This is a genomic window from Fibrobacter sp. (assembly GCA_024398965.1).
GTDB lineage: Bacteria > Fibrobacterota > Fibrobacteria > Fibrobacterales > Fibrobacteraceae > Fibrobacter.
Window position 1 is genome coordinate 1 of record JAKSIF010000013.1, and the last position, 52,994, is coordinate 52,994.

Consider the following 52,994-nt stretch of genomic DNA (forward strand, 5'->3'; position numbering starts at 1 on the left):
GTAAAAGAGTCACCGCAGAGGTTGGGTACGTTAAATCGCGGATTGCGATACCAGTTGGCGTAAGGTGAATTCTGCCCCCTTTCACGCAGGTCCTTGTAAGCGAAATGATGCCTGGAGGAATGATTCCAGACGGCGTCGAAAAACACGCTGAATCCGGCGTTGTGAAAGTCGCTAACCATGATTTTTAAATCATCGTCGTTTCCTAGGCGCGAGTCCAAATGGTACATGTCAGTCACGTCGTAGCCGTGGGTCTCGCTTTTAAAAATAGGCCCCAGCAGAATGGAGTCCACCCGCAAACTTTGCAAGTGAGGGATGAGGCTAGAGAGTTCGCGAATGTTTCGGTAGGGCGCGTGGTTTATGTTTGCTTTGGAATTGCCGCCGTCGGCGGTATTACGTAGTGCACCCAGCGGGAAAATGTGGTAAATGTGATTCGGCCTCATATAAACCTCCTTGAAAATTGTATATACCGTTCGGTATATTGCAAATATAGTATACCGATTGGTATATTTGCAAGGGGGTGGAGAAAAATTAAAGATGAATTACATGGGGGGCTGGTTTTTCGATTTGTTTATTTGTATATTTATGGACGAAAGAGTAATCCCCATGCGTGGGGCAAGTAAAACTCTCTGCTTGACGTCGTCGCCTTAGTTTATAACCTGGCGACAGGAACCCTATGGGGAGGCCGGCCCCTGATGATCAACGTAGGGCACCAAAGGCACAAAGTCAGGGAGAAATATGGCAACCTCTAGCATTACGCACAATTTCGTGTTTGACGCCGAAAGCACTCAGCGGTTCGCTGACCAGCTCGAAGCCGCCGAACGCGACGCCCAGAAACCCATTCCCCAAATCGCAAGATTTGTGACGGACCCCAAGGAAATCCTTGAACTGACTGCCAAGTTATTGGCAGATGCAAAATAGTTATTCAGTTACAAGTCTAAATTCCTATTTCAACAATAAAAATGGTGTTGATGAAGATCAATTGAAGGAAATTCTAAATTCCTTCAGTTCTCCTGTCAATCCAGATGTTGAACACTTTCTACAAAAGAATTCGATTCTTTTTACGAAAAAGAAACAGTCTATCTCGTATATTGTGAGCACAGGCGGACATCTTGTCGGCTATTTCGCTCTTGCGGTAAAGCCTGTCACTTTCTGTAACGAAGTTCTTAGCAAAACCGCCCAAAAGGTAGTTGAGCGTATCAGCAAGTACGATGCAAATACAAAAGAGTATAGCGCCAGCGGGTATCTCATTGCTCAGCTGGGAAAGAACTTTCGCATTGCGAAGGAACTGCAGATTCCCGGTTCGCACTTGTTGAACATTGCCATAAGCACGATTCAGCAGGCCCAAAACCTTGTGGGCGGAACCATCGTATTTCTGGAATGTGAAAGTCATCCGAAATTAATGAGCTTTTACGAGCAAAATTTATTTCGGCAATTTTCCTCAAGGATCACAGACAACTCAAACAACGAAGGTCTGGTACTAAACCAGATGTTCAGACTTATTTAAAAAAAGAACGATTATGAAAAATTCCAAGCTATTTTTTGGTCTCGGCAATCCCGAATTGAAATACAGAAATACAAGACATCAAATGGGCTGTAAAGTTCTTGATGCTTTCCGCATCAACTTTGAGACGCACCTCGTAGAACATGTAGAAGGACTGTACGATTTGTATGCATATGAACACTCTGTTGACGGAGAAAAGTGTGTTGACTATCTGTGCTATCCGTTAACAGGGATGAATTCTGCGGGCGATGTCTTGCCGGAACTTTCTAAGAAGTTGGGAATTGAAAATCCAGAACAGCTGATTGTCTTTTATGACGATATTCACTTGGAACCAGGATGCATTCGGGTCAAAAAAATGTCCGAGAATCATGGTGGACACAATGGTGTGAAATCGGTCCTGGAAAATTTTGGTCCCGGTTGGATTGCGTGTAAAATCGGTATAGGAAGCCCTGCCGATAAAAGCAAACTTTTGGAATGGGTCATTGGCCAAATGGACTTCAAGTGCTATGTAATATTAATTCACACATGCATCTTGTTTGTTCCTTTGATTGAGAACTTCAGAAGCTATGCTGATATGGCTGCAATCCAGTCTGCATTCAATGGCATGAGAATCGTTTGCGAAGATGAATCTACTTGTCCGCAATCTCAGAGCTGATGCTCATTATCGGGTTCAGCGGATCCGTGTCAATCAAGTCAAGGTGCTTCACCATGTGGAGGGTGCCTTGCTTGTACTTCTGGAAATGTTCCGAAGCGATGTGCTTTTTGTAGGCATCCTGGCTGGCGTAGATTTCAAGAATGTATAGAGCATTCTTGTCACGCTTAAGGCCCATGGGATACATGCAGATAACGCCCGGTTCCGTACGCATGCTGGTGGCGCCGACTTCAAGAGCCATGGCCATGTACTGGTCGTGATATTCCGGGTGAATCTCGATGTAGGACAGGCGAACGATGCGGTCGCTTTCAAAGGGCTGCTTTTTCACTTGACTAGTCTTTGCCATAGCCATTCCTGAAGCTAGAAGAAGCACGAAGAAAATTAGAAGTTTTTTCATATTCTCAAAATTCCTTTTTCAACCAGTCGGCGATTTTTGTTTCGCGGCTAGAGAAATCAGCAGCCTTTATAGAAAGGCTTGCGGTGAAGTTATTGCCAGGAAGCAAACGTTTGGCGTCGGCTTCAACACCGCTGATTCCGCTGGAATGGCTGCTGACAATAAGGCCCACTTTTTTATTTGCGAGTTCCTTGCTGTTTTTGAAAAGATAGGTCTGCATGGGAGCGGCCATGTGGCTCCACCAGAGAGGCGCAACGACGATCACCTCGCTGTAATTTGCGAAGCTTACTTCGGTGCTGACGGTGATAGCGGGGTAGCTGCTTTCGTCATCGGGATTCTTGTTGATGGCGTCAATAAGGGCGTCGCCGATGGCGTAATTGTTGGCGGCAAAATCTGCCTTTTCCACAGGAGAGATTTCCACCACATCGGCAGAAATCATTCCTGTCAAGGTTTCTACGATAGCCTTGCTGTTCCCGGTGAAGGAGTAGTAAGCGACTAGCATCTTTTCGGAAGCTACGATGCTCTCACTTGAACCTGCAACATCATTCTTTGCATTAGAACTGGAGTCGTCGCCGCAGGCGTTCAGAAAGAACGCCGCCGTCGCACTCAACAAGAACAGCAATTTTTTCATACCGCCTCAATTACGGAAGCTTGTTGTACACTTCGTCAACTACAGGTTCCAACCATTCGTTGCTGGCGTTTTCGCCAACGTGGGTGTGGTAAGTCAAGTGCTGGAACCAGGAATCCTTGGCGGCACCATGCCAGTGTTTCTTGCCTTCAGGAATGACCACGACAGAACCCGGTGTCAGTTCCTGAGGTTCCTTGCCTTCTTCCACATACCAGCCGCGGCCAGAAACGGCAATCAAGACCTGTACCTGATTGTGATGGATGTGCCAGTTGTTGCGGCAGCCCGGTTCAAACGTCACGTTGGTGGGGCCGCCATTTTCTGCGTCCATAGGGGCCAAGTAACTGTTGCCGATAAAGTACTTTGCGTAATTTACGTTAGGCATGCCGCGGGGCCACGGGGAATCTCCGCCGTACATGCCAGGAATTAACTTGGCATCCTGCAAAGTCATGGTAATGCTTTCCACCTGCTGATCCGTAAGGCCCGCCTTCTTTGCGCCCGCCTTGTGTGCAGCCAGCTGGGGGTGAACGCCATCCATGCCGCTGAGGGCCGCAACAGTCACCAGTTCGCGTTCCGGCATAGTCAAGTTGTCGCGGGCGAAAATGTCGCCAAACAAATGTGCCTTCAGGTAGTAATCCGTTGCAGGAACGAAAGTGTTGTTCACCTTGCCGAACAACTTCGTCTGAACTTCGGTACCTGCCTTCAGGGAGTTGTAATTCTTGGGCAGGGGAGAAGCGTCCTTGCCTTCGGCGGTCTTCTTGCCGGCGGCCTTGCGTTCATCCAGAACTTTCTGCAAAGTTCCGAGGGCGTTCAGGGAGCGCGGGAAACCGGTGTAGGCATAAAGCTGGGAAAGCGCTTCTTTCACCTGGCTTACGGTGAGTCCGTCATCCAGACCCTTGTCGATTGCCTTGCTAAGTTTTGCCAAGTCGCCCTTGGCTTCCAGGCAGGCGATAATGGCCATGTCCTGCTGCTGAACGGTAAGAACGTTTTTCATAATCTGTGCGTTTGTGGTGGTGGCCAGGGCGAGGGTGGCTACGGTTGTGATTATAGCATTTTTTAGTATATTCATGCCCATAATATAAGACCTAGAGTTTGCTCTAGGTCAAGAGGTTTATCTAAAAAAAGTGAAAAAATCTCACTGCTGGGCGAACTTTCGTAGTTTCCTTATTTTCGGCAAATAAGCTCTGCCGAAATCTAGTGCTCGAAAAGAATGCTCAACATCAGGTTTTTGTACAATCTGGTTGGACCCATGGTAAACGATCATATTGCCACCCCCTGCTTTTTCAAGAAGGTTTCGATGTCATTGACTACATATTCTGTGCTTTGGGTGTGCAAAACATCAAAGAACGGCACAATAAGATCCTTTATGCAGGAAGAATCATTCAACTTCCTGTACACATCTGACGGGAGCTTGTTCCACTTGTTGGCGCAAGCGTGAATCATGTAGATGGTAAATTCAAAGGATTCTTTATTCATTTTATGACCTATGGGATCGTGCTCTACTTAATATACATTTTTTCAAAGGGAATATTTTTGTAATCTTATGGGGATATAGTTCTCTTTTCTCTGTCCTTCACAATCTTTTTCATGTTTAGTGCGGCCCAGTTGATTAAATCCTGGAGGATGGGCAGCAAGGTATCGCCGCGTTTGGAAATTGAGTATTCAACGCGGGGCGGAACTTCTGGGTAGACTTTTCGATCAATGATGCCGTCGGCTTCCAGGGTCTTGAGGGTTGAGGTTAGCATTTTTTGTGAAATGTCTGGAATGCTACGCTGTAATTGATTGAATCTGCAAACGGGCTGTTGAGATAATGTGTAAAGTACCAGCATGGACCATTTATCCCCTATGCGGCTCAATATGTTCCGTATTGGGCAATTTGGAAAGTTGTCGTCTTTTAATATAATTTTAGACATAAATACTCTCTTTTTTATACTTACTCTATAAAAGTAATAAAATTTTTATTTGATAGCAATATCTTGAAAATTCTTGAATTTTGCAAAGGTTACTAAAAGGTAACTATGGCACTATTTTGTGCCTTCTTGTTTTTAGGAATGTTTGTTTTTAACTTATGGTCGCTTAAAAAGAGGAAGTCTCTAAAAGTAACCAATAAAAAAAAAGAGGTAACATCATGAAGAATTACGCAGTAAAAAACTTTAATGGCTGGAAGAATGTGGAAGGTAAGGTTTTCCTTGGCCAGGAACTTGCTATGACTGGTGCCGAGGCGTCCCTTCAGCGTCTTGCCGCTGGTGAAGATGCTCCGTTTTTCCATTCCCACAAAACTCACGAAGAAATCTATGTGATTATTTCTGGTAAGGGTGAGTATGAAGTGGACGGCGAAAAGTTTGCCGTTGGCGAAGGTAGCGTTGTCCGCGTAGCTCCAGCGGGTGTCCGTGCCCTGCGCAACACCTCTGATGCAGAAATGGTCATGATGTGCATTCAGTATGAAGCCATGCCGATTACCAGCTTTATGGATGACGCCAATATCATCAAATAGGGCGTTTTCTATAAATTTTTAGGGCAGAATTGCAAAAAACTGTTCTGTCCCTTGCTTTTTTGAGTCAATGTTCGTATATTTACGAACAGAGGCGAATATGGCTGAAAAAAAGTATTGTGAAGAAACCGAAAAGCTGGCAAGAATTGCCAAGGCTCTTGCTCACCCCGCAAGGATTGCCATTGTACAATTCCTGGCGAAGCAGGATACCTGCTACTTTGGGGACATTCACGAAGAGCTGCCTATTGCCAAGGCGACTGTCAGCCAGCATCTAAAGGAACTGAAAGATGCGGGCTTGATTCAGGGCGAGATTGAAGCGCCGAAGGTCAAGTACTGCATCGATCGTGAAAACTGGAAACTGGCGAAGACGCTTTTCAAGGATTTCTTCAATATGGAACTTTGTAAAAAGAAATCCTGTTGCAAGTAGTCGAAATCCCTGCAAAGCAGGGATAAATTTTTAACCTTATTGTTCGTAGTTCTACGAATAACGAACATAAAAAGCGAAACAATCCGCAAAGGAAATAAAATGAAAAACATCAAGATTCTTGTCAGTGAATGTAAATGCAACCAGTCCTTCGCCGATTCCGTAGAGCGAATCGTCAAGGAAATGGGAATCGAGGCGACCGTTACTCGTATTGACGATATCGTTCAGATGATTCCCTACAATATAATGTCTCTCCCTGCCTTGGTGGTAGATGAAAAGGTGGTGGTCAAGGGCAAAATCAACGATGACGAAATCCGCAAGGTGCTGGGTTTATTGAATTCTTGCAGCTGTGGAAATTGCGGGTAGTTTATGAAGAAAGTTTTCTTGTTTTTGCTGGCTTGTGCCACAATGGTTATTGCCCAAGGGCCTGCCGTAGATGTGCTTTACTTTCACGGAGCGCAGCGTTGCATTACTTGTCGTAGCATTGAAAAGCTAACAAAGGAAGTATTGCAGGAGAGTTTTGCGAAAGAATTGAAGTCTGGCAAGGTTACGTTTACGGTTGTTGATATTTCTGAACCGACTAGTGAAAAGATTGCCAAGGAATATAAGGTGACGTGGTCTTCTCTTTTCGTGAATAAGTGGGAGGGCGCTAACGAAAAACGCAATAACCTGACTCAGATGGGCTTTTCTTACGCAAAGAATCAGCCTGCCGAATTCAAGAAGCGTTTTAAGCAGGTAATGGATGACCTTCTTAAATAATCTTCTGGAAAGTAGCCAGCTGCCTTTTTTTACCGCAGTTATTTTAGGGTTGCTTACGGCGATTTCTCCTTGCCCGTTGCTAACCAATATTACGGCTGTAGGGTTCATTAGTAAAAAGGTGGATAAACCGCGCGCTGTATTTTTGCGAGGGCTTTTCTATGCGTTTGGTCGTGTTGTCAGCTACAGCGTTCTTGGGTTTATCCTAATTGCGGTTCTTCGTAAGGGCGGAGATGTTTTTGATATCCAAAATTTTGTAGGGCGGGCTGGCGAAACTGTACTTGGGCCGGTTCTTATTGTGATGGGCTTGTTCATGCTTTTGGGACATCTTTTGCCTTTGCCAAAATTTGGTTTCAAGGGTGTTGATGAATCAAAGTTCAATGGCCGATTGAACAGTGGGCTGGGCTCCTTTTTGCTGGGAATGCTTTTTGCGCTTGCCTTTTGCCCGACCAGTGGCATGCTTTACTTTGGAATGCTGATTCCCATGTCGATGGGGGCAACCGGTGGTTATTTTTTGCCGATTGCTTTTGGACTAGCCTCTTCGCTACCCATTTTGATCATCGCCTACATTTTGGCGTTTAGCATTAACCGGCTTGGTGTTGCTGTTGGAAAAATGAAACTTTTCCAAGTTTGGTTTAACCGAATCGTTGCGCTGCTTTTTATAGTGGCTGGAATCTTAAAAACTTTTATGGAGTTTTAACTATGAAAATTCTCGTTTTGTGTACAGGAAATCGTTGCCGCAGCCAAATGGCTCATGGCATTTTGCAGAATCTGGATTCTTCGTTGGTGGTGTGTTCCGCTGGCGTAACGCCCGCGCAGGAAGTACATCCCTTGGGCGTCAAGGTGATGGCGGAAATTGGCATTGATATTTCAAAGCATTTTCCGAAGCATGTGAATCAGTATTTGAATGAGCCTTGGGATTTTGTCATCACGGTTTGCGGTGGTGCGAAGGAATCTTGCCCGGTGTTCTTTGGGCAGGTTGGAGAGCGCTTGCACATTGGCTTTGACGATCCCGACGCCTTCAAGGGAACAGAAGAAGAAATCCTTCCCGAATTTCGTCGCGTTCGTGATGAAATCAAAATGAAGATGGAAGAATTTTACCTGACAAAAATCAAAAATTCCAAGGCGTAAAATCGCGAGGTTAAAATGATTCAGCAGTTTGCAGATTGGCTTATCTATGGCTTGTGTGGCCTGGATGCTGCGTCCCGTTTAGGGGCCGCGCTTAACTTCTTTGTTTACGATTCCATAAAGATTGTGCTATTGCTTTTTGCCATCAGTTTCTTGATGGGAATTGTGAACGCCTATTTTCCGGTGGAGCGACTTCGCAATTTCTTGACGACTCATAAGCTGTTTGGTTTGCAGTATTTGCTGGCGGCGCTTTTCGGGGCGATAACTCCTTTCTGTTCCTGCTCCAGCATTCCGCTGTTTATCGGCTTTGTGAAAGGCGGAATTCCTCTGGGAGTGACCTTTGCATTCTTGATTACTTCGCCCTTGGTCAATGAAGTTGCTGTGGCCATGCTTGCGGCGACATTTGGCTGGAAGGTGACGGTGATTTATGTGGCCAGCGGGATTTTGCTGGGAACTGTTTTGGGCGCGATTCTTGGTAAATTTAAATTGGAGAGATTGTTGAGTCCATGGGTGCGGCAGATTCAGGAAATGTCTATGCGAGCGGCTGCGAACTCTGATGTTACGCAAGCCGACTCCTTGCAAGCCAATGATGAAACTTCGCGATACTCCTTCTTCCAGCGCCTCCCAGGCATCGCACGTGGATCCTTGAACATTGTCCGCGGCGTAATCCTCTATGTAATTATCGGTATCGCCATTGGTGCGGCCATGCACGGCTATGTGCCTACAGGATTCTTTGAAAATTATCTTTCTTCGGAGCACTGGTACGCCGTTCCCCTGGCTGTGATTTTGGCGGTGCCCATGTATTCCAATGCGGCTGGCGTTGTGCCCATTATCGAAGTGCTGGTGGCAAAGGGCGTTGCCATTGGAACTGCGCTTTCCTTTATGATGGCGGTGGTGGGGCTTTCGCTCCCTGAGGCCATGATGCTAAAGAAAGTCATGTCCCTAAAGCTTCTGCTGATCTTCTTTGGAACAGTTGCCCTGAGCATCATTGTGCTTGGACTGTTGTTTAATGGGTTTGGGATATATGCAACAGATTGTTGTATATGGAAGAATTTTCTGAAAAATTTTCTATAAAAATTGCAATTTTAGTTCAAAAATCAAATTTTTGTTGCATAGAATTATTTGAAAAGTTGTTGCATAAGCCTATATTTTTAGGTGATGAAACCTATCGTTGAATACACCGATTTTCGAAAGTTCATGCTGGACTTCTATGAAGAGCAGAAATTGCGCCATGGGTTTACTTGGCGTGAGTTCTCCAAGAAGGCTGGATTTTCGTCGTCGTCCTACATGAAGGTGGTGTGCGACGGAAAGAGCAAACTGAGTCGAATCGGTGTGGAGCGCGCAGGCGAGGCCATGGGGCTTGTGGGTTTCGAGATGGATTACTTTAGGGCCATGGTGAAGTTTGGCCAGGAAGAAGACCAAGCGAAGAAAAAGCTTGCCTACGAAGAAATGGTTTCCATTGCAAGGCTTCATAAGGTGCGAGTCATTGACAGCGAACTTTTCGACTTTTATGAAAGCTGGAAAAATCCGGTGCTTCGCGAACTTGCTCCCATGATGCCGGGGGCGACGCCTGGAGAAATGGCGAAGAAATGTCTGCCGAAAGTTTCTGCGGAAGAAGTGCGAGAAACTCTTGCGTTTCTCACGAAGAATGGTTTCCTAAAAAAGATGTCGGACGATACTTTTGAACAGGCGGAAAAATCCATTACGGGCTCGCCGGAAGCGACGCGCCTGGCCATTCGCGGAATGCATTACAAGATGGCCTGCCTTGCGGCAAACTCGCTGGACTTGCCGAAGGAAGAGCGAAACTTTACTGGCGTCACCATGGGCGTTTCTAAAAATTCTTACGAGCGGATCGTGAAGGAACTGGATGAATGCCGCCGCAAGATTATTGCCATCGCTGCAGAAGATGAAAATATCGATCAGGTTTATCGCCTGAATCTGCAGTTGTTCCCGCTGACAAAGAACGCGAAGGAGAAGGATGATGAAAAATAAATTCATTTTGTCCGTGGCTAGTTTCATCGGATTGTCTGCGGGTCTGTTCTGCGCTTGTTCCGACAGCAGTTCTGTCGCAGGGACCGCAGAAGAACCGAACCAGATTGCCGTTGAAGATGTTTCTTCGTCTAGCATCCAGATTCCCGGTCAAGCCGGAGATGTCGTTGAGCCGCAATCATCTTCTTCTGTCATCCTGAGTTCTTCTTCCGTCATCCTCGACCCCGATCGAGGATCTAGCAGTTCCATTACACCTCCGAGCTCCGGAAGCGATGACGCTCCGGCAGTTGTTCCGCCAAGCAATGGCGTAGAGCCGAAGACTCTTGATAATTTCGTCAAGCAGTACGTCAACGATGTCAACACGAAGTTTGATGACAATGTTCTTGCTTATAACTTGGTATATGAAAAACAGTGTGGCGGAGCGTCGGATGATTGCGAAGATGCTACTCCTGTCTATTACGAATTGACTACGCCAGGTTTACACAAAGATATGGACATGTCCCATGTTGAAATGTTGTTCCCGAAGACAATAGATTATCTCGCAAAGACACCAAGCGTTGATGAATATTGTCCGTTCTACTTGTTGAACATTTCTCCTATTGGTATGGATGGCGGCTACACTCCAGAAACGGGATTTGTGCTAGCGAATATTGAAGGCGGTAAGTTGACTGTAATTGCACTTCGTTCACACACCTGCGAAAATACTGATAAATACAGAGTATTTGGAATTCTATTCCGTTACTGTGGGAATCTTTCGCTTGATTCTATAATTGAATTCATTGAACCCGATGGCAATTTTACGACGGAATGCAGGCCCGCAAATTCCATTGATGTTTCGTCGGAATGGGTGAACAAAAATTTATTGAGATAACACATGTCATTGCGAGCCTCGTAGAGGCGTGGCAATCTAAACAAAAAGGAAACTATGAATATCAAAAAATTTGTGCTAGGGCTTTCTACGACCCTGGCGGTTATAGGACTCGTTGCCTGCGGTGACGATAGTGCGAGTGCTTCAAATTCCGGCGAGGAATTGGAATCCTCCTCCAGTATCACGCAAAATGAGAATGATGTGTCCAGCAGCTCCATTGACGGAGCAAACTGCACTGACGAATTTTCAAATTGTGTGATGCCGGTTTCTTCTTCACTTGCAGAAGATGTAAGCTCCTCTAGCTCTGAACTGGATTGCATCGTGCTAGAACCAAACTCTTCCTCTAGCAGTTTTTTGATTCCCTCTTGCGGGCAAAACGTCACTTGGCAAGAAACATGCGTTGACACTGAATTTGAAGGAGAAGTATGCGACGCCATTGGCTGCGGGGCTCTGGATTGTTTTGAAAATCAAAAAGGATGGCATGCCTTAAGTTGTGATGGCGGCAGTGTCATGATTTGTGACGGAACTCGTTGGCAATATACCAATTGCGTTTTGCCGATAATCGGTTCGTCAAGTTCTTCTGTCGAAAATGCATCAAGTTCCTCTGCTTATGACCCTGCGGGAGCCAACGGCAAACCTTGCGAAATAGAAAGCGAAGAAAGATATGTGGGACCTTATGCATATGTATGCAGGGATGGTCAACTGACTTTCTCGGAAGATCTTTCTGACCCCTGTGACGCTGATAATGATTGCGGCTCCAGCGAGTATCCAGAAGGCTGGCAGAATGAACCTTGCTCCACTGAAGATGAAGTAAGATTGGATGAAACTTTTGAATACCGCTGCGTTGGTGGAAAATGGTCTATCCAAGGATACAATCCTAATCTTGTAGATCCTAATGCCGAACGTTGCAGAAGTAGCGAAATCGAAGGTTCTGCTTGCGATGTAAGTGGCGACCTTTCCCATATGTCAGTAAATGGTTGCGAGTTCTTCTGCTACGGCGGAAAGTGGGAATACACTCCGCCTCCAATGTAGCAGAATTAAGAAATCGCCACTTCGTACAATGCGTTCAATGCCTTTTCCAATTTCTTGGAAGACAAGGCGGAATAGTTGATGATGAATTGATGTTCGCTGGGGGTAGCCTCGGTGTAGTAATCCGAAAGGGCGCCGATGCGGACGCCCTTTTCTTCAGCCCGCTTGCAGAATTCTTCGTCGCTTAGGCGGGTCTGAATTCGCATAATGAAATGCAGGCCGGCGTTTTCTTCGGAGATTTCTACAAGGTGAGCTAGCTTGCTTTTGCTGATGGCATGGAGTAATGTATCGCGGCGACCGCGGTACAGATTGCGCATGCGGTTGATGTGCTTTTCGAAGGAGCCGTCGTCGATGAACTTTGCGAGAGCCAACTGTTCCAGCGTGGAAATGGTGCAGGCGTAGAAGGAAAATTCCTCGTGGAATTTTTTGGCCAGAGGCTTGGGCAACACCATGTAGCTGAAGCGGGCTGATGACGTGAGAGTCTTGGAGAAGGTGTTGATGTAAATGACCTTATCCATGACGTCGATGTTTTTCATGGCGGGAATGGGGGAACCCACCATACGAAATTCGCTGTCGTAGTCGTCTTCTACAATGTAGCGGTTGCTGGATTTTGCTGCCCAGCTCAATAGCTCGTATCGGCGGCTCACTGGCGTCACGATGCCTGAGGGAAAATGGTGGGATGGCGAAATGTGAATGACATCGGTGCAGGTTTCTTCCAGCTGGTCGATGATGACTCCGCTTGCATCCATAGGAATGAAGTTGCAGACCACATTCATCTTGCGGTAGATTTTTGAAATCTTGCTGTAGCCTGGATCTTCTACGCCGTATTTCTTGTCGAAACCTAAAAGTTGTACCAGCAGGCCGTACAAGTAATCTGTGCCTGCGCCCATGATGATTTGGCTGGGGTCCACATCCATGTTGCGGAAGCCACGCAGAAATTTTGCGATGGACTTACGAAGAGCCATGAGGCCGCCATACGGCGAAGGCTCCAGAAGTTCCTTCTGGTTTTCACAGATGATTTTTCGCATGTTTTTTGCCCAAGTGGAAAAGGGGAAACTTTCTGGATCCACTTGGTTGTTGACGAAATCGGCCAGATATTTTTTTGGGGACGCTGGCTTTCCAATGCTGTTTTTATAAAAATTACTGGACAGGTCCTCTGAAAAATTTTTTTGTGCTTCCCGGGACTGTTTTAGGTTGGCCTGAGTCGCGGATTGCAGGTGTCCAAAAGTTTTGCCGGTATCGATGGCAGAAACGAAGAATCCCTTGCGAGGCTCCGTGTAGATAAATCCTTCAGCCAGAAGCTGGGCGTAGGCGTTTTCCACCGTAATGACGCTGACGCCAAGATGTACCGCAAAAGGCCGCTTTGAAGGCAACTTTTCGTCGGCGGGGAGAACACCCGAAAGAATGTCCTTCTTGATACACTTATAGAGGTAGTGGTACAGGGAATCGGAATCCGTTTTCTTGATGTCGTAGCTGAGCATAATCTGACCTTAATCTGGACTTGTTAAAATAATAGAAAATTGAATATTTAAAAAGGTCAGCTTAAAACCTAATTTACCTCCTGAAACGATAGGGAATATAACCTATGAAACAATTCAGTGTGTCATCCTGAGCGAAGCGTAGCGTAGTCGAAGGATCTAGATTCCTCGACAAGCTCGGAATGACACTTGTGACTTTGTAGAGAAGAATCCCATTCAGATTGATGTTACTAACAAAAAATGAGGTAAAAAATGTCCGAGAACTACATTGCAGAACGTTATGAATTGAACAAGAATCTGGCCCAGATGCTGAAGGGTGGCGTCATTATGGATGTGACCACTCCGGAACAGGCAAAGATTGCGGAAGCCGCAGGTGCTTGCGCCGTCATGGCTCTGGAACGCATCCCCGCAGACATTCGCGCTGCCGGTGGCGTAAGCCGCATGAGTGACCCCAAGATGATCAAGGGAATTCAGGATGCGGTTTCCATTCCTGTGATGGCAAAGTGTCGCATTGGTCATTTTGCAGAAGCCCAGATTCTTGAAGCTATTGAAATTGACTACATCGACGAAAGCGAAGTCCTTTCTCCGGCGGATGACATTTTCCATATCAATAAGCGTGATTTCAAGGTGCCTTTTGTTTGCGGTGCCAAGGACTTAGGCGAAGCTCTCCGCCGCATTGAGGAAGGTGCTTCCATGATCCGTACCAAGGGCGAGCCGGGTACTGGCGACATTGTGCAGGCTGTGCGCCACATGCGCCTGATGCAGCAGGAAATTGCTCGCCTCACCTCCATGCGCGAAGATGAACTTTACAACCGCGCCAAGGAACTGCAGGTCTCCTACGCCCTGGTAAAGTATGTTCACGACAATGGCAAACTTCCTGTGGTGAACTTTGCCGCCGGTGGCGTGGCCACTCCTGCTGACGCTGCTCTCATGATGCAGCTGGGCGCCGAAGGCGTGTTCGTTGGCTCTGGCATTTTTAAGTCCGGCAATCCGGTGAAGCGCGCCCAGGCCATCGTGAAGGCTGTCACCAACTACAAGGATGCAAAGCTCATCGCTGAACTTTCCGAAGACTTGGGCGAAGCCATGGTGGGCATCAACGAGCAGGAAATCGCATTGCTCATGGCCGAAAGAGGTAAGTAATGAAAATAGGCGTTCTCGCCGTTCAGGGCGCGTTCATTGAACATGAACAGATCCTTGCAAAGCTCGGTGTAGAAACTGTAGAAATCCGGCAAAAGTCGGATTTGACACACTGCGCTGAATCAGACCGTCCCTTCGACGGCTTGATTCTCCCTGGTGGCGAAAGTACCGTCCAGGGTAAGCTATTGCGGGATTTGGGTTTGTTTGAACCGTTGCAAAAGATGATTCAAAACGGCCTTCCTGTTTTTGGAACCTGTGCCGGTCTCATTCTTTTGGCAGAACAACTTTCTAACGACAGCAATGTTTATTTCGGAACCTTGCCTGTTACCGTTCAGCGAAACGCATACGGTCGCCAGCTGGGAAGTTTTTTCGCAGAACTGCCCTTCCGCGGCATCGCCGATTCAAATGTTGTCCCCATGACATTCATTCGCGCACCTCTCATCGAAAGTGTTCGTGACGGCGTGGAAATTCTTGCGGAAGCCAAGGGCGGAATCGTTGCGGTTCGTTACAAAAACCAGCTGGGCATTACCTTCCATCCGGAACTGAACGAAGATACCCGCATTCATCAGTACTTTCTGAAAATGTGTCGCGGATTGTAGTGATAATTCATAAGTGAAAAAATGAAGCCTTTTTAAGCAATTAAAAGGGCTTTTTTCATATATTTATTTGTCAGTAAATATAAACTTGATTTGTCTATGCCAAAGATTCTTTTTGTATGTCACGGAAACATTTGCCGCAGTCCTATGGCGGAATATGTGATGAAGGATATGGTGCAGTCTCGTGAAGCGGACTTGAATCGCTGCGGCTTGACTCCTGCAGATTTTGAAATTGCGTCGGCTGCAACCTCTACAGAGGAAATTGGTAATCCGGTATATCCGCCGGCACGCCGCATGTTGAATTCCCATGGCATAGACTGCAGCGGCCATGCTGCCCGCCAGATGAACCAGCGGGACTATGACTATTACGATTATATTGTGCTGATGGATCGAAACAACCTTCGCAACTTGCGCTGGAATATTTCGGCTGCGCAGTACAAGGATGAGGCAAAGAAGATTTCCATGATGATGGACTGGACTTGCCGTCCGGGCGATGTAGCGGATCCTTGGTATACCGGGAATTTTGATGCAACCTGGCGTGATGTAAATGAAGGCTGCGAAGGCTTGCTTAACGAAATTATTGCGAAAGCCTTAGTTTGATTTTTTGCTGAAAATCCATTGGGAAATGGGAATCAAGTAAAGGTAGGCCGCAAAGACAATGCTTGCGGTGGGGGCACCCATGGCTCCAAGAGGAATGATGCTTGCCATGCTCCAGGGAACAAGCCCCGCAATGACCACACTTGAATTTTCAATGTAGATGGCGCGCCTGTTCTTATCGCTCACAACGTTCTTGCAAAGTTCGTTGGTGAGGATGATGCACATACTTTGATTGCAGCTGATCATGCAGGTGGCGAATGCGGTAAGGATCATGCAGCCGAAGGATGATCGCTTTCCTAAGCGTTGGATGGGCCCGCGAATTTTATCCAGGATTCCCATGCCCTTGAATAGTCCAACGAAGGTCAGGGAAACTAGGATGATACCGCAAAGTTTAATCATGCCGAATACGCCTCCGCCAGACATCATGGCTGATATTTCATTCGGCGCAGTGTAACCTATGAATGCAGTTTTTATAACATCGGCAATATCTACGTTTTGCATGGTAAAGGTGATGACAGCCGCAATTGTGATGCTTACCAGCATGTTGATTTTTACATCGACACGGAAGAGGGCCAAGACGAGTATAGAAATTGCCGGCAGTACAAGAATCCAATGGAAGTGGTAGAACTTTTGGAATATTTCGACGGAATCGTTTCTTGCCGGGTCCACGTCCAGACAAAGGCCTGCCGCGGCAAAGAGAACAAGCGCTACTGCAAAGGGGAAGACGCAGGTGCGAATCATCCCGCGAAGGTTGTCGTAAAGATTTGTCTCCGTCACCTCGGCCACCAGGAGTGCGCTGGTCGAAACGGGCGAACAACGGTCCCCGAAGAAAGCTCCCGACAGCACAACGCCCCCGCACACCGCAGGAGAAATTCCGAGGGCGTTTCCCACGCTCATGCAAATAGCACCGATGGATGCTGCAGTCCCAACGGATGTTCCCGTCAGGGCGGATACCGCAGAATTCAGCAGGAACGCCGCGGGCAGGAAAATGCTGGGCTCTAGCGCCGCCGACGTCAAGTTCACGATGTAGGGGATGGTTCCGCCTGCCCGCCAGAGCGCCGTCATGGCGCCAATCATGAGCATGACGACAACGATGTTTCTTGCCGCCTTCAGGTTGGAGACGCTCATCTTCATTAGGGCGCCAAGTTTATATCCACGGACAAGACCGAAGATGATTAAGGCGAACAGTATGGCCAGCAGTGTGTACAACATTTCTAACAAATAAAATTTTAGTAAATTGAGACTCATGATGTTTTTTATGATTATTCCCTTTGTGGCTATTCTTGTTCTGTACCTGAATATTCGCAAGGTGGCCGAGGGCACCAAGGGCGTGCTGATTGCCGGTCTTCCCATCATCTTGACGTTTGGCAGTTTCTTCTTGGCAAGGCAAAATTCCGCCTTCTTTTCCTGGGTTCAGTGCTTCATGGTTATCTGGCTTTGTCAGGCCCTCTGGATGTATATCCTGTGGAGCCTTTTCCTGGGGCTGCGTGCTATTTACCGAAAGACGCTTGGGAAAAAGCCGGGACGTCTCCAGTACAAGACCAACTTTGCCCGCAATGGCGCACGCATCATTCTTGCAGCAACAGTGCTGTTGACTGCAGGTCTTCTGGCCTATGGCATCCCAAATCATTACGATTACAAGACCCGCACTCTGGATGTGGAATTCAAGATGGCGCCATATTCAGCACCTGCGGAAAATTCCTTTGTAGAAGATTCCACGGCGAAAGTCCCTGCTACTGTAACCTGGACGGAATCCCATCGTGATTTCAAGGCGGTGTTCTTCAGCGATCTTCACATCGATCCGCTTTTCAAGCAAGAAAAGCTGGAACGTCTCATTGCCCAGTGCGATTCCGTCAAGCCAGACTTTATCTTGTTTGGCGGTGACATGGCCGACGTCCATGATTCCGTCTTGACCGCTCAAGGATACGACAAGCTGATGCAGCGCTTAGCCGCCACCGCAAAGGTTGCCGCCGTCGGCATCAACGGAAATCACGAGGCCTATATGGAACGCTCCGGTTCCGATCCCGAGGGTTTCCTCCGTAGGGCCGGCTGGATTTTCCTGGATGATTCCACTGCCTGCATTCCGGCCGAGGCTCCCGTCGCGTGCTTCACCGGCCGTCGCGATTTCCAGAAGGCCCGCGTCTTTGAGGAAGATCGCAAGAGACTAAAGGAATTGACTGCTGAAAATCCCATGGCCGCCCACCTCACCACGAGCGCTCATTCTGTCCCCTGGATTGTCCTGGACCATCAGCCCAAGGGTGTCGAAGAGGACTTTGGGGAATTCCGCCCCGACTTTGCCCTTTCCGGCCATACCCATGATGGGCAGTTCTTCCCGGGCAATATCCTTATCAACTGGATCTGGCCCCTGGCCTATGGAGAAGGTTTCCTAAATGACATTCACTGGCTAGTCAGTGCGGGTATTGATTCCTGGGGTCCGCCGGTCCGTGCCGGTTCCGACTCCGAAATCTGGGTTATCAATTTCAAGGTGAACCGCATCAAATAAGTAAAATTTTGTACATTTGTGCAGTAAATTTCGCTTAAAAGAGTAGCTTGATGGCGCTGACGTCCCCTTTTGATAGGTAGGCGAGCCGGTGGCCATTAACTATATTTGGGTCACATATGGCATTATGCATTGAAACAGATCATTTGGAAACCGTCCAGCGAATCCTGGCCCTTCACTTTGAAGGTTTGGAAGTCTGGGCCCACGGCGCCCGTGTCACGGGTGTGGACCTGACCCCCGAAACAGAGTTGGAACTGGTGGTGATTTCCGAAAAGCCCCTTTCCTTTGAAGTGATGACGGCTGTCGAAAAGGCCTTTGTGGATAGTGGATTGCCCTTCCGCGTAGACATTATTGACTGGGCTAAGCTGCCTGAATCCCTCCAAAAGCAAATCAAGAAAGAGCACGACGTGGTTCAATCCGTCGTAGAATCCTAGTATGAAACGTCTTCTTCCCCTAGTGTTAGTCGCTTCCCTTGCGACTTCCCTCTTTGCCCAAGACGAAATTGACCAGGCAAAGTCCCTTATTCAGAATGGCAAGTGCTCTGAGGCTATTGCTCCTCTCCAGAAGGCCTATAAGGCTAATTTCCGCAAGTCCTCTGGCGAAAAGGCCGCCGTTATGCTTACCGAGTGCTACCTCCGTGACCATAACCGCGACGAGGCCGAAAAGGTTTCCTCCCGTTTCCTTGAATACTACGTGTCCTCTGATTACCGTGAACGCGTAGAGCTGGCTCACGCCATCATTTCCGTGGAAAAGGGTTCCGTCTACGAAGGTGTCGAGGCGATGCTTCGCATCTTGGCATACACCAAGAACTCTGCTGCCCGTAGCCGTACCAAGGATGTGGTTGTTCAGACCTTGGCTGCCTCTCTCCTGAATGCCGACCAGCTCCAGGCCCTCTTGGAAAAGTATCCGGTAGATAAGGACGTGATTGGCTGGATGCAGCTGCAGATTGGCCGTGAATGCCAGAATTCCAAGCGCTACCGCGCTGCTCGCTACTGGTACAAGAAGGTTCTTGCTTCTGAAGTTGCCGAGAACCTTTCCAATACCGCCCAGAAGGGTCTTGAATCCCTGGAAGGCCAGAATGCCGGTACCCCCACGGTGCTGGTTCTTGCCCCCTTGTCTGGCGACTTTGCTGAATTTGGTGCCGCCGCTATCCAGGGTGTGATCCTGGCTCACGAACAGGCCGGTCTTGAAGGCAAGGTGAATATCCGTGTGGCCGACACTCGTGCGGATGCCTCCCAGGCTTTGCTCCGCACTCAGCAGGCTGTCAACCAGGATAGCGTCATTGCAGTGATCGGTCCTATCATGAGTGCTCCGGCTGCAACCGTCGGTGCATGGCTTGGCAGTAACTTCCAGCATATCCCTATGCTGACTCCTACCGCTACCGACGACGGCATTGCCAAGATGGGTCCGAATATTTTCCAGGTGAACATTACCATGGACAACCTGGCCCAGAGCATTGCTGACTTTGCGGTCAAGTGCCTCAACATCAATGAATTTGCAATCCTCAGCCCTCTGGGTGACTACGGTGCTTCCATGAGCCAGAGCTTCACCCGCGCGGTGGAACGTCGTGGCGGTAACGTTGTCGCCTTCCGTAACTACGAAGAAGGCCGTCCGGACTACAAGACCGAATTCGACTTGCTTCGCGACGTGCGATACAAGCAGCTGAACCGCCGTAAGAATATTGCCCGCGGTGCTGCCGACCTTGATGCCGTGAATGCCAAGGAACGTATGCTTTCCATGCGCGACTCCACCTTCAACATTCCGGGTGTGTTCATTCCGGCAACCAACCCGACAGATGCAGGTTCCATGGTCAGCCAGGCAGCCTTCAACAAGATTTCCGGCACCTTCCTGGGCGCATCCGGCTGGTATGGCCGCGACCTCTTTGTCCAGGGCAAGCGTCTGGTAGACAGCTCCTACTTCAGTGTTCCTGCTCTTGACATGGGGGGCGATAACGAAGCCCTCAAGAAGTTCTCCGACGCCTTCAAGGAACGTTGGGGAGATGAACCTGGCGAAGACAAGGTTAGCGGTCTCAGCTACGATGCTGCAAATATCGTGTTTACCACCTTGGCAAAGAAGCCGAATTCCCTGACCAACGCCATTAACAACGCCGGGTCCTTCAAGGGCGTCTACGGCGAAATCAAGTTCAAGCGTGGCGCCAACACCAATACGAAGATCGTGACGGTCAACAAGGGCAAGTTCGAGACTCTCGACGGTTGCCCGGCCAAGTAATCCTGGTTGCGGTCCTGATTCAGATAAACTGGCAACGTAAAAAAGAAGCCCCGCGACTTACATCGCGGGGTTCTTTGTTTCTAGGAGGAGAGAAAGGCGTTTACCGTTGCGGCTACGAACTCGGGGGAATCGCCGTTGCGGTAGTAGATGTGCAGGTCCTCGTCATCGATGATGTCATCCAGGTTTGCGCCGCTGGTGGCACCAAGCTCCTCTTTCACCCTGCTCTTGAACAGCTGGAAACCGGAGCGGAGGAGATAGTATGACAGAACTGAAGTCTTGTGTAGCAGTTTCATAGGTACCTCCGGAGGCCTGACCATTTCAACGAGACTTATCCACCACTATCTGTGAATGTGTATATGAATTGTTGAAATGTTGTTAAGTTCATACCAAATGAATAGATTATTTTGACCCCCGGGGCAACATTCAAAAAACTTACAAGAGTGGGGTTGTGATTCTAGGCACATCGCCTGCTTGAAACCCGAAAAAATTCGACCCGCTACGATGGAAGATAACTTGTTGTCTTTCAATAAGTTGGAAGTGTCTTTGCCCTATGCCGTATTACTCTTGGCCAGTTTTTTTCCTATTCCATTTTGGAATAGATTTGTTGCCTCGCAAACGTCAAAAACGGCTGCTTGTCTGGGGTTCTGCTACTGCATCGGACTGTTGACAAGTTGTTTATCCAGTAATTTTGAACACAATTTATCAACAATGGAATGAAATTGTCGGAGTGGGTGTTTTGGATCGTTTCACTTTTCTAACTTTACACCAATGATATTCTTTTCAAAAGAGTCTAGTGCTTGCTGTGCAATGCCGGGTCGCCTTTTGGCACTTGCCCGGTCTGTTTTTGCGCTTGCCCTTGTGATACTAGCATGTGGCGCCTACGCCGAAGATTCCTTGACACTTTCACTTCCGGCAGAACAGATGACAATCTGGTCCAAGACTACGGAATTAACCATGTCCTTGCGTTACGGCGAGGCTATGGAGCAGGCTAAGAAGCTTCGGAGTGTCAATGAAGGTGCCGGCTGTGTTCTGGAGAATATTGTCCGTATCAGTCTTTACGATGATAAGGGCGATACCCTGGCGCTGGTAAAGGCTGGTGCGAATCTGGAAAAATGCAAGACTGCCGGCTTATGGGATGCACTCCGCAAGTTTGAGATGGGCTATGTCCAGGGCGAATCGGGCCATAGCGTCAAGGGTGCCATGACAACCCGTTCCGCAGCCAAGATGTTCGAGGATTCCAAAGAACTGGAAGCCCGAGCCTTCTTTGCCATTTATGCCTACTATATCGACAAGAGTTTCAGCTGGGTTCCCTTCAAGTCCGATAATCGTGCCGAGTACCTGGCAGTTCTGGATAGTGCTTCAAAGTTGTCCGAACGTTTCTGGCCGCTGTTCTTAACGCCCCTTGTGTGGATGCACTACGATAAGGAAGACTTTGCCACGGGCTTGAAGCTGTCTGAACGTGGATTGTCCATGGCTCCAAGGCATCCGGTGATGCTTCAGATCAAGGCCGACATGCTGTACCGCTTGAATCGCTATGATGAGGCTGCTAAGATTTACGAAGCCAGTGCTGCGGATTACCTGAAGCGAACTGGCAAGTCCATCCGTTACTGGTGCTCGGTATTGAACCTGATCCGTATCTACCATGATGCGGGAAAGGAGAACAGGGCCATGGAGTGGAAGAAAAAGCTGGACGATCCCGCGTATAAGGCGTTGGAAAAATGGATGCCCGGCTCTTTGATGGACGGCTTGAAAAAGAAGAAGCTGCTCTGATTTACGTTGTTAAGAATATTTAACTAAGAAATTCTGGACGTTATGACTTGTTCCTACGTGTTTATAAGTAGGAGCGTTCCCAAAAATAGGAGGAGTCATGCCCCAGAATGTATTACGTATCGGTTTCTTCTTAGATGGCTATACCCTTAAAAAAGTAAACGAGTATTACCGGCTACACCATCGATTTCATTCCAACATAGACTTCAGGGGCCTAAAGAACTGGGTCCGGACACAGGCCCTAGGTTACTTCGGAAATGAGTTTACGTCTGTAGTGATGGAATCCCACTACTATCATCCTTACCGTGAACCTGGCCTTTGTGCCAGGGATCCGGCTGGCGTGCTAAAGCTGGAGGCGCAGTTGAACAATGCCGGTTTCCAGGTCCACTATAACGACCGGATTGGAGATGACGGCGGTCTCGGGCCGAACCTCTGCCTGATGGAGGATGCCCTGCTTTTCGCCTCCTACAGAAAAATGGATGCGGCGGTACTTTTGAGTACCCAGGGGCAGTTTGCCCCCTTGCCGGATCGTCTGCGACTGATGGGAGTGCCTACGGTTCTGCTGGGATGGAATTTCTTCTACCCCAAGGCAAAGCACAGGGTTCACTGGAAGACCGATTCCTGCCTTAGGGATAAGTGTGCTCACTATGTCGCCATGGAGCGGGTTATGGACCGTAATCCTGAATCGTCGGAACCGCCACGGAATTTCTTTTTCCAGTGCGAGAGGCCCTTTGGCCATTACGTTGCCGGATGGAACAAAAAAGGCGCCATTGAGGCGCCTAATGTAAATACTCCTAGACTCGCGGTTTAGAGCTTGTTTTCTTGCTTGCTCTGCCAGTCGCTCTTGAAGATCCAGGTGAGGCGAAGACCCAGGAAGTAGGTGTCGCCGGTATTGTCGGTGTTGTCTCCAGTGTACTTCAGGGACTGGAGGCTTACGCCTTCAACATCCAGTTCGTTGTAACGGACAAAGCGGTAGCCGCCATAGAGGCCGATTGCCAGCTGGCCCAGTTCTACGCGGAGTTCCAGTTCGGAGTTGACCGTGGTTGCCATGGTGCTGTAGAAACGGTTGCGCAATGTGACGTATTCGTCGGAACCATCTTCAGTTACGGAGAAGTTAGAGGCGAGATGGAAATTGATGAGGTTGAAGCCAAAGCCAACAGAGGGGATAAGATTGATGATGCAGTCTTCACCGAAGAGCTTCCAGCCGAACATCCAGTCAGCGCCGTAGGCGTACCACTTGACATCGTACAGGGGGAACTTGGCCTGGTCGCCACTTTCTGCGGTAGCTGTGTAGCTGTTGCTGGGGCGTTCGGAAACCTGGGACGGCATGAAGTTGAAGTCAAACCAGGTAAGGAACTGCTTATACTGGGCACCTACGTTTACGTGGAGACCCAGATAGTAGTCGTCAAAGGTGCTGTAACGGAGCTTGCCGGAGTAGTCCTGTGCAACGGAGTCGCCAGGTGCAACATAGTGGTGGGCGCCGTTAGCGAAGGCTACGGTATTAACGTAGTTCTGGAATTCTTCGCGCATGCCGCGGTAGTCACCACCGATGGAGATGAACCCACGGATGTGGTCCTTTTCGTAGAAACCATTGTCCTCCTCGGCGAGAGAAACGGTGGAAAGTGCCAGTACGCTAAGTACTGCAGCCTTCAAAAAAGAGGTTATCTTTGTCTTCATGGTGAAAAAAATACATTAAGTTTTGGACTTTTGCAGTGGAAAAATTCATAAATCGTTAAAAATCAACGATTTACGATTGTTTGGAGGCTCTCTGGTGTTGACTTTTTGTGGAAAGATTGGGACATTGGCATTGGCGGTCTCCTTTTTCCTAGTTGCCTGCGGCGAAAAAAATGGCGCTGAAGGTGCCGGTGCGGTTTCTGAAAAGTCCACCGCGGCGCAGAGATGGAATCTGCCTGGACAGTCGGGTAAGTGTCTTTTTGCGACCTTGAAGCCAAGAAGATTCGCTCAGATGCTGCAGGCTGGAGATTTCTGTGGGCTTGACTTTGTGAAGATTCAGTCCATCGTGGGGCGGGACACCTTGAAAAAGACCTTCGTTCTTGTGGATTACAGCAAGGCGTCGGACTTGGAAACGTTAAGCAAGATGAGTTCTTCCGGAAAATGGGATGACGCTATCGTTCTTAAGGCGCCCTTGCGTCGTGTGGTTGTATTGTCCTCGGCGCAGATCGGGTACATGCTTCGTTTGGGCCTGCAGGACAGGATCGTTGGGGTGGGTGATGGCAAGTACATTGCGGATACCGCCTTATACGGCCGTGTGGAACGAACCCGCCAGGGAACTCTTGCTGATGGCGAGATTCCGGTTGTAGAAGTTGGCAATGGTACGGGTCTTGATCTAGAAAAGCTGATTGCCCTAAAGCCGGATTTGGTCATGACGTTTGCAACGGGCGGTTCCCAGGATGATTACGAACGTATGGAGAGGTTGGGAATTCCTGTGATGCTCACATCCGAATGGCAGGAAGACGGCCCCATGGCCAAGTTTGAATGGATTAATTTGTATGGAATCCTGTTTGGCAAGTCCGAGGAATCTTACGCCATGTTCAAGGAAACCTTGCAGTCCTTTGCGAAGAATCAGAAGGCGGGAGCGGCCTCTGCCTCCCGGACGGTGGACTGCGAGGGCCCAAAGGTTCTTGCCGGCATGAGCTATGGTGGCGTGTGGTATGCGCCGGGTGGCAGGAGCTATACGGCGAGTCTCATCAAGTCTGCCGGCGGCTGTTACCTATGGGCGGCCGATACAACGCGGGAACTCCGGTTGACTCTCGAGGAAGTGATGTCTCTGGCGGACAGTGCCGACGTGTGGATTAACCCCGGGATGTTTGGATCTCCGGAAGAGGTTCTCGCTGCAGAACCAAGAGCCAAGTTCATTAGGGCTTTCAAGGAAAAGAAAGTCTATCAAAATGACGGCCGGAAGGGGCTTGGCGGTGGAAATGATTTCTTCGAGGGGGCTGTGGCAAGGCCCTTGGAGCTCATCTGGAATCTGGGAACGCAAATAGGTGGTAAATTGCCCGATTCTACGGATACGTCATTCAATTGGTATCACAACATTTTCTAATATTTAAGGTATGATGAAACCTCATACAGGTATTGGTGACTGGATTGCAGCTAATTATGAGCTTGGCACCCCGTTCTTGCAACAGGTGCCCCGTGATTGTGCTGACTATTTGCTTTTGAACGCCCAGATTCGCGAGTACGAGCCGGGTGAGATTATTATTAACGGCGGTACTATTGGTGATTCGTTCTGCGTGTTGCAGAGTGGTGCCGCGGTAATTTGCGGTCAGATCCTGCCGGATGGTCATTACAATACCTTGGCAGCCGTCGAGGCCGGCACCTGCTTTGGTGAAATGTCCATCATCTGTAACGAACCTACCAGCAATACGGTAATCGCTGCCGAGGACGGTTGCACTGTCCTTCATGTGCCGCGCGAAGAATTCGTTAAGTTCCTGGACAAGAATCCCAATATCATGGTGTACCTGTACAAGGTGGTGGCAGATCGCCTTCGCGCCAAGAACCAGGCTTTCGATGAATTTGAACGTCTGTCCTTGCTGGCTTCTGGAAAGGTATTGCCCTTTATTGATTTCGCCCAGACCATGGAAAAGAGCCGTGTGACCGGTACCGTGATCTTTGAATGCAATGGAGAAAAAGGTTTTATCGCCTTCCAGGATGGTCGAATCTGCTGTGCCAAGTGTGGCAAACTGGCTGGTCCGGACGCTTTCGAGAAGATGCTCTCCTGGGGTGACGAAACCCTTTACAAGTTGGACACCCACCTGATGCCTGGTATCGTGAACATCAACCAGATGACCGATACCACAAGCCTCATTCTGGATGCGCTTAGAAATATTGATGAAAAACAAGGTCAGCACTAATTTGCTGGCATAAACAAGTGCCCGGTATAGGGCAAAGGATAAAAAGATGAACTACGCAGACGCTGGTGTATCTCTGGCCCGTGCAGACGAAGCTATGGTCGGAGTCAAGAAGTCCGTCCGTACCACCTTTAACGAAGGCGTTCTCGGTGACGTTGGCAACTTCGGTGGCCTTTTCACTCTGAACCACCTGGGCATGAAGGACCCCGTGCTGGTCAGCTCCGTCGATGGCGTTGGTACCAAGCTCAAGGTCGATATTGAAATGGGTACTCATACCCTGCCTGGCCAGGACATCGTGAACCACTGCTGCGACGATATTCTCGTGCAGGGCGCCCGTCCGCTGTTCTTCCTGGACTATGTGGCTACCGGCCGTCTGGAACCGGGTGTCATGGACCAGCTGGTTGCCGGTATGGCAAAGGCCTGCCGCGAAAACGGTCTCGTCCTCATTGGCGGTGAAACTGCTGAAATGCCGGGCTTCTACGGTCCGGGTGACTACGATATCTCCGGTACCATCGTGGGTGTTGTAGAACGCGAAAACATCATCGACGGCAAGAAGATCAAGCCGGGTACCATCATCCTCGGTCTCCCGTCCACCGGTCTTCACACCAACGGCTACTCTCTCGCCCGTAAGGTTCTCTTCGACGTTGCCGGCTACAAGGTGGATACCCCGCTTGAAGGCACCGACATGACCATCGGCGAAGCTCTCACCATGCCGCACCGCAGCTACTACCCGAGCCTCATTGATCTTTGCAACAAGAAGATCATCCAGGGTCTCGCTCACATTACCGGCTCCGGCTACCAGGGCAACATTCCCCGTATCCTCCCGGACAACGTTGACGTTGTCATTGACCGTACTTCCTGGGATCCGTCTCCCATCTTCAAGCTCATCCAGAAGGAAGGCTCCGTGGAGAAGGACGAAATGTACTCTACCTTCAACATGGGCATGGGTATGTTGATCTTCATCGACCCGGCTGACAAGGCTGAAGTCGTTGCACACCTCGAAGCCAAGGGCGAAAAGTGGGTGCAGGTCGGCGAAGTTGTTGCCGGTACCAAGCAGGTGAAGTTCAAGGACTAATCTCCGCTCCCTTTATCAAACGGAAAAATTTGAATAAGGACTGTCCTTCGGGGCGGTCCTTATTTTTAAGTAGTTAAAGTTTGCTTTCAATTGGAACGAGAGGCTTACCTAAGTGCAAATTTTTGTGATCCTTCATAAGGCCTTTTCATTGCGGGTACGGAATGGGAACATTTTAAACCTCCAAAAGCATGCCGACTGTTTGAAAATGGGATGTTTGAATATATTTTTAACCCTAGTAAATCAAGCGCCGTGTTTGGTGTAGATGGCGCGAAAGAGGTATTATGAAGCATCCTTTTACAAAAAGTTTTATTGCGATTAGTGCACTGACTGTAGCAGGTCTTGTTGCATGCGGCGACGACTCCTCTACTCCTTCTGTCCCGCAGATTCCGAACGATCCTAATGGCGGAATTGAAAATACTTTGCCGAACGATCCGTCCAATCCTGTGGTTGATCCTTCCGATCCGGGGAATACAAATCCTGGCGTTGGCGACGTTACTACCGATCCCAGCAATCCTAACACAGATCCGACTAATCCCGGCGTTGTCGATCCGGGTACCGGCGAAGTGATTCCTGGTACAGACCCTGTTCCGGGTTCTAGCGCTTCCAATCCAGGAACCGACCCTGTGGTTCCCGGTACAGATCCTGGCGTTAGCTCTAGCAGCACAGAACCTGTAAAGACCACCGGCAATCCTGAAGAAGATATCAAGAAGTATCCGGTGCCTACGCTCAAGAACATTCTTGGTAACGGGACCTCTGGCTGGAACACTCGCTACTGGGATGCCTGCAAGGCTCACTGCTCCCAGACCAGTCTCGACGGTGCCGAAGGCAAGCCCAAGATTAATACCCAGGAAGAATACGCTGCCAGTCATTATACTGCCCGCGTCTGCAACATCAACGACATTGAAATTCCGACCTTTACCTACAGCAAGGGCCTGGAACGTTACTGGGTTGGTATCCAGAATACTCCTAACGCCTGTCAGGAAGCTGATCCTGCAAGCGGTGGCGGCTTCACCTGTACCGACATGGCTCCGGTGGCAGTAAACGATACCTTGGCATACGCCTTCGTTGCCGGTAGCGATGCAACCACTTCTTGCGGTAAGTGCTTCCACTTGCAGTACGATGGTAGCTTCAAGGATGCCGACGGCAATAACGCCCCCAAGGAAACTCACAAGGCTCTTAAGGGTAAGCACATCATCGTTATGGCCTCCAACATTGGTCACGATGTGAAGCCTGGTCAGTTCGACCTGATGGTTCCTGGTGGTGGTCCCGGAATCTTCAATGCCCTGCAGCTCCAGATTACTAAGCCGGGTATTGAATGGGGTGCTACCTATGGTGGCTTCCTGACCTATTGCCAGAATGGCGAACAGGTTGGTTACGATGGTTCCCTGGCTGATTACCAGAAGTGCGTAAAGAACTTGTGCGATGCAGCCTTTGGCGATTCCAAGTATCCGAACTTGCTCCGTGGTTGCCATTGGTTTGCCGACTGGTACATGACTGCAGATAATCCCACCTACCAGTGGGAAGAAGTGGAATGCCCCCAGTACCTGATTGACAAGTACTCCACCACCATCAGTACTTCTATTGAAACTAAGATTTTGTATCAGTCCGACTGGTCTAAGTACAGTGGTGGCGACTTTATCGAAACCGATGCCTGCAGCAAGACTCCCAATGCAACAGGCGAATACTGCGACCCCGATCAGTTAGCTGCAGACAAGGCTAAGACCTACTAGTATGAAACATCCGTTTAAGAAAGGCTTTATCGCGATTAGCTCGCTGGCTGTAGCTTGCTTCGTTGCCTGTGGTGACGATTCTTCCACCAGTTCTCCTCAGGTAATTCCTGATCCGATAAGTAGCGCAACCATTGCTCCTGGTGACAATCAGGTTCCCGCTTCGTCCGGTTCTATTCCTGATCAGGGGGTTCCTGGCCCGAATAGTTCTGCGGCTGCGGCCGACCCTGGCAGCGCCGGTACCGTTGTTCCGGGATCCAGCGCTGAGGTAACTCCGGATGATCCGGGAACCGATCCTATGGTTCCTGGTAGTTCCGAAAGCCAGCCCTCTACTCCCGAGCTTGACGCCAATGGCTTCCCGACTATCGAATCCTATGGCGCTCCTTCTCCGGAGTATACCAAGGATATTTCCGCTACCGCAAAGCGTGGTTGGAATACCCGTTACTGGGACGCCTGCAAGCCTCACTGCTCCTGGCTTAGGGAAAGCCCAAACGACATCACTCGTGCGGATACTTCCTCCAACGAGGCTTTTGTAGCAAACCATGGCATTGCCCGTAATTGCAATATCCACGATGTGGAAGTTCCTGCCTTTACGCTTGGCAATGTGAACCCTTATGCGTTCAACTACGTAGGTACCCGTAGCGCTTGCGGCGATGAAAAGTCTGCTGGCGTATTCACCTGTACCGACATGGCTCCTATCGCAGTGAACGACACTCTTTCTTACGCTTACGTTGCTGGCACTGCCGACAGTAAGTGCGGTAAGTGCTATCACCTGCAGTACGACGGCCATTTCAAGGATGAATTCGAAATGAATCCGCCCAGGGACACCCACAAGGCCCTTAAGGGTAAGCATCTGGTGGTGATGGCTTCTAACATCGGTATGGACGTGGCTGGCGGTAATCCTAACCTGCCTGCAGGCCAGTTCGACCTGATGGTGCCGGGTGGTGGCGTTGGCGCCTTTGACGCTCTTTCTACTCAGGTAAACGGTGCTGGCATCAATTGGGGCGCAGGCTTTGGCGGCTTCCTCACGGAATGCCAGAACCAGCTGGGCTACGACAGCACTCTTGAAGCCTACCAGACCTGTATCAGGGACATGTGTGACGCTGCCTTCGGTAACTCCGGCCTGCCTAACTTGCTGCGCGGCTGCCACTGGTTTGCCGACTGGTACATGGCAGCGGACAATCCCACCTACTACATCGAGGAAGTGGAATGCCCCCAGTACCTGGTGGATCACTACATGAGCCGCATCAACACCACCGTTGAAACCAACATCAAGAAACACGATGACTGGTCCACCTATCAGGAAGGCGATGTGCTGGATACCTTGCACTGCTGGGGACCTGGCGAAGGCCCTGACCCTTACAACCCTGGTCGTGGTTGCGAAGCTAGTGAGTAATTTCCAATAAGCGACTAAGATTCTAAAATTTTAAGGTTCCGTGGCATGGCTGCGGGGCCTTTTTTATTTCATTGTGATGTGGTCAACGGAGTCTACAAATAATGTTTAAAAAGTTTGCCAGACGGGGAAGATGAAAATAATTTTAAGGGGCGATGCCGGAGAGTTTGGATGTAGGCGTCGCTGTTTTGGAGATTGGTTTATGAAAAAAATGATGTTTGGGCTGGCTGCCGCTGTTGCAGCATTTGCAATTACCCCTAATCCGAATTTGAGCATCGGCAAGAATCTTTATGTAGATGGTGCTGTCAATTCCAACTGGAAGCCGGAAGTGTTTACCGATGGCCATCTGGATTTTAACCAGGTGGCTTCTGCAAGCGACTTTGCGTTGAACGTAGGGGAAGGCCCGACCAAGCTTTTCATTACCTGGGAAACCCGCGGTGACGAGGCCTGGATAGGCGACCAGTACGTGCATGCCGCATCCTGCCAGCACAATCCCAAGGCAGATGCAAGTCTCCAGAATTTCAAGGTCATGACTTCTGCAAATTCTACCAACGGTGCAGATGGCGACTGGGAGACGGTGGCCGAAGTGGGCGAGAGCGGTGCCATGAGCAGAGGTCTCGCTATTGATTTTGCGGGCAAGTCCTGGTTCCGCATTATGGCGGACAAGGCTGTAACCAACCTGGAAGAAGTGGGCGCCTACGACATGAGCAAGGGCGGTGACGATACCTGGTTCTTCATGGGTACAAGTATCAGCCAGATGGGTATCAAGTCCATCGAGGTGGACTCCAACTTTGCCCAATTGATCCACGCCCGCTATCCGGATTACTACCCCGTGATGCTTCGTGGCGGTATCGGCTGTGTCAATACCGACGGTGTAATCGATGGCTTGCAGTTCTACAGCGAGTATGTAGGCAACGTAAAGTACTGGGCCATCGAAATGGGTACCAATGATGCCTGGGGTGATGAGACCGGCTGGAACGTGGAACATTTCAAGAGCAATATGCAAGACATTATTGACGTGGCAAAACGCAATGGCGTCACTCCCATTATTGCCCGAATGATCGCTACCAATCCCGATGTGGCCAAGTGGCAGGTGCACCAGGGTTATCTTGATGCCATTGACGAACTGACCGAGAAGAACAAGTTGCCCAAGGGTCCTGACTTCTTCGGCTACTTCTCCAAGCATCCCGAGGAACTTTCCGCACAGGATGGCGTCCACCCGGCGGAAAAGGGTGCTGCCAGCATGCACCGCCTGTGGGCTGAGGCTATGGCGCCTCTTTACGAAGTCGGCGATAAGGGCAATGACGATGGTTCTGTGGGAGAAGGATCCGGTTCTGGAAACGAGACCAATTGCGTCGGTGGCGAGATGACAAATTGCGTAGGAAATGCCCAGGCGATAGTTTCTCGTAATGTACGTTTTGCCGTGCCTCAGATTCGCGTCAGCGGAAAAACCATTCTTGTGTCCGGTGCAGAATCTGCGAAGGTAATGATTATGGATGCCATGGGGCATGTGGTAGGCCGTCAGCAGGTAAATGGAGATGCCTTGGTATCTGCGGAGCTTCCTGCCGGCAACTATGTTGTCCTAGTCCGCGACAAGAACATTTCCTATAGCGGCAAGGTCATGGTCAAATAAAAAAGTGAATTTGATTCCGCGTTTTTTATAAGTGAGGTCCTGCAGAATTGCGGGACTTTACTTATTTAGCTTATTTCCTTCTGGTTTGACAGTACGTACAGATTGTGTTAAATTTTGTCCGGGTTATTAAGTTAGGAGACCCCCATGAACATCAATTTGAATAGTGTACGTGCAGCCGTAGTAGGTTGCGTTTTGGTTTTTGGACTTTCTGCATGTGGCGATAGCGACAGCGGTACAGATTCTTCAAAGTATGACGATGAATCTATGTCCTCCATGAGTGCGGACGGAAATTCCGATTCTAATGTAGAGTCGTCTTCCTCTGTCGATATGGGTTCCAATTCGGAAACGGCAGAGGAGTCCAGTTCCAGTTCAAAAATAGCAGAAGAAGCAGATTCCAGTTCTGATACCGTGGAAGAATCCAGTTCCAGCGAAGATGCCTGTAAGGTTTATGAACCTATTGCGGGAGAGCCTGTCTCCGATGAACCTGCTGCACCTGTGTACAAGATTGAAGAAACCTGCGAAGAGGTGGGTGCTTGTAATGCCATGGATGTTGACGATGTCTCGACTTGGCATTTTGTCCGCGAAGACAACTTTGGTGACGATGCGGAATACACTTATTCCGTCAGCGGTTCCAAATTGACTCTGACCATTGTCTATGCCGATGGAACCAAGGATGTCGATAGTGATTCCTACAGCTTCTACAATATGGACAAGGAATCCGGAAAAACTATGGCTTTCAGCGCAGTCAAGTCTACTTGCATTGACGGTAAAGGCAATATTCACAGGGTGAAGGTATGTACCAAGGACTCTGTATTGGTTGATAGGATAATGCTGTTGCCTGAGTGGCCCCTTGACGATGTTGAAGCCGGTAGCAAGTACGATGCCGATAAGAATACTCTCACGGATCTTCGCGACAATCAGGTCTACAAGACTACGAAAATCGGGAAGCAGGTGTGGATGGCTGAGAACTTGAACTATGCATATTTGCAGAACTCAATCACTTATAACGCTTGGGGAGACATATCAGAATATTCGTATGATTCCACCAGTTTTTGCCACAATAACGTAGTTGCGAATTGTAAGAAATTTGGACGATTCTATACTTGGAGTGCTGCCATGGATAGCGCAGAGGTCTTTGAAAAGAATAGCGCTGGCTGTGGAACGTACGAAACCGCGGGACCGGGGTCTAGTCGCCCGAACACTTGTAAGCCGCAAGGGAATGTTCGCGGTGTATGTCCCAAGGGGTGGCACTTGCCTAGCAAGGACGAGTATAAGGAATTGCTGGCTGAGGTGGATAGTATTGTTGATCCAGAATTTCTTAACCGCTCGTATGCGGGTTACAGGCTGAAATCTGTATGTAGCTGGAGAGAAAAGAACGGCAATGATGCAGTTGGCTTTAACGCACTTCCTGCGTCTTCTGGAAAAATAGGTGATATTGCGTCGTTCTGGTCTTCTACTCAGTATGACGATAATAGCGGGGGGTTAAATCCTAGTAGTGCCGCCTATGCGTTGAGTATGCAGTACAACTATGACGATACTTGGATGCATGGATTATTCAAGTCCGGTAGTTCTAGTGTTCGCTGCGTAATGGATTAAAAGAATAATGGATTAAAAGAACGGTCCCCTAAAGGGACCGTTTTTTAGTGTTTTTTTGAACAGTTAGAAACTGTCTACTGGATAATGCTGTAGGTATAATAAGGATTGATTCTTGGCGAAATAGAATTCGTTGAAGTGAATTATTTCTTCAACTTCAGCTTTCTCAGTACTTTTCCAAGAAGTTCGTTGAGGATATCGCCGGCATCCTTGCTTCCCAGGAGTTTCTGGATGAACAGGGTGACGCAAAGCAATACGACGCCTGCTGCACAGCTGTAGATTACAAGTACCACAAGGCTTGTGCTGCGGACGAATTCGCCTGTGACGTGGTCAAGGCCAAGAGCTGCGCATATCATGATGCCGAAGGCTACCAGGGCGCGGAACATGTTCAAGAGTGCGTTCTTCATGCCGTCGGTGCCGTTCTTGCGAGCCCACATAAAGATCATGGAAATCACCTGCAGAAGGGCTCCGGTGGCGCCTACGATAGGCACGCTCTTGATGCCCAGAGGTTCGGAGAGCAGAATGTAGGCGGGAATGGTTGCTGCAAAGATTCCGGTGTTCAGAAGCGTAGGCAGCCACATGCGTTCTGCGGCGTAGAAGCTTCGTACAAGGACTGCCTGGAGGCAGAGTCCCAAGCTTACGGGCAGGTACCAGCGCAAAATTTCGGTAATGGCTTCAGTGGTTTCGCGATGGAAGGCGCCGCGTTCAAAGAGGATTCGCACGGCAGGGAAGGAGAGTGCCCATACGGCCACAACTGCGGGAATCAGGATGCAGAACATGCGAGAAAGGCTCTTCCAGATTTTTTCGTTCAGTTCCTTGATGTGGCCTTCCTTTACAAGGCGGGCCATGTCGGGGTAACTGGTGACGGAAACAGAGAAACCGAAGACAGCCACCAGCGTGTACATCACGCGGTAGGCGTAATTCAGGCTAGAAATACCGCTGCCCCCAAAGCTACTTCCAAAACTACGGATGATGAATTCAAGACCGAACATGGAGCCAACGCCCAGGGACATGGGCAACATCATCTTGAAATAGCGTACAATGTCGGGATGGGTGGGCTGCATGATCAGTTCGTACTTGACTCCGCCACGCTTGGCGCCAAAAATCTGCAGGGCGAAGAATCCGATGAAGGCGCCAACGGGAACACCCCAGGCGAAACCTTCCAGGCCGTAGTTCACGCCGCTGTACTTACCGAGAAGAATTCCAAGCAGGCCGCCGCCAACGATTGCCACGTTGTAAATCAAGCCGGTGAGGGAGGGTATCAGGAACTGCTTGCGTGTGTGTTGCACTGCAACGAGAATGCTTCCTACAAAGATGAAAATCTGGCCAGGCAGAATAATGCGGCCGTAGTAGGTGGCGCGTTCAAGAAGTTCCGCGCTTGCTCCGCTTGTAGTAAGGAGCGTCAATAGTTCCGGCATAAAGATGAATGCGGGCACCACAAGCACTAGCAAGATCATGCCGAAGGTGTTTAGCACATTGCTAAAGAACTTCCAGCTCTTCTCCTCGTCGCCGGCAACTTTATATCCGGTAAAGATCGGGATAAAGATAATGCTCAAAAATCCGGTACTTACTACATGATTCAGAATGTCGGGAATCATGAAGGCCAGATCCAGGGCGTTCTTTTCCAGCGACACGCCGGCGGCATGGGCCAGGAGCATTTCACGGAAGATTCCCAGCACGCGGCTGAGCAACATACTGACAGCAACAATTATGGCAGCTTTATTCATGAAGTCAAAGTTAGTATATTTAGGGACATGAAAAAGTTCCTTGCAATTCTCTTCCTTGCATTGGCAAGCATCGCCTTTGCTCAAGATGACGTAACTACTGGTCCCTACCAGCCTGTTGCTACAGAAGTGCGTCAGGCCCAAAATACGGATGATGATCCGATGATGGCTCCCAAGCGTCCTTCCTACAATTTCCGCAGTTGGGGTCTTGGCCTTGGCGTGTGGCACAACTGGAAAGATTCCGAGAAGAACCCCAAGCGTGACTGGGACCAGGCTGTTCTATTCCACCACGGCCGCATCTGGGAAATGACAACCCATGGCGCAATCACCTTCATGGACAATGCGAATATTTCCGTCGGTGATGAATTCGAACTTCACGAAACTGCCTTGATTGGTGGTCGATACTTCTTTGCCGACCAGGTTTTCTCTCCTTATGTTGGAGCTGGCTTTGGTGTGGGTATCCAGTATGACTCTCACTACGATGATTTCAGTGAGGCCTTCGCTCTTGGCTTTGCTGGCGGATTGGAAGCCGGCTTGGTTATTTTCCGTACCTCTACAACCCAGCTTGAAATTGGTGCCGGTTACGACATCATGATGGATGGATTTGATACGGACCGTCTTTTCGGCTCCTTCAATTTCTACCTGGCAATCAACTACTAGTTTTGAAGCTAAAACAAGCTAAATGAAAAAGCCCCGACGCTAAGGCATCGGAGCTTAATTTTTTTGAATTCGACAGTTGTTGTCTTAGCGAAAGACTACGACCACCTAGTGCTTACACGTCCAGGTTGTAGGAGTGCAGGTACTTTTCCTGTTCGGCAGTCAAGACGTCGATTTCCTTGCCCAGGAACTTCAGCTTCTTGCGTGCCACTTCGTGGTCCACTTCGCGGGGTACGTCGATGATCTTTTCCTTCAGCTCGCCGGCGTGTTCCACCAGGTACTTTGCGGAAAGAGCCTGGATGGCAAAGCTCATGTCCATGATTTCTGCCGGATGGCCGTCGCCGCAGGCAAGGTTCACCAGGCGGCCTTCACCCAGCACGAATACCCACTGGCCGGTAGGCAGCTTGTAGCCCATGATGTTCTTGCGCTGTTCACGCATTTCCACGGCGTTCTTCTTCAGCCATGCCACATCAATTTCGCAGTCGAAGTGACCTGCGTTGGCGAGGATGGCACCGTCCTTCATTACGGAAAGGTCTTCGGCATCGATGACGCCGTCGCAACCGGTAACGGTCACGAAGAAGTCGCCGATCTTTGCAGCTTCGCGCATGGGCATTACGTCAAAGCCGTCCATCACGGCCTCGATAGCCTTCACCGGATCCACTTCGGTGACGATGACGCGGGCGCCGAGGCCCTTGGCGCGCATGGCGGTACCCTTACCGCACCAGCCGTAACCAGCCACAACAACCTGCTTGCCAGCCACGATCAGGTTGGTAGTACGGTTGATGCCGTCCCATACGGACTGACCGGTACCGTAGCGGTTGTCAAAGAGATGCTTACAGTCGGCATTGTTCACGCGGACCATGGGGAACATCAGCTTGCCGGCCTTGTTCATGGCTTCCAGGCGGATGATACCGGTGGTGGTTTCTTCGCAGCCGCCGATAATGTTGGGGATGAGTTCCGGCATTTCGTTGTGGACCATGTTCACCAGGTCGCCACCGTCATCGATAATGATGTTGGGGCCGCACTGCAGAGTGTGGCGGATATGGTCTTCGTATTCCTTGCCGGTAGCGTTGTACCAGGCGTGAACCTCCATGCCTTCCTTCACGAGGGCGGCAGCAACGTCATCCTGGGTAGAAAGCGGGTTGGAACCGGTCACGTACATTTCTGCACCGCCGGCCTTCAGCACCTGGCACAGGTAACCAGTCTTTGCTTCCAGATGGACGGAGAGTGCAATCTTCTTGCCGGCAAAGGGCTTGGTCTTTTCGAATTCTTCCTTCAGCATACCAAGAAGGCTGCAGTTACGGTGAACCCATTCCAGCTTGCGTTCGCCAGATTCGGCCAGGCTAATGTCTCTGATTTCACTTGCCATATTATTTTCCTTTAAGGTAGAGTTCCGTGCGGAACCCCTATTTGGTTTGTGTTATCACCGCGGCACTACGCCACGGGCCAGCCGAATTTTTAGGGATGGTCGTCTGTCCTATCATCCGTTTTTCAAAAATAAAAATTTAAACGTAATCCTTATTTTCCAGGCCCATGCGCTTGATGATTTCGTTTACCTTCTGGTAGATGAGCTTTTCATCGAGGGTCAGAACCTTGCGGCCTTCCATGGTCACCTTACCGTCGATAATCACGGTGTCCACTTCGGACCCGTTGGCGGAATAGGAAAGGCCTGCGATCAGGTTGTTCTTGGGCATCAGGGAAGGATTGTTCAAGTCAAGGATTGCGATGTCCGCCTTCTTGCCTACTTCCAGGGAACCGATCTTGTCTTCCAGGCAGAGGGCCTTGGCGCCATTGAGGGTGGCCATGCGGAATACGTCGCGGGCGCTTACGCACTGGGGGCTCTTGTGGGTGCCCTTGTGGATCAAGGCCATGAGGCTCATTTCGTGGAACATGTTCAGGGAGTTGTTGCTTGCGGCGCCGTCAGTACCCAGGCACACGTTGATGCCCTTGGCCATCATTTCGGGAACAGGGGCGAAGCCGTTACCCAGCTTCATGTTGCTTGCCGGGTTAGAAACAACGGAAACGTTCTTCTTGGCCATGATTTCCATGTCGGCGTCGTCCACCTGGACGCAGTGGGCGGCAATGCAGGGAACATCAAAGAGGCCGTTCTTGTCGGCCATGACGATGGGGGAGTAGCCGTACTTTTCCTGGGTGCCCTGGATTTCGGCAACACTTTCGGAAAGATGCACATGAATGCCGATGCCCGCCTTCTTGGCTTCGTCGGAAACGCGACGGAAATAATCCTCGGTGCAGGTATAGGGAGCGTGGGGGCCGAACTTGAAGGTAATGCGGTCGCAGTCCTTGCAGAATTCCATTTCGTCGTAAGTCTGCTGGATACGTCCGCCGTCGTCTTCGGCGCTACCCACGAGGCCGCGGCACATGACGGCACGCATGCCTGATTCCTTGATGGCCCTGGTAGTCTGCTTGATGTTCATCATCATGTCGTTAAAGCAGGTGGTGCCGCTCTTCATCATTTCGATGATGGCAAGGCAGGCGCCCCAGTAGGTGTCCTCGTCGGTCATCTTCTGCTCGATGGGATCGATGGTCCCGAACAGCCAATCCATAAAGGAAAGGTCGTCGGCCACGTTGCGCATGAAGCTCATGTAGGAATGAGTGTGGCAGTTTACCAAACCGGGAATGGCCAGCTTGTCGGTACCGTCGATGACCTTGTCTGCCTTGAAGCCAGCGGGAGCTTCACCAATGGCAACGATCTTGTCGCCTTCGATGTAGATGGAGGTTTCCTTGACTTCGTCTTTGGCGCTGCCGTTTTCGCTAGCGTTCTTGACCGGCACGATGGCCAAAATATTTTTGAGTTCAATACCCATGGTAGTTCCTTGTTTTTTCAAAGTGAAAAATAGAAATTTACAGTGGAAGTGTTATATTTAAGTCCGCTTATGAAATTGAAGAATGTAATGGCATTTGGCTTGTCGCTGGTGGCGTTCGCCCCGGCTCAGGATTCCGTTTCTGTAGAAGCGGTTTCTCCAGTGCCAATGGTGGAAGATGCTCATCTAGGATCTCCCTTTGTAATGCAGTCATACACGGCTGGTGAAAAGGGGGAATTCCAGGCGACATTGATCCGTTATCCTTTCAGTGGATCTTCCCCAAAGGCAGCCATTCTTTACATTCATGGTTTCAACGACTATTTCTTCCAGAAGGAACTTGCCCAGAGATGTGATTCCGCAGGTTACGCCTTCTACGCCATCGACCTTCACAATTATGGTCGATCCCTTCGTAAGGGGGAACGCCTTGGCGAGCTGAGGGATATTGCCAGTTACTATCCGGAACTGGATTCCGCCCTTGCGAAAATCCGCCAGATTGAAGGAGCTGTTCCCCAGGTTCTTATGGGCCACAGTACTGGTGGCCTTGTGGCTTCACTTTACGCCAAAGACCGCGATAACGGCAAGAACATAGCCGCCATTGTGCTGAACAGTCCCTTCCTCGAAATGAACATGGCCTGGCCTGTGCGCAAGCTGGGTGTTCCCTTGATTTCCCTTCTGGGAGGCTCTTTCCCCGACATTCCCGTTCCAAGAAGCGAGGATGACTTTTATTTCCGCAGTCTCCATGTGGATGGTGTAGGGGAGTGGCAGTTCAGTAAGGAATGGAAAGTTCCTGCCAGCATTCCTGTAGATTTCGGTTGGTGTCGAGCAATTCACCAGGGGCATGTCCAGGTTCAGGAGGGCATGGCTCTTGTATCGCCGATTCTTGTCATGTTTAGCAACTGCAGCGCAAAGGACGACGAATGGAGTGAGGAATACACCCGTTGCGACGGCGTATTGGATGTGGAGCATATTCAGGAGTATGGAGCCCATCTCGGTCCGGATGTTCAGCTGCAGGAAATCCAGGATGGCCTCCACGATCTGTTCCTTTCTAAAAAGTCTGCCCGCGATCAGGCCTATCAATCTACGTTCAAGTTCCTGGACAGTCACTTCCAGAAGTAACCTCGAACTATTGCGGCGCGCATATTCGATTAACAATGCGCATTTTCAATTAATTAACAGCAAGAAAGGCCCCCGTTTCCGGGAGCCTTTTCTAATGCTTTATTCTTTAGATTAGAACTTGTTCTTGAGTGCGGCGGGGCATTCCACTTCCTGGTATTCGTGAGTGGGGTTTCCTGCTGCTTCGTACCAGGTAGCAAGGAACATGCAGCCTTCCTTAGCTACGGGGTCGTTGCTGAAGGTCTTGTTGCACTTGTTGGCGAGGCATTCCTTACGCTTGGTCAGAAGGTCACCGCTGTAACCAACTTCCTTTTCGCAATCGGTCAGGAGGCCGCCGTAGGTAGCGCCCATGTCGCCCCAACCCATATTGCGGCAGCCGTTGAACAAGCCGACGCCACCGCCCGGGATCATGATGTCGAACTGACCCTGGGACACGTCAGCACCAACGTTGGAGGTCATCACGATGAGGGTCTTGCCTGCCAGGGCCTTGTGGTTGGCCTTGGTTTCGTACTTGCCCTTGCCGGTAAACTTCAGGGCGTAGCACTTACCGCAGGATGCGCCGTCAGCTGCAGGAACAGCGGCGTAGGCGTAAGCCAGCTTGTCGTTTACGACCATAGGAATCTGGCTGGTGCAGGTACCGGAGTTACCGCCGTCGCACATGCTGGTTGCGCCGTCATCAGAAATCTTGTTGCCCTTGGCATCGCAGGCGGTTGCCTTGATGCCGCCCTTGCCGGGCCATGCGCAGTGGGGCTTACAGCAGTCCCAGTAACGGGTTGCCCAACCAGAACCGCTCTTGCCGCCAGCAACCGGCTTGATGTCGGTGCCTGCAGCGGTGTTGCCGTAGCTGTAGCTGCTCATGGGCTGGGCAGAGGAGCTGGAGGACTTGGGCTGCACAACCTGCTGGCTGCTAGAAGACTTTTGCTGCTGCTGGCTGCTGGAGGACTTGGCAACGGAGCTGGAGGACTTCTGCTGCTGTTGCTGACTGCTGGAGGACTGTTGCTGGTTGTTATTGTTGCTGCTGCCAGACTTTGCAGTAACGTTCAGTACAATTTCGTAGTCCTTGCCTTCGACCTTGAAGAATTCAGAGGTTTCGCCAGTCTGGAAGTATTCAGGAACGGTAATGGCCTTGATGGTATAGGTGCCATTGCTATAGCTGGTTTCCAGGAAGTAGGCGTTCCAGGAAAGGCGGGAAGGTTCGTAGGAAAGACCGCTGAACTTGATTTCGCCGGTGGAGGCGTTCTGGGCTACGGTCTGCTTAAGGTTACCGGTAATGGTCACGTTGCCGTCTGTAGTTACTTCCTGCTTTACAGAGGAAGAGCTCTTGGGCTGTTCCACGGAGGAGCTAGACTTGGGGGTGTCTACGTTGGCGCTAGACTTCGGAGTCGTATCTACAGAGGAGGAAGATGCCGGAGTCTCGACTGTTGTGCTGCTGGCAGGAACTGCCGGAGCGACCATGGCTTCGACGGTAGCCTGGGTTGCAACGGGAAGTGCTTCCAGAGCTACGTTTTCCTGGAGAACGGTTGTGCCGTTTGCTGCCAGGATGGAACCCGTTGCTGCATCATAGGTGCCTACGGGGAATCCGTTTTCGTCATAGACGATCATGCTCTGGTTAATGATGAGATTCTTGTCGCCCTTCAGGACCCAGCATGCCTCGCCGCAGGCGTTTGCCACGGGAGATTCAGTGGTCTGGCCAGGATTGGTGTTATCACCGATCTGGGTGTCGTTTACGTTGGGGAGAGTGGTGGTCGTTGTGTCGTCGCCGCAGTTCAGCAAGGCAAGTGCGGAACTGAGAACAAGGACGGACTTCAAAAAAGGAGCTTTCATAACTATCCTCAATAAAATACTAACGAGACTTCCCGAAGAAAGTCCTTCCAATTCCATCGACTAAAAGATAGTTTTTTTGAAAATTTCTTGTAGGTAAATTTTTGTTTGTCATAGAGTTATGAGACTTTTGTCACAAAAAAAGGCTCCAAGCCGAAGCTGGAGCCTTTAAATTCGGAAACAATCCCTGATTAGTACTTTGCTGCAAGTGCTGCGGGGCATTCCACTTGCACAAACTCAATTTCGGGGTTATTGGCTGCTTCCATCCAGTTTGCAAGGAACAGACAGCCGTTTCTCAGGCTTTCGTTAGAGTATTCGGAGTTGCACATCTTGATGAGGCAGCTCTTGTCGTAGTTACAGGTGGTGAGGAATCCGCCGTACTGTGCGCCTGCGCAGGAGATGCCCATCTTGCCGCAGCCATTGAATGCGCCGGGGCCGCCACCGGGGATCATCAGGTCAAACTGGTTGTGGCTTACGTCGTAACCGATGTTGCTGGACATGACAATCAGGTGCTTGCCCTTAATCTTTCTGTGGTGATCGTCGGTGGGTGTGTTTGTGGCAGAAGCGCCGGTGCCCTTGAAGGTCAGCATGTAGCACTTGCCACAGTCGTTGCCGCCACCGGGTGTGGCTGCGAATGCGTAGGCGATTGTGTCGTTCACGATTTGCGGGGTCTGGTCAAAGCAGGTACCTGCGTTACCGCCGTCACAAACGGAGGATGCTCCGGAACTAGCCTTGCTCATACCATCTGCGTTACAAGTTCTTGCCACAGGTCCGCCCTTGCCTTCCCATGCGCAATGAGGCTTGCAGCTGTCCCAGTAACGGGTTGCGTAGCCGGTCTTCTTGTTGTTGTCAATGATCTTGGGCAACAGGGAGGCTCCGCCTTGCTGCTGGTTATTCTGCTGCTGGCTGGAGGAAGACGGCTGCCACTGCTGCTGAGAGCTGGAAGACTTCGGCTGCTGCTGGCTGCTGGAGGATTTCTGTTGTTGCTGTTGCTGACTGCTGGAGGACTGCTGTTGCTGCTGGTTGTTGCCAGTGCTTGTTCCGATGGAGGCGCAGTTCTTGCCTGCCGGGTCATAATAGCAGTTGATGGAGCAGTCTTCCTTGTATGCGTAAGATTCGCCGTTCTTGCCAGTGAGGTTATCGTAGGGCTTTACATTCTTATTGGAAACCTTGTCGAGGCAGGTTCCCTGTCCGCCCTGCTGTTGGTTATTCTGCTGGCTGCTGGAGGATTGCTGTTGCTGCTGGTTGTTATCCTGCTGCTTGCTGGAAGAGCTTGCCTGCTGGTTCTGGTTGTTGACAGAAGAAGAGGAAGCAATCGGCTGCGTCTGCTGGTTGTTTCCGTTGCCAATGCTGGAGGAGCTGACCGGAGGGGTGACAATTGCAGAGGATGCAGGAGTTGTCGGGACAATAGAAGCGGAGGAGTTTGCGGGTACGTCCGGTGTCGTGGGGACGTTGGGGTTGTTAGGTGTAGTCGACGGTGTCAAGACAGGAAGAACCGATACGTCTACGCCCATGGCTGTAGTGTTGCCGCTCGCATCGGTGATGGCCTGGGTTGTGGGATCGTAGGAGCCTATCGGGTTGCCGTTGGCGTCGCTTACGACATTGTCGGTACCGATCAGCAGGTAGCCCTGTTCTGTCTGGATAACCCAGCACGGTGCGCTGACGTCAATAGTGGTTGTGGAACCATCGGGATTGATGATTGTGTTGTTGCCCTGGATCACCACCTGACCGGATTGGTTGGGGATGTTCGGCAAGGAAGTTGCGATGTCTTCATCTCCGCAGTTCATCAGAGCCAATGCTGCGCTGATAACCAAGGCTGATTTCAAAAACGGGTGCTTCATACGAATCCTTTATGTATATCCAAAAAATCGGTTTTCCGTGAAAACCTACCCAATCATTCCGCTCCTAAAATATTCTCTTGCTTGAAAAATTGCACGTAAAATTTTGTAACCTAACGAGATACGAGAGTTTCATCACACAAAAAAAGCCCCGCAATGACTTGCGGGACTTAAATGCAGACGCTCTCGGAGAGAGCTTAGGAGTCCAGGGGGCGGAGCCTCCTGGGGCGTTATTAGAACTTGTCGAGCAGTTCCTTGGGGCATTCCACTTCCTTGTAGTTGTGAAGCGGGTTGCCTGCTGCGTTCATCCAGTTGGCGAGGAAGAGGCAGCCTTCCTTGGCGACCGGGTCGCTGGAGAAGGAAGAGTTGCACTTGTTTGTGAGGCAGCTCTTGTAGGTGCTTGCCTTGTAGCCGGAGGATTCTTCGCATTCAGTCAGGAGTCCGCCGTAGCGTGCGCCCTGGGAGCCCCAGCCCATCTTGGCGGAGCAACCGTCGAAGATGCCGAAACCACCACCCGGGATCATCACGTCGAACTGACCTGCTTCCACGTCGTAGCCGATGTTGGAGGCGATCACGATCAGGTGCTTGCCTTTAAGCTTTGCGTGGTTGTCGGTTGCGTACTTACCCTTGCCGGTAAAGGCGAGGTCGAAGCACTTGCCGCACTGGCCGCCAGCGCTGCCGGGAACAGCTGCAAAAGCAAATGCGATGGTGTCGTTGTATACGATAGGAATCTGGCTCTTGCAGGTGCCGGCATTACCGCCGTCGCACATGGAAGTTGCGCCGTCATCGTTAATCTTGTTTCCGCTTGCGTCGCAGGCGTGGGCCTTCAGGCCGCCCTTGTCGGGCCATGCGCAGTGAGGCTTGCAGCAGTCCCAGTAACGGGTTGCCCAACCGGAACCGCTTGCACCGCCGTTTACGTACTTGATGGTGTAGCTTCCGCCGTTGCTTCCGCCCTGGCTGCTAGAAGACTTTGCAACAGAACTGGAGGACTTTGCGACAGAGCTAGAAGACATTGTCACGGAGCTGGAGGAACGTGTCTGGCTGCTGGAGCTTACCGGGGTAAATTCGCCAGGTACGTAGGGCTCGTTGGGGGTGGGGTCTGCGACGGAGCTGCTGGAGGGTTCCGGAGCCTTCACGTTGGATTCGTAAACCTTGAGGGTCATCACGTCGATCTTATCGACAGCGACGCTTCCGTCCAGCAGAGTGATTGTTCCGATGGTGGTCTCGGGCTGGAAGGTGATGATGCCGACGGGGGTGCCACTTGCATCGGTTACGGAGCCGTCGGTATAAATGACATAGTTGGTGCTGTCAGACTTCATAACCCAGGCGGTGGAAGTGATGACCGTGGGCTGGATAACCTGAAGCTGGGTGAAGTCGACGCCAGTAGCGATTTCAGTCATGTCCATTGCGAGAATGCGTCCGCCGGCGATATCGGCTGCGCCGATGGTATCGCCCTTAGCGTTGGTGACGAGACCGTTCTGGGCGACGATGTACTGTTCACCACCCTTTTCAAAAAGGAAGGAGGCTTCGTCTACGACGATAGCTTCGTTGGAGGGGGTACTACTGCTACCTGTGGGATTTTCGTCGCCACAGCTGCAAACCATCAATAGGGCGCCTGCTGCGAGCAAGCTCTTTAAAAATGGAGATTTCATATGCGTCCTTGTTGTTCCCTAAAACACCTTGTAACCAAAAATAATTTAAGAACCATGCAAAAGTTTCACGGGAATGGCTTGAGGGGTGTTTTTTTGTTCCATAAGTGTTCACCGAACGGAAAAGGTGATTTTGCGCACATTACGATTGTAAACAAATGTAAATTCCGTTTATGTAAAAATCTTTTTACTTAAGAAATCGAAGGCTTTGTCGGCGTAACTCGTTGAATGTTAATGGATTGTTGATAAGTTGACGTTTACTGAACTATAAAAATGCTTTATCGTTGAAATTTTGTAAAAAAAGCCATTTGAAGACCGCGATAGACGGATCCCTGGATGGGGGAGAATCAATGACCGTAGAACAAGGTTTTTTACCCAAAATCCCCTTTTTTCGCAAAAAAACAAAGAAAAATCCTTGAAATATTTCTTGAATTTGCTAAATTTGTGCAGCAAAATTCGCAGAGTACCGCTTCCTATGCTTTGCGAAATCACAGGAATCGCGTTCAAACCCGCGCCATTCCTATAACTCGAAGCGATAAACCTTCTGCTGAAGAAGAGGAAAAAATGGCAAAAGAACATTTTGACAGAAGTAAGCCGCACTGCAATATCGGCACCATCGGTCACGTTGACCACGGTAAGACCACTCTGACCGCTGCAATCTGCACCACCCTCGCCGCTAAGGGCCTGGCTGCTGCAAAGCGTTTCGACGAAATCGACAACGCTCCCGAAGAAAAGGCACGTGGTATCACGATTAACACCTCTCACGTGGAATACACTTCTGCAAACCGTCACTACGCACACGTTGACTGCCCGGGCCATGCTGACTACGTCAAGAACATGGTTACTGGTGCTGCCCAGATGGACGGCGCAATCCTCGTTGTTGCTGCTACCGACGGTCCCATGCCCCAGACCCGTGAACACATCCTTCTTGCACACCAGGTTGGCGTGCCCAAGATCGTTGTCTTCATGAACAAGGTTGACATGGTTGATGACGTTGAACTTCTCGACCTCGTCGAAATGGAAGTTCGCGATCTTCTCTCCAAGTACGAATTTGACGGCGACGACGCTCCGATCATCCGCGGTTCTGCACTCAAGGCTCTCGAAGGCGACGCAGAATACCAGGACAAGATCATGGAACTCATGGAAGCATGCGACACCTACATTCCGCTGCCTGCCCGTGAAACCGAAAAGCCGTTCCTCATGCCGATCGAAGACGTGTTCACCATCACCGGTCGTGGCACCGTTGCTACCGGCCGTATCGAACGCGGTGTTGTTCACCTGAACGACAAGGTCGAACGCATCGGTCTCGGTGAAACCGTTGAATACGTTATCACCGGTGTTGAAATGTTCCGCAAGCTCCTCGACGACGCTCAGGCAGGTGACAACGTTGGTCTCCTCCTCCGTGGCGCAGAAAAGAAGGACATCTCCCGCGGCATGGTTCTCGCAGCTCCGAAGTCTGTGACCCCGCACACCGAATTCAAGGCTGAAATCTACGTTCTGACCAAGGACGAAGGTGGCCGCCACACTCCGTTCATGAACGGCTATCGTCCCCAGTTCTACTTCCGCACCACCGACGTTACTGGTACCATCCAGCTGCCGGAAGGTGTCGAAATGGTGACCCCGGGTGACACCGTGACCATCCACACCACTCTCATTGCCCCCGTTGCAATGGAAAAGCAGCTCCGCTTCGCAATCCGCGAAGGTGGCCGTACCGTTGGTGCTGGTTCTGTAACCGAAATCATCAAGTAAGGAATTTACAATGGCTGGTGAACGCATTCGTATTCGCTTGAAGAGCTTCGATCATCGCATGATCGACCGCTCTGCTCAAGACATCGTGAATACAGCTAAGAACACTGGTGCCCGCATTGCAGGCCCCATCCCTCTGCCGACGAAGATCCAGAAGTATACGGTGCTCCGCTCTCCGCATATTGACAAGACTTCTCGTGAACAGTTCGAATCCCGTACGCACAAGCGTCTTATCGACATCCTTGATGCTACTCCGCAGACTGTAGATTCCCTCATGAAACTTGACTTGCCCGCAGGCGTTGAAGTCGAAATTAAGGTTTAATAACAATGAACGGTATTCTCGCAAAGAAATTGGGAATGACCCAAGTGTTCACGGAACAGGGCGAATGCGTCCCTGTCACGGTTCTCGAAGCCGGTCCGTGCGTGGTTGTTTCCCACAAGACAGAAGAGAAGGACGGCTACACTGCTGTCCAGATCGGCTTTGGTCTCAAGAAGGAACAGCGTGCCAACAAGGCTGAAATCGGCCACTTCAAGAAGGCTGACGTTGCTGTTCGTGAACACCTCGCTGAATTTGATGTCGCTGATCTCGAATCCTGGCCGGTAGGCAAGGAATTCGGTGCTGCCGATTTCGCTGACGCTAAGGTCGTCAACGTTTCCGGTATCTCCAAGGGTCACGGCTTCTCTGGTACCATCAAGCGCCACAACTTCCACAGCGGTCCTCGTTCCCACGGTACTCACAATATGCGTGAACCGGGTGGTACTTCCGCTCACTCCTATCCGGGTCGTGTTTTCCCGGGTAAGCGCATGGCTGGCCAGTTCGGTAACAAGAAGGTTACCGTTAAGCACCTCCAGGTCGTTAAGGTTGATGGCGACCGCAACCTGATCTTCGTCCGTGGCGCAGTCCCCGGTGCTAAGAACAGCATTATCGTGGTGAGGAAAGACTAATGGCTACTGCAAAGCTTTTCGCCGCTACTGGCGATTTTAAGAATGATATTCAGCTTCCGGCTCTCTTTGACGCCGAAGTCAACAAGGTCTGCATGTACCTCCACATTAAGGCTATCCTGAACAACAATCGTCAGGGTACCGCCAAGACCAAGACCAAGTCCGAAGTTTCCGGCGGTGGTCAGAAGCCTTGGAAGCAGAAGGGTACCGGTCGTGCTCGTTCCGGTCAGAACACCTCTGCTGTTTGGGTTCGTGGTGCTAAGGCTCATGGTCCCAAGGTTCATGACTACTTTGAAAAGGTGAACAAGAAGGTCAAGAAGATCGCTTTCCACTCTGCTCTCGCTGCTAAGGCTGCTGAAGGCAAGGTGCAGGTGTTCGAAGCTCTCAGCTTCGCAGCTCCGAAGACTAAGGATCTCCTCTCCGTATTCGCAAAGTCCGGTCTGGAACAGCGTAACGCTCTCCTCATCGTTAGCGATAAGGATCAGAACCTCTACCTGTCCTCCAACAACATTCCTTGGTGCCGTTGCGCACGCGTTGCCGATGTCAACACTTACGACATCGTCCGTGCTAACAACGTCGTCATCTCTCAGGCTGCTCTTGCAGAACTTGAAGGAGGCCGCTAATGGCTGAAATTCACGAAATTCTGGTTGCTCCGCACATCACCGAAGAAACTGCCAAGATCATGGTTGCTTCTAAGGATGTGAAGAAGTACGTTTTCAAGGTTGCCAAGTCTGCCACCAAGACCGAAATCAAGGATGCTATTGAAAAGCGTTTCAACGTTAAGGTTGATTCCGTCAATACCCTGATCAACCGTGGCAAGATCAAGCGCGTGCGTATGGGCATGGCTGCTGGCAAGAAGTCCAACTGGAAGAAGGCCTACATCACTTTGAAGGCCGGTCAGTCCATCGCTGAGTTCGAAGGAGTATAATCATGGGTCTGAAGTCTTATCGCCCGCTTACCCCGACGCTTCGTTATAAGCAGATTGGTGACCGTAAGGAAATCACTGCTGAAAAGCCGTACAAGCCGCTTACCGAAGGTATCAAGCGCAGCTCTGGCCGTAACAACGTCGGTGAAATCACCTCCCGCCGTCGCGGTGGTGGTCACAAGAAGTTGTATCGTCTCATTGATTTCAAGCGCAAGGACGCAGGCGTTTCTTGCACTATCGAAACCATCGAATACGATCCGAATCGTACCGCACGTATCGCTCTCGTTAAGTTCGAAAACGGTAAGCGTGCATACATCATCGCTCCGGCAGACGTTAAGGTCGGTGATGTACTGAACTCTGGTGAAGGTGCAGAATTCCGCGTCGGTAACGCATTGCCGCTTCGCGAAATCCCGCTGAACACCATTATCCACAACATCGAAATGAAGCCGGGCAAGGGTGCTCAGATTGCTCGTTCCGCTGGTGCCGGTGCAGAACTGGTTGCTAAGGACGGCAAGCTCTGCCAGGTTCGTCTCCCGAGTGGCGAAGTTCGCTACATTCCGGAAGACTGCCTCGCTACCGTTGGTCAGGTTTCCAATATCGATCACATGAATGAATCCTCTGGTTCCGCTGGCCGTTCTCGTTGGCTCGGTAAGCGTCCGGCCGTCCGTGGTGTCGTTATGAACCCGGTCGATCACCCCCTTGGTGGTGGTGAAGGTCGTACCTCTGGTGGTCGTCATCCCTGCTCTCCTTGGGGTAAGAACTCTAAGGGTGCAAAAACTCGTAACAATAAGCGTACCGATCGTTTCATCGTACGTCGTCGTCAGAAGAGGGCCTAATTCATGTCCAGATCCCTTAAGAAAGGTGCGTTCGTGGATTCCCACGTTCTCGTCAAAGCTCAGGCAATGGCTGGTTCCGACAAGAAGCAGGCCATCAAGACCTGGTCCCGCCGTTCCACTATCATTCCCGATATGGTCGGTCTCACTTTCTCCGTGTATAACGGTAAGCAGTTCATCCCGGTTTATGTAACCGAAAACATGGTTGGCCATAAGCTCGGTGAATTCTCCCTGACCCGTACTTTCAAGGGTCACCGTAAGACTGAAGCTGCTGGAGGCAAGAAATAATGCAAGCTGTCGCTAAAGTGAAAAACGTACGCTACGGTGTTCGCAAGCTGCGTCGCGTTGTCGACCTGGTTCGTGGCAAGTCCGTTGCAGAAGCATTCGCAATGCTTTCCATCCTCCACACGCAGACCAAGGGCGCTCCCCTGGTAGAAAATGCTTTGAAGTCCGCTGTTGCTAACTTCAAGCAGAAGTCTGCCGCTCCGGTTGCCGCAGAAGAACTGGTCGTTAAGACCATTACCGCTGACGGTGCAACCATCATGAAGCGCATCCATCCGCGTTCTCAGGGCCGTGCTTTCCGTATCGAAAAGCCGCTCTCCCACCTCACAGTCGTTGTGGCCAACAAGGAGTAATTACAATGGGTCAGAAAACTCATCCGAATGGTCTTCGTCTTGGCGTTATCCGCGGCTGGGAATCCAAGTGGTATGCCGAAGACAAGTTTGCCGATCTTCTCTATGAAGACATCGTGCTCCGTCGCTACTTGATGAAGCGCTTCGAACATGCTTCCCTGTCCAAGGTTGGCATCGAACGTACCGTCAAGAAGGTTAACGTGAACCTCTTTACCGCTCGCCCGGGTATCGTTATCGGTCGTAAGGGCGAAGAATTGGAGAAGCTGAAGGGCGAACTCCAGTTCCTCACCGGAAAAGAAATCTATATTAACGTCCAGGAAATCAAGCGTCCCGACTCCGACGCCAAGTTGGTTGCCGAAAACATTGCTCGCCAGCTCGAAAAGCGTATTTCCTTCCGTCGCGCTATGAAGCGCGCCATCCAGAACGCAATGCGCGCTGGTGTGGAAGGTATCAAGGTGCAGTGCGGTGGCCGCCTCGGTGGTGCCGAAATTGCCCGCGTTGAAAAGTATGCTGAAGGTCGCGTACCTCTGCACACTCTTCGTGCTGACATTGATTACGCAACTGCTATCGCTAAGACCGTTTACGGTGCTATCGGTATCAAGGTGTGGATCATGCACGGTGAAAAGATTGGTAAGGACGTCATGTCCGATAACAAGAGAGAGAAGTAATATATGCTGAGTCCTAAAAGAACATTACATCGTAAGCAGATGAAAGGCCGCATGAAGGGCGTCGCCTCTCGCGGCAACTCCATCGCCTTTGGCGAATTCGGCATTCAGGCTCTTGAAAAGTGCTGGCTCACTGCTCGTCAGATTGAAGCCGCTCGTATCGCCATGACTCGTAAGATCAAGCGCGGTGGCCGCGTTTGGATCCGCGTCTTCCCCGACAAGCCGATTACCCGCCATCCTGCAGAAGCTCGTATGGGTAAGGGTAAGGGTGCTGTTGAATTCTGGGCAGCCGTAATCCTCCCGGGTCGCATCATTTTCGAAATGGGTGGTGTAGAACGCGAACTGGCACTGGAAGCTCTCCATGTGGCAGCTCAGAAGCTCCCCCTCAAGTGCAAAATCATCGAAGAATCGGAGATCTAATGAAGGCACGTGAATTAAAGGAACTGGGCGTTGACCAGCTCAAGGAAAAGCTGGCCCAGTTGAATCTCGATCTGTTCAATTACCGCATGGCTGCTAAGCTCGGTAACTTGGAAAAACCCTCTTTGATCGCAACGACCCGTAAGGACATCGCTCGCGTCAAGACCATCCTCACCGAAAAGGCCAAGGCATAAGCCGGGCAGGAGCAGGAAATGGATAGAAACCTTCGTAAGGTTAAGCAGGGTGTAGTCAGCTCTGACAAGATGGACAAGACCATCACGGTTGTGGTTGAAAACCGCAAGCGTCACCCGATGTACAACAAGATCATGACTACTACTAAGAAGCTCAAGGCTCATGATGAAAAGAATGAAGCCCAGGAAGGCGACTTGGTAGAAATCATGGAAACTCGTCCCCTCTCTGCAACTAAGCGCTGGCGCTTGGTTCGCATTGTGGAAAAGAAGAAATAATCTTTTTGGAGTAAGGCGAATATGATTCAAGAAGAAACCAGACTCGTCGTGGCCGATAACAGTGGTGCCAAGGAAGTCGCCTGCATCCGCGTTTTGGGTGGCACAAACCGTCGCTATGCTAGCATCGGTGATGTCATCAAGGTAGCCGTTAAAGACGCTATCCCCCAGAGCAAGGTGAAGAAGGGTTCCGTGGCCGACGCCGTCGTCGTCCGCACTCGTAAGGAAATCGCACGTCCGGATGGAACTTTGATCCGTTTCTCCGACAATGCAGTGGTTCTCATCAACAAGGAAGGTGAACCGCGTGGAACCCGTATTTTTGGACCGGTGGCTCGTGAGCTCCGCGACAAGAAGTACATGAAGATCATCTCCCTCGCACCTGAGGTTCTCTAATGGCAAACATCAAGAAGAATGATAACGTCAAGGTGATTTCCGGTGCCAACAAGGGCAAGACCGGCACCGTGATCAGTGTCAAGGACGGCAAGGTGACCGTTAGCGGCGTTAACGTCTGCAAGCGTCATGAAAAGCCGAGCCAGACCAACCAGGCTGGTGGCATCATCGAAAAGGAACTGCCCATCGACATTTCCAACGTGATGCTCCTCGAAGGCAATACTCCTGTTCGCACTCGTATCGTTCGTGAAGCCGGCAAGAAGGCTGTCCGCGTGAGTGTCAAGACCGGAAAGGCGGTATAACTATGAACCAGATGAAGCAATTTTATCTCGAAAAAGTCGTCCCGGCCTTGCAGCAGAAGTTTGCTTACAAGAACGTGATGATGATTCCGCGCCTCGAAAAGATCGTGATCAACATGGGTGTTGGCGCTGCTTCCCAGAACCGTAAGATTCTCGATGAAGCCGTTGATACTCTGACTGCTATCACTGGTCAGAAGGCAATCGTCACCAACGCCAAGAAGGCTGTTGCTCAGTTCCACCTCCGCGAAGGTATCGGTATCGGCGCTAAGGTAACTCTCCATGGTGATAACATGTGGGACTTCCTCTATCGCTTTATCAACATCGACCTTCCTCGTGTTCGTGACTTCCGTGGTCTCGCACGTCGTGGCTTCGATGGCATGGGTAACTTTACCCTGGGCATCAAGGAACAGACCATCTTCGTTGAAATCGACATCGATAAGATTTCTCGTACCTTCGGTATGGACATTTCTTTCGTTACCTCTGCAAAGACCGATGACGAAGGCCGTGCTCTCCTCGAAGAACTTGGACTCCCCTTCCGCAAGTAAGGTAATACCATGGCAAGCACAAGAATGATTGAAAAATGCAAGCGTACTCCGAAGTATA

Annotated in this window: 62 protein-coding genes (1 of these 62 running past the window's edge); 46 read left to right on the top strand and 16 right to left on the bottom strand. The window is 50.3% G+C overall.

The window, feature by feature from the left end:
* Nucleotides 1-440, bottom strand: a 440-nt coding sequence (locus MJZ26_07040; GenBank protein ID MCQ2105531.1) for an alpha-amylase family glycosyl hydrolase, incomplete at its 3' end; no start/stop codon positions are given.
* 295 nt (nucleotides 441-735) lie between these two features.
* Between MJZ26_07040 and MJZ26_07045 the strand changes: the two genes are divergently transcribed.
* From MJZ26_07045 to pth, 3 genes are read left to right on the top strand one after another with little or no spacing between them, the layout of a single operon-like run.
* Complete coding sequence (locus MJZ26_07045; protein ID MCQ2105532.1) at nucleotides 736-918, top strand: hypothetical protein; 183 nt, start codon at nucleotides 736-738, stop codon at nucleotides 916-918.
* Complete coding sequence (locus tag MJZ26_07050) at nucleotides 908-1,504, top strand: GNAT family acetyltransferase (protein ID MCQ2105533.1); 597 nt, start codon at nucleotides 908-910, stop codon at nucleotides 1,502-1,504. Before MJZ26_07045 ends, MJZ26_07050 begins: the two co-directional genes overlap by 11 nt.
* Nucleotides 1,505-1,517: 13 nt before the next feature.
* Nucleotides 1,518-2,156 (top strand): aminoacyl-tRNA hydrolase, encoded by a 639-nt coding sequence (pth, locus tag MJZ26_07055; GenBank protein ID MCQ2105534.1) that lies wholly within the window; start codon nucleotides 1,518-1,520, stop codon nucleotides 2,154-2,156.
* On the opposite strand, the gene MJZ26_07060 is transcribed toward pth, so the two are convergent.
* The 5 genes from MJZ26_07060 to MJZ26_07080 all read right to left on the bottom strand — a co-directional run bounded on the left by MJZ26_07060 (nucleotide 2,131) and on the right by MJZ26_07080 (nucleotide 5,001).
* Complete coding sequence (locus tag MJZ26_07060) at nucleotides 2,131-2,499, bottom strand: antibiotic biosynthesis monooxygenase (protein MCQ2105535.1); 369 nt, start codon at nucleotides 2,497-2,499, stop codon at nucleotides 2,131-2,133. The two genes, pth and MJZ26_07060, sit on opposite strands and share 26 nt — an antisense overlap.
* A gap of 55 nt (nucleotides 2,500-2,554) precedes the next feature.
* On the bottom strand, nucleotides 2,555-3,178 hold the full coding sequence (locus tag MJZ26_07065) for a hypothetical protein (GenBank protein MCQ2105536.1): 624 nt from the start codon (nucleotides 3,176-3,178) through the stop codon (nucleotides 2,555-2,557).
* Between the two features lie 10 nt (nucleotides 3,179-3,188).
* Nucleotides 3,189-4,241 carry a carboxymuconolactone decarboxylase family protein gene (locus MJZ26_07070; GenBank protein MCQ2105537.1) on the bottom strand — a complete coding sequence of 351 codons (1,053 nt, stop codon included), beginning with the start codon at nucleotides 4,239-4,241 and terminating at the stop codon, nucleotides 3,189-3,191.
* A gap of 191 nt (nucleotides 4,242-4,432) precedes the next feature.
* Nucleotides 4,433-4,648 (bottom strand): DUF3791 domain-containing protein, encoded by a 216-nt coding sequence (locus MJZ26_07075; GenBank protein MCQ2105538.1) that lies wholly within the window; start codon nucleotides 4,646-4,648, stop codon nucleotides 4,433-4,435.
* A 65-nt stretch (nucleotides 4,649-4,713) separates the two neighbouring features.
* Complete coding sequence (locus tag MJZ26_07080) at nucleotides 4,714-5,001, bottom strand: helix-turn-helix transcriptional regulator (GenBank protein ID MCQ2105539.1); 288 nt, start codon at nucleotides 4,999-5,001, stop codon at nucleotides 4,714-4,716.
* Between the two features lie 299 nt (nucleotides 5,002-5,300).
* Between MJZ26_07080 and MJZ26_07085 the strand changes: the two genes are divergently transcribed.
* The 10 genes from MJZ26_07085 (at nucleotide 5,301) to MJZ26_07130 (ending at nucleotide 11,860) form a co-directional block, all read left to right on the top strand.
* Nucleotides 5,301-5,666 carry a cupin domain-containing protein gene (locus MJZ26_07085; protein ID MCQ2105540.1) on the top strand — a complete coding sequence of 122 codons (366 nt, stop codon included), beginning with the start codon at nucleotides 5,301-5,303 and terminating at the stop codon, nucleotides 5,664-5,666.
* Nucleotides 5,667-5,763: 97 nt separating this feature from the next.
* Nucleotides 5,764-6,090 (top strand): metalloregulator ArsR/SmtB family transcription factor, encoded by a 327-nt coding sequence (locus MJZ26_07090; protein MCQ2105541.1) that lies wholly within the window; start codon nucleotides 5,764-5,766, stop codon nucleotides 6,088-6,090.
* 99 nt (nucleotides 6,091-6,189) lie between these two features.
* Nucleotides 6,190-6,453: a thioredoxin family protein gene (locus MJZ26_07095; GenBank protein MCQ2105542.1), complete on the top strand. Its 264-nt coding sequence runs from the start codon at nucleotides 6,190-6,192 to the stop codon at nucleotides 6,451-6,453.
* A 3-nt stretch (nucleotides 6,454-6,456) separates the two neighbouring features.
* Complete coding sequence (locus tag MJZ26_07100) at nucleotides 6,457-6,846, top strand: nitrophenyl compound nitroreductase subunit ArsF family protein (GenBank protein MCQ2105543.1); 390 nt, start codon at nucleotides 6,457-6,459, stop codon at nucleotides 6,844-6,846.
* Nucleotides 6,830-7,543 (top strand): aromatic aminobenezylarsenical efflux permease ArsG family transporter, encoded by a 714-nt coding sequence (locus MJZ26_07105; protein ID MCQ2105544.1) that lies wholly within the window; start codon nucleotides 6,830-6,832, stop codon nucleotides 7,541-7,543. Before MJZ26_07100 ends, MJZ26_07105 begins: the two co-directional genes overlap by 17 nt.
* 2 nt (nucleotides 7,544-7,545) lie before the next feature.
* A complete protein-coding gene (locus tag MJZ26_07110) occupies nucleotides 7,546-7,974 on the top strand; it encodes an arsenate reductase ArsC (protein ID MCQ2105545.1) in 429 nt (142 codons plus the stop codon).
* Nucleotides 7,975-7,989: 15 nt separating this feature from the next.
* Nucleotides 7,990-9,045: a permease gene (locus MJZ26_07115; protein ID MCQ2105546.1), complete on the top strand. Its 1,056-nt coding sequence runs from the start codon at nucleotides 7,990-7,992 to the stop codon at nucleotides 9,043-9,045.
* Between the two features lie 84 nt (nucleotides 9,046-9,129).
* A complete protein-coding gene (locus MJZ26_07120) occupies nucleotides 9,130-9,963 on the top strand; it encodes a TIGR02147 family protein (GenBank protein MCQ2105547.1) in 834 nt (277 codons plus the stop codon).
* Nucleotides 9,953-10,831: a hypothetical protein gene (locus MJZ26_07125; protein MCQ2105548.1), complete on the top strand. Its 879-nt coding sequence runs from the start codon at nucleotides 9,953-9,955 to the stop codon at nucleotides 10,829-10,831. Before MJZ26_07120 ends, MJZ26_07125 begins: the two co-directional genes overlap by 11 nt.
* A gap of 54 nt (nucleotides 10,832-10,885) precedes the next feature.
* Nucleotides 10,886-11,860 (top strand): hypothetical protein, encoded by a 975-nt coding sequence (locus MJZ26_07130; GenBank protein MCQ2105549.1) that lies wholly within the window; start codon nucleotides 10,886-10,888, stop codon nucleotides 11,858-11,860.
* Between the two features lie 5 nt (nucleotides 11,861-11,865).
* Here the strand turns inward: MJZ26_07130 and MJZ26_07135 are convergent, their stop codons facing one another.
* Complete coding sequence (locus tag MJZ26_07135; GenBank protein ID MCQ2105550.1) at nucleotides 11,866-13,338, bottom strand: PLP-dependent aminotransferase family protein; 1,473 nt, start codon at nucleotides 13,336-13,338, stop codon at nucleotides 11,866-11,868.
* Between the two features lie 249 nt (nucleotides 13,339-13,587).
* On the opposite strand from MJZ26_07135, the gene pdxS reads away from it, so the two are divergent.
* From pdxS to MJZ26_07150, 3 genes are all read left to right on the top strand, one after another.
* Nucleotides 13,588-14,475 (top strand): pyridoxal 5'-phosphate synthase lyase subunit PdxS, encoded by an 888-nt coding sequence (pdxS, locus tag MJZ26_07140; protein MCQ2105551.1) that lies wholly within the window; start codon nucleotides 13,588-13,590, stop codon nucleotides 14,473-14,475.
* Nucleotides 14,475-15,071 (top strand): pyridoxal 5'-phosphate synthase glutaminase subunit PdxT, encoded by a 597-nt coding sequence (pdxT, locus tag MJZ26_07145; GenBank protein MCQ2105552.1) that lies wholly within the window; start codon nucleotides 14,475-14,477, stop codon nucleotides 15,069-15,071. Before pdxS ends, pdxT begins: the two co-directional genes overlap by 1 nt.
* A gap of 96 nt (nucleotides 15,072-15,167) precedes the next feature.
* A complete protein-coding gene (locus tag MJZ26_07150) occupies nucleotides 15,168-15,668 on the top strand; it encodes a low molecular weight phosphotyrosine protein phosphatase (GenBank protein ID MCQ2105553.1) in 501 nt (166 codons plus the stop codon).
* Here the strand turns inward: MJZ26_07150 and MJZ26_07155 are convergent.
* Nucleotides 15,660-17,018 carry a hypothetical protein gene (locus MJZ26_07155; GenBank protein MCQ2105554.1) on the bottom strand — a complete coding sequence of 453 codons (1,359 nt, stop codon included), beginning with the start codon at nucleotides 17,016-17,018 and terminating at the stop codon, nucleotides 15,660-15,662. The genes MJZ26_07150 and MJZ26_07155 overlap by 9 nt on opposite strands.
* On the opposite strand from MJZ26_07155, the gene MJZ26_07160 reads away from it, so the two are divergent.
* From MJZ26_07160 to MJZ26_07170, 3 genes are all read left to right on the top strand, one after another.
* Nucleotides 16,924-18,168 (top strand): metallophosphoesterase, encoded by a 1,245-nt coding sequence (locus MJZ26_07160; protein MCQ2105555.1) that lies wholly within the window; start codon nucleotides 16,924-16,926, stop codon nucleotides 18,166-18,168. The genes MJZ26_07155 and MJZ26_07160 overlap by 95 nt on opposite strands.
* Nucleotides 18,169-18,284: 116 nt before the next feature.
* Complete coding sequence (locus MJZ26_07165) at nucleotides 18,285-18,599, top strand: nucleotidyltransferase domain-containing protein (protein ID MCQ2105556.1); 315 nt, start codon at nucleotides 18,285-18,287, stop codon at nucleotides 18,597-18,599.
* 1 nt (nucleotide 18,600) lies between these two features.
* Nucleotides 18,601-20,394 carry a penicillin-binding protein activator gene (locus tag MJZ26_07170; GenBank protein MCQ2105557.1) on the top strand — a complete coding sequence of 598 codons (1,794 nt, stop codon included), beginning with the start codon at nucleotides 18,601-18,603 and terminating at the stop codon, nucleotides 20,392-20,394.
* 80 nt (nucleotides 20,395-20,474) lie between these two features.
* Here MJZ26_07170 and MJZ26_07175 read toward each other — a convergent pair whose 3' ends face one another.
* Nucleotides 20,475-20,687, bottom strand: coding sequence for a hypothetical protein (locus tag MJZ26_07175; protein MCQ2105558.1), 213 nt, complete (start codon nucleotides 20,685-20,687; stop codon nucleotides 20,475-20,477).
* 514 nt (nucleotides 20,688-21,201) lie between these two features.
* On the opposite strand from MJZ26_07175, the gene MJZ26_07180 reads away from it, so the two are divergent.
* Together MJZ26_07180 and MJZ26_07185 are read left to right on the top strand one after the other, a co-directional pair.
* Nucleotides 21,202-22,164 (top strand): hypothetical protein, encoded by a 963-nt coding sequence (locus tag MJZ26_07180; protein ID MCQ2105559.1) that lies wholly within the window; start codon nucleotides 21,202-21,204, stop codon nucleotides 22,162-22,164.
* Nucleotides 22,165-22,261: 97 nt separating this feature from the next.
* Nucleotides 22,262-22,972 (top strand): NYN domain-containing protein, encoded by a 711-nt coding sequence (locus MJZ26_07185; GenBank protein ID MCQ2105560.1) that lies wholly within the window; start codon nucleotides 22,262-22,264, stop codon nucleotides 22,970-22,972.
* On the opposite strand, the gene MJZ26_07190 is transcribed toward MJZ26_07185, so the two are convergent.
* Nucleotides 22,969-23,838 (bottom strand): hypothetical protein, encoded by an 870-nt coding sequence (locus MJZ26_07190; protein MCQ2105561.1) that lies wholly within the window; start codon nucleotides 23,836-23,838, stop codon nucleotides 22,969-22,971. The genes MJZ26_07185 and MJZ26_07190 overlap by 4 nt on opposite strands.
* Nucleotides 23,839-23,932: 94 nt before the next feature.
* Here MJZ26_07190 and MJZ26_07195 point away from each other — a divergent pair, with 94 nt between their 5' ends.
* The 7 genes from MJZ26_07195 (at nucleotide 23,933) to MJZ26_07225 (ending at nucleotide 33,457) form a co-directional block, all read left to right on the top strand.
* Nucleotides 23,933-25,225 carry an ABC transporter substrate-binding protein gene (locus tag MJZ26_07195; protein MCQ2105562.1) on the top strand — a complete coding sequence of 431 codons (1,293 nt, stop codon included), beginning with the start codon at nucleotides 23,933-23,935 and terminating at the stop codon, nucleotides 25,223-25,225.
* A gap of 10 nt (nucleotides 25,226-25,235) precedes the next feature.
* The gene (locus MJZ26_07200) at nucleotides 25,236-26,036 is read left to right on the top strand and encodes a cyclic nucleotide-binding domain-containing protein (protein MCQ2105563.1); all 801 of its coding nucleotides are present in this window, start codon (nucleotides 25,236-25,238) and stop codon (nucleotides 26,034-26,036) included.
* A 46-nt stretch (nucleotides 26,037-26,082) separates the two neighbouring features.
* Complete coding sequence (gene purM / locus MJZ26_07205) at nucleotides 26,083-27,108, top strand: phosphoribosylformylglycinamidine cyclo-ligase (protein MCQ2105564.1); 1,026 nt, start codon at nucleotides 26,083-26,085, stop codon at nucleotides 27,106-27,108.
* A gap of 281 nt (nucleotides 27,109-27,389) precedes the next feature.
* Complete coding sequence (locus MJZ26_07210; GenBank protein ID MCQ2105565.1) at nucleotides 27,390-28,838, top strand: glycosyl hydrolase family 5; 1,449 nt, start codon at nucleotides 27,390-27,392, stop codon at nucleotides 28,836-28,838.
* Between the two features lies 1 nt (nucleotide 28,839).
* On the top strand, nucleotides 28,840-30,231 hold the full coding sequence (locus MJZ26_07215; GenBank protein ID MCQ2105566.1) for a glycosyl hydrolase family 5: 1,392 nt from the start codon (nucleotides 28,840-28,842) through the stop codon (nucleotides 30,229-30,231).
* A 199-nt stretch (nucleotides 30,232-30,430) separates the two neighbouring features.
* On the top strand, nucleotides 30,431-31,861 hold the full coding sequence (locus tag MJZ26_07220) for a T9SS type A sorting domain-containing protein (GenBank protein MCQ2105567.1): 1,431 nt from the start codon (nucleotides 30,431-30,433) through the stop codon (nucleotides 31,859-31,861).
* Between the two features lie 144 nt (nucleotides 31,862-32,005).
* Nucleotides 32,006-33,457, top strand: coding sequence for a hypothetical protein (locus MJZ26_07225; protein ID MCQ2105568.1), 1,452 nt, complete (start codon nucleotides 32,006-32,008; stop codon nucleotides 33,455-33,457).
* 140 nt (nucleotides 33,458-33,597) lie between these two features.
* On the opposite strand, the gene MJZ26_07230 is transcribed toward MJZ26_07225, so the two are convergent.
* On the bottom strand, nucleotides 33,598-35,181 hold the full coding sequence (locus MJZ26_07230; GenBank protein ID MCQ2105569.1) for a hypothetical protein: 1,584 nt from the start codon (nucleotides 35,179-35,181) through the stop codon (nucleotides 33,598-33,600).
* Nucleotides 35,182-35,208: 27 nt separating this feature from the next.
* Between MJZ26_07230 and MJZ26_07235 the strand changes: the two genes are divergently transcribed.
* Nucleotides 35,209-35,838, top strand: a complete 630-nt coding sequence (locus tag MJZ26_07235; GenBank protein MCQ2105570.1) for an acid shock protein — start codon at nucleotides 35,209-35,211, stop codon at nucleotides 35,836-35,838.
* 112 nt (nucleotides 35,839-35,950) lie between these two features.
* Here MJZ26_07235 and MJZ26_07240 read toward each other — a convergent pair whose 3' ends face one another.
* Nucleotides 35,951-37,204: an adenosylhomocysteinase gene (locus MJZ26_07240; protein ID MCQ2105571.1), complete on the bottom strand. Its 1,254-nt coding sequence runs from the start codon at nucleotides 37,202-37,204 to the stop codon at nucleotides 35,951-35,953.
* 136 nt (nucleotides 37,205-37,340) lie between these two features.
* A complete protein-coding gene (locus MJZ26_07245) occupies nucleotides 37,341-38,660 on the bottom strand; it encodes an amidohydrolase (protein ID MCQ2105572.1) in 1,320 nt (439 codons plus the stop codon).
* Between the two features lie 87 nt (nucleotides 38,661-38,747).
* Between MJZ26_07245 and MJZ26_07250 the strand changes: the two genes are divergently transcribed.
* Nucleotides 38,748-39,773 (top strand): alpha/beta hydrolase, encoded by a 1,026-nt coding sequence (locus MJZ26_07250; GenBank protein MCQ2105573.1) that lies wholly within the window; start codon nucleotides 38,748-38,750, stop codon nucleotides 39,771-39,773.
* 111 nt (nucleotides 39,774-39,884) lie between these two features.
* Here the strand turns inward: MJZ26_07250 and MJZ26_07255 are convergent, their stop codons facing one another.
* The 3 genes from MJZ26_07255 to MJZ26_07265 form a co-directional block, all read right to left on the bottom strand.
* A complete protein-coding gene (locus MJZ26_07255; GenBank protein ID MCQ2105574.1) occupies nucleotides 39,885-41,594 on the bottom strand; it encodes a glycosyl hydrolase family 5 in 1,710 nt (569 codons plus the stop codon).
* Nucleotides 41,595-41,782: 188 nt separating this feature from the next.
* Nucleotides 41,783-43,432 carry a glycosyl hydrolase family 5 gene (locus tag MJZ26_07260; GenBank protein MCQ2105575.1) on the bottom strand — a complete coding sequence of 550 codons (1,650 nt, stop codon included), beginning with the start codon at nucleotides 43,430-43,432 and terminating at the stop codon, nucleotides 41,783-41,785.
* A gap of 230 nt (nucleotides 43,433-43,662) precedes the next feature.
* Nucleotides 43,663-45,081 carry a glycosyl hydrolase family 5 gene (locus MJZ26_07265; protein ID MCQ2105576.1) on the bottom strand — a complete coding sequence of 473 codons (1,419 nt, stop codon included), beginning with the start codon at nucleotides 45,079-45,081 and terminating at the stop codon, nucleotides 43,663-43,665.
* A gap of 561 nt (nucleotides 45,082-45,642) precedes the next feature.
* Here MJZ26_07265 and tuf point away from each other — a divergent pair.
* The 16 genes in view from tuf to MJZ26_07345 are tightly spaced (at most 21 nt apart) and all read left to right on the top strand, a layout consistent with a single transcriptional unit that may run on beyond the window.
* Nucleotides 45,643-46,827: an elongation factor Tu gene (tuf, locus tag MJZ26_07270; GenBank protein MCQ2105577.1), complete on the top strand. Its 1,185-nt coding sequence runs from the start codon at nucleotides 45,643-45,645 to the stop codon at nucleotides 46,825-46,827.
* Between the two features lie 10 nt (nucleotides 46,828-46,837).
* Nucleotides 46,838-47,146 (top strand): 30S ribosomal protein S10, encoded by a 309-nt coding sequence (rpsJ, locus tag MJZ26_07275; GenBank protein ID MCQ2105578.1) that lies wholly within the window; start codon nucleotides 46,838-46,840, stop codon nucleotides 47,144-47,146.
* A gap of 5 nt (nucleotides 47,147-47,151) precedes the next feature.
* Nucleotides 47,152-47,769: a 50S ribosomal protein L3 gene (rplC, locus tag MJZ26_07280; GenBank protein MCQ2105579.1), complete on the top strand. Its 618-nt coding sequence runs from the start codon at nucleotides 47,152-47,154 to the stop codon at nucleotides 47,767-47,769.
* On the top strand, nucleotides 47,769-48,389 hold the full coding sequence (gene rplD, locus MJZ26_07285) for a 50S ribosomal protein L4 (GenBank protein ID MCQ2105580.1): 621 nt from the start codon (nucleotides 47,769-47,771) through the stop codon (nucleotides 48,387-48,389). Before rplC ends, rplD begins: the two co-directional genes overlap by 1 nt.
* Nucleotides 48,389-48,694: a 50S ribosomal protein L23 gene (gene rplW, locus MJZ26_07290; GenBank protein ID MCQ2105581.1), complete on the top strand. Its 306-nt coding sequence runs from the start codon at nucleotides 48,389-48,391 to the stop codon at nucleotides 48,692-48,694. Before rplD ends, rplW begins: the two co-directional genes overlap by 1 nt.
* Before the next feature lie 2 nt (nucleotides 48,695-48,696).
* Entirely contained in the window at nucleotides 48,697-49,527 is an 831-nt protein-coding gene (gene rplB / locus MJZ26_07295; GenBank protein ID MCQ2105582.1) for a 50S ribosomal protein L2, read from the top strand.
* 3 nt (nucleotides 49,528-49,530) lie between these two features.
* Nucleotides 49,531-49,812 carry a 30S ribosomal protein S19 gene (gene rpsS, locus MJZ26_07300; protein ID MCQ2105583.1) on the top strand — a complete coding sequence of 94 codons (282 nt, stop codon included), beginning with the start codon at nucleotides 49,531-49,533 and terminating at the stop codon, nucleotides 49,810-49,812.
* Entirely contained in the window at nucleotides 49,812-50,159 is a 348-nt protein-coding gene (gene rplV, locus MJZ26_07305) for a 50S ribosomal protein L22 (protein MCQ2105584.1), read from the top strand. Before rpsS ends, rplV begins: the two co-directional genes overlap by 1 nt.
* 5 nt (nucleotides 50,160-50,164) lie before the next feature.
* Nucleotides 50,165-50,824 carry a 30S ribosomal protein S3 gene (rpsC, locus tag MJZ26_07310; GenBank protein ID MCQ2105585.1) on the top strand — a complete coding sequence of 220 codons (660 nt, stop codon included), beginning with the start codon at nucleotides 50,165-50,167 and terminating at the stop codon, nucleotides 50,822-50,824.
* A 3-nt stretch (nucleotides 50,825-50,827) separates the two neighbouring features.
* On the top strand, nucleotides 50,828-51,241 hold the full coding sequence (gene rplP, locus MJZ26_07315; GenBank protein MCQ2105586.1) for a 50S ribosomal protein L16: 414 nt from the start codon (nucleotides 50,828-50,830) through the stop codon (nucleotides 51,239-51,241).
* Nucleotides 51,241-51,432: a 50S ribosomal protein L29 gene (gene rpmC, locus MJZ26_07320; GenBank protein MCQ2105587.1), complete on the top strand. Its 192-nt coding sequence runs from the start codon at nucleotides 51,241-51,243 to the stop codon at nucleotides 51,430-51,432. The genes rplP and rpmC overlap by 1 nt, the downstream gene beginning before the upstream one ends.
* 18 nt (nucleotides 51,433-51,450) lie before the next feature.
* Nucleotides 51,451-51,705, top strand: coding sequence for a 30S ribosomal protein S17 (rpsQ, locus tag MJZ26_07325; GenBank protein ID MCQ2105588.1), 255 nt, complete (start codon nucleotides 51,451-51,453; stop codon nucleotides 51,703-51,705).
* A gap of 21 nt (nucleotides 51,706-51,726) precedes the next feature.
* Nucleotides 51,727-52,095: a 50S ribosomal protein L14 gene (gene rplN / locus MJZ26_07330; GenBank protein ID MCQ2105589.1), complete on the top strand. Its 369-nt coding sequence runs from the start codon at nucleotides 51,727-51,729 to the stop codon at nucleotides 52,093-52,095.
* Nucleotides 52,095-52,394, top strand: coding sequence for a 50S ribosomal protein L24 (rplX, locus tag MJZ26_07335; GenBank protein ID MCQ2105590.1), 300 nt, complete (start codon nucleotides 52,095-52,097; stop codon nucleotides 52,392-52,394). Before rplN ends, rplX begins: the two co-directional genes overlap by 1 nt.
* A gap of 2 nt (nucleotides 52,395-52,396) precedes the next feature.
* Nucleotides 52,397-52,936 carry a 50S ribosomal protein L5 gene (rplE, locus tag MJZ26_07340; GenBank protein ID MCQ2105591.1) on the top strand — a complete coding sequence of 180 codons (540 nt, stop codon included), beginning with the start codon at nucleotides 52,397-52,399 and terminating at the stop codon, nucleotides 52,934-52,936.
* A 9-nt stretch (nucleotides 52,937-52,945) separates the two neighbouring features.
* A protein-coding gene (locus MJZ26_07345) for a type Z 30S ribosomal protein S14 (protein ID MCQ2105592.1) crosses the window boundary here: on the top strand, nucleotides 52,946-52,994 show its 5' portion. 137 nt of this gene lie beyond the right edge of the window; the window shows 49 of its 186 coding nt (coding positions 1-49); it begins with the start codon at nucleotides 52,946-52,948; its stop codon lies off the right edge, out of view.

Bases quoted from the DNA above. Each gene is read 5' to 3' on its own strand.
- purM (MCQ2105564.1), top strand. From the start codon at position 26,083: ATGAACTACGCAGACGCTGGTGTATCTCTGGCCCGTGCAGACGAAGCT.
- MJZ26_07215 (MCQ2105566.1), top strand. From the start codon at position 28,840: ATGAAACATCCGTTTAAGAAAGGCTTTATCGCGATTAGCTCGCTGGCT.
- MJZ26_07120 (MCQ2105547.1), top strand. From the start codon at position 9,130: ATGAAACCTATCGTTGAATACACCGATTTTCGAAAGTTCATGCTGGAC.
- MJZ26_07095 (MCQ2105542.1), top strand. From the start codon at position 6,190: ATGAAAAACATCAAGATTCTTGTCAGTGAATGTAAATGCAACCAGTCC.
- MJZ26_07185 (MCQ2105560.1), top strand. From the start codon at position 22,262: ATGCCCCAGAATGTATTACGTATCGGTTTCTTCTTAGATGGCTATACC.
- MJZ26_07235 (MCQ2105570.1), top strand. From the start codon at position 35,209: ATGAAAAAGTTCCTTGCAATTCTCTTCCTTGCATTGGCAAGCATCGCC.
- MJZ26_07165 (MCQ2105556.1), top strand. From the start codon at position 18,285: ATGGCATTATGCATTGAAACAGATCATTTGGAAACCGTCCAGCGAATC.
- rplB (MCQ2105582.1), top strand. From the start codon at position 48,697: ATGGGTCTGAAGTCTTATCGCCCGCTTACCCCGACGCTTCGTTATAAG.
- MJZ26_07085 (MCQ2105540.1), top strand. From the start codon at position 5,301: ATGAAGAATTACGCAGTAAAAAACTTTAATGGCTGGAAGAATGTGGAA.
- MJZ26_07220 (MCQ2105567.1), top strand. From the start codon at position 30,431: ATGAAAAAAATGATGTTTGGGCTGGCTGCCGCTGTTGCAGCATTTGCA.
- MJZ26_07250 (MCQ2105573.1), top strand. From the start codon at position 38,748: ATGGCATTTGGCTTGTCGCTGGTGGCGTTCGCCCCGGCTCAGGATTCC.
- MJZ26_07100 (MCQ2105543.1), top strand. From the start codon at position 6,457: ATGAAGAAAGTTTTCTTGTTTTTGCTGGCTTGTGCCACAATGGTTATT.
- rpsC (MCQ2105585.1), top strand. From the start codon at position 50,165: ATGGGTCAGAAAACTCATCCGAATGGTCTTCGTCTTGGCGTTATCCGC.
- rpmC (MCQ2105587.1), top strand. From the start codon at position 51,241: ATGAAGGCACGTGAATTAAAGGAACTGGGCGTTGACCAGCTCAAGGAA.
- rpsJ (MCQ2105578.1), top strand. From the start codon at position 46,838: ATGGCTGGTGAACGCATTCGTATTCGCTTGAAGAGCTTCGATCATCGC.
- MJZ26_07090 (MCQ2105541.1), top strand. From the start codon at position 5,764: ATGGCTGAAAAAAAGTATTGTGAAGAAACCGAAAAGCTGGCAAGAATT.
- MJZ26_07265 (MCQ2105576.1), bottom strand. From the start codon at position 45,081: ATGAAATCTCCATTTTTAAAGAGCTTGCTCGCAGCAGGCGCCCTATTG.
- MJZ26_07260 (MCQ2105575.1), bottom strand. From the start codon at position 43,432: ATGAAGCACCCGTTTTTGAAATCAGCCTTGGTTATCAGCGCAGCATTG.
- MJZ26_07130 (MCQ2105549.1), top strand. From the start codon at position 10,886: ATGAATATCAAAAAATTTGTGCTAGGGCTTTCTACGACCCTGGCGGTT.
- MJZ26_07115 (MCQ2105546.1), top strand. From the start codon at position 7,990: ATGATTCAGCAGTTTGCAGATTGGCTTATCTATGGCTTGTGTGGCCTG.
- MJZ26_07180 (MCQ2105559.1), top strand. From the start codon at position 21,202: ATGCCGGGTCGCCTTTTGGCACTTGCCCGGTCTGTTTTTGCGCTTGCC.
- MJZ26_07135 (MCQ2105550.1), bottom strand. From the start codon at position 13,338: ATGCTCAGCTACGACATCAAGAAAACGGATTCCGATTCCCTGTACCAC.
- MJZ26_07210 (MCQ2105565.1), top strand. From the start codon at position 27,390: ATGAAGCATCCTTTTACAAAAAGTTTTATTGCGATTAGTGCACTGACT.
- tuf (MCQ2105577.1), top strand. From the start codon at position 45,643: ATGGCAAAAGAACATTTTGACAGAAGTAAGCCGCACTGCAATATCGGC.
- MJZ26_07075 (MCQ2105538.1), bottom strand. From the start codon at position 4,648: ATGAATAAAGAATCCTTTGAATTTACCATCTACATGATTCACGCTTGC.
- MJZ26_07105 (MCQ2105544.1), top strand. From the start codon at position 6,830: ATGACCTTCTTAAATAATCTTCTGGAAAGTAGCCAGCTGCCTTTTTTT.
- rplC (MCQ2105579.1), top strand. From the start codon at position 47,152: ATGAACGGTATTCTCGCAAAGAAATTGGGAATGACCCAAGTGTTCACG.
- rplP (MCQ2105586.1), top strand. From the start codon at position 50,828: ATGCTGAGTCCTAAAAGAACATTACATCGTAAGCAGATGAAAGGCCGC.
- rpsQ (MCQ2105588.1), top strand. From the start codon at position 51,451: ATGGATAGAAACCTTCGTAAGGTTAAGCAGGGTGTAGTCAGCTCTGAC.
- MJZ26_07170 (MCQ2105557.1), top strand. From the start codon at position 18,601: ATGAAACGTCTTCTTCCCCTAGTGTTAGTCGCTTCCCTTGCGACTTCC.
- MJZ26_07150 (MCQ2105553.1), top strand. From the start codon at position 15,168: ATGCCAAAGATTCTTTTTGTATGTCACGGAAACATTTGCCGCAGTCCT.
- rplW (MCQ2105581.1), top strand. From the start codon at position 48,389: ATGGCTGAAATTCACGAAATTCTGGTTGCTCCGCACATCACCGAAGAA.
- MJZ26_07155 (MCQ2105554.1), bottom strand. From the start codon at position 17,018: ATGGGAAGACCGGCAATCAGCACGCCCTTGGTGCCCTCGGCCACCTTG.
- MJZ26_07225 (MCQ2105568.1), top strand. From the start codon at position 32,006: ATGAACATCAATTTGAATAGTGTACGTGCAGCCGTAGTAGGTTGCGTT.
- pdxT (MCQ2105552.1), top strand. From the start codon at position 14,475: ATGAAAATAGGCGTTCTCGCCGTTCAGGGCGCGTTCATTGAACATGAA.
- MJZ26_07230 (MCQ2105569.1), bottom strand. From the start codon at position 35,181: ATGAATAAAGCTGCCATAATTGTTGCTGTCAGTATGTTGCTCAGCCGC.
- MJZ26_07160 (MCQ2105555.1), top strand. From the start codon at position 16,924: ATGATTATTCCCTTTGTGGCTATTCTTGTTCTGTACCTGAATATTCGC.
- rplV (MCQ2105584.1), top strand. From the start codon at position 49,812: ATGCAAGCTGTCGCTAAAGTGAAAAACGTACGCTACGGTGTTCGCAAG.
- MJZ26_07065 (MCQ2105536.1), bottom strand. From the start codon at position 3,178: ATGAAAAAATTGCTGTTCTTGTTGAGTGCGACGGCGGCGTTCTTTCTG.
- pdxS (MCQ2105551.1), top strand. From the start codon at position 13,588: ATGTCCGAGAACTACATTGCAGAACGTTATGAATTGAACAAGAATCTG.
- MJZ26_07190 (MCQ2105561.1), bottom strand. From the start codon at position 23,838: ATGAAGACAAAGATAACCTCTTTTTTGAAGGCTGCAGTACTTAGCGTA.
- rplN (MCQ2105589.1), top strand. From the start codon at position 51,727: ATGATTCAAGAAGAAACCAGACTCGTCGTGGCCGATAACAGTGGTGCC.
- MJZ26_07045 (MCQ2105532.1), top strand. From the start codon at position 736: ATGGCAACCTCTAGCATTACGCACAATTTCGTGTTTGACGCCGAAAGC.
- MJZ26_07175 (MCQ2105558.1), bottom strand. From the start codon at position 20,687: ATGAAACTGCTACACAAGACTTCAGTTCTGTCATACTATCTCCTCCGC.
- MJZ26_07125 (MCQ2105548.1), top strand. From the start codon at position 9,953: ATGAAAAATAAATTCATTTTGTCCGTGGCTAGTTTCATCGGATTGTCT.
- rplD (MCQ2105580.1), top strand. From the start codon at position 47,769: ATGGCTACTGCAAAGCTTTTCGCCGCTACTGGCGATTTTAAGAATGAT.
- rplX (MCQ2105590.1), top strand. From the start codon at position 52,095: ATGGCAAACATCAAGAAGAATGATAACGTCAAGGTGATTTCCGGTGCC.
- MJZ26_07080 (MCQ2105539.1), bottom strand. From the start codon at position 5,001: ATGCTGGTACTTTACACATTATCTCAACAGCCCGTTTGCAGATTCAAT.
- MJZ26_07240 (MCQ2105571.1), bottom strand. From the start codon at position 37,204: ATGGCAAGTGAAATCAGAGACATTAGCCTGGCCGAATCTGGCGAACGC.
- rpsS (MCQ2105583.1), top strand. From the start codon at position 49,531: ATGTCCAGATCCCTTAAGAAAGGTGCGTTCGTGGATTCCCACGTTCTC.
- MJZ26_07255 (MCQ2105574.1), bottom strand. From the start codon at position 41,594: ATGAAAGCTCCTTTTTTGAAGTCCGTCCTTGTTCTCAGTTCCGCACTT.
- MJZ26_07070 (MCQ2105537.1), bottom strand. From the start codon at position 4,241: ATGAATATACTAAAAAATGCTATAATCACAACCGTAGCCACCCTCGCC.
- MJZ26_07050 (MCQ2105533.1), top strand. From the start codon at position 908: ATGCAAAATAGTTATTCAGTTACAAGTCTAAATTCCTATTTCAACAAT.
- MJZ26_07200 (MCQ2105563.1), top strand. From the start codon at position 25,236: ATGATGAAACCTCATACAGGTATTGGTGACTGGATTGCAGCTAATTAT.
- MJZ26_07110 (MCQ2105545.1), top strand. From the start codon at position 7,546: ATGAAAATTCTCGTTTTGTGTACAGGAAATCGTTGCCGCAGCCAAATG.
- rplE (MCQ2105591.1), top strand. From the start codon at position 52,397: ATGAACCAGATGAAGCAATTTTATCTCGAAAAAGTCGTCCCGGCCTTG.
- MJZ26_07245 (MCQ2105572.1), bottom strand. From the start codon at position 38,660: ATGGGTATTGAACTCAAAAATATTTTGGCCATCGTGCCGGTCAAGAAC.
- MJZ26_07060 (MCQ2105535.1), bottom strand. From the start codon at position 2,499: ATGGCAAAGACTAGTCAAGTGAAAAAGCAGCCCTTTGAAAGCGACCGC.
- pth (MCQ2105534.1), top strand. From the start codon at position 1,518: ATGAAAAATTCCAAGCTATTTTTTGGTCTCGGCAATCCCGAATTGAAA.